Annotated in this window: 56 protein-coding genes and 1 tRNA gene (2 of these 57 running past the window's edge); 37 read left to right on the plus strand and 20 right to left on the minus strand. The window is 47.2% G+C overall.

Annotation, left to right across the window (positions count from 1 at the left end; genetic code table 11):
* Both uvrA and ACYVF1_RS02195 read right to left on the minus strand, forming a co-directional pair.
* Positions 1-954 carry the 5' portion of an excinuclease ABC subunit UvrA gene (gene uvrA, locus ACYVF1_RS02190; RefSeq protein WP_461075162.1) on the minus strand. Its footprint begins 1920 nt before the window's first position, so only the first 954 of its 2874 coding nucleotides appear in the window; the start codon lies at positions 952-954; the stop codon falls past the left edge of the window.
* Positions 955-1091: 137 nt separating this feature from the next.
* On the minus strand, positions 1092-1319 hold the full coding sequence (locus ACYVF1_RS02195) for a DUF6965 family protein (protein ID WP_461075164.1): 228 nt from the start codon (positions 1317-1319) through the stop codon (positions 1092-1094).
* A gap of 166 nt (positions 1320-1485) precedes the next feature.
* Between ACYVF1_RS02195 and ACYVF1_RS02200 the strand changes: the two genes are divergently transcribed.
* The 3 genes from ACYVF1_RS02200 (at position 1486) to ACYVF1_RS02210 (ending at position 3099) form a co-directional block, all read left to right on the plus strand.
* Entirely contained in the window at positions 1486-1683 is a 198-nt protein-coding gene (locus ACYVF1_RS02200; RefSeq protein WP_461075166.1) for a hypothetical protein, read from the plus strand.
* A gap of 106 nt (positions 1684-1789) precedes the next feature.
* Positions 1790-2452: an arginine-tRNA-protein transferase gene (locus ACYVF1_RS02205; RefSeq protein WP_461075168.1), complete on the plus strand. Its 663-nt coding sequence runs from the start codon at positions 1790-1792 to the stop codon at positions 2450-2452.
* Positions 2453-2724: 272 nt separating this feature from the next.
* On the plus strand, positions 2725-3099 hold the full coding sequence (locus ACYVF1_RS02210; protein ID WP_461075170.1) for a hypothetical protein: 375 nt from the start codon (positions 2725-2727) through the stop codon (positions 3097-3099).
* Positions 3100-3355: 256 nt separating this feature from the next.
* On the opposite strand, the gene ACYVF1_RS02215 is transcribed toward ACYVF1_RS02210, so the two are convergent.
* Positions 3356-3814, minus strand: coding sequence for an ASCH domain-containing protein (locus ACYVF1_RS02215; RefSeq protein WP_461075172.1), 459 nt, complete (start codon positions 3812-3814; stop codon positions 3356-3358).
* 286 nt (positions 3815-4100) lie between these two features.
* On the minus strand, positions 4101-4373 hold the full coding sequence (locus ACYVF1_RS02220; protein ID WP_461075174.1) for a hypothetical protein: 273 nt from the start codon (positions 4371-4373) through the stop codon (positions 4101-4103).
* Positions 4374-4481: 108 nt separating this feature from the next.
* Here ACYVF1_RS02220 and ACYVF1_RS02225 point away from each other — a divergent pair, with 108 nt between their 5' ends.
* Complete coding sequence (locus ACYVF1_RS02225; RefSeq protein ID WP_461075176.1) at positions 4482-4706, plus strand: hypothetical protein; 225 nt, start codon at positions 4482-4484, stop codon at positions 4704-4706.
* Between the two features lie 134 nt (positions 4707-4840).
* Entirely contained in the window at positions 4841-5047 is a 207-nt protein-coding gene (locus ACYVF1_RS02230) for a hypothetical protein (protein ID WP_461075178.1), read from the plus strand.
* Between the two features lie 89 nt (positions 5048-5136).
* Here the strand turns inward: ACYVF1_RS02230 and ACYVF1_RS02235 are convergent, their stop codons facing one another.
* The 6 genes from ACYVF1_RS02235 to ACYVF1_RS02260 form a co-directional block, all read right to left on the minus strand.
* Complete coding sequence (locus ACYVF1_RS02235; protein WP_461075180.1) at positions 5137-5466, minus strand: LytTR family DNA-binding domain-containing protein; 330 nt, start codon at positions 5464-5466, stop codon at positions 5137-5139.
* A 270-nt stretch (positions 5467-5736) separates the two neighbouring features.
* The gene (locus ACYVF1_RS02240) at positions 5737-6291 is read right to left on the minus strand and encodes a hypothetical protein (RefSeq protein ID WP_461075182.1); all 555 of its coding nucleotides are present in this window, start codon (positions 6289-6291) and stop codon (positions 5737-5739) included.
* 92 nt (positions 6292-6383) lie between these two features.
* Complete coding sequence (gene rimK, locus ACYVF1_RS02245; RefSeq protein ID WP_461075184.1) at positions 6384-7292, minus strand: 30S ribosomal protein S6--L-glutamate ligase; 909 nt, start codon at positions 7290-7292, stop codon at positions 6384-6386.
* 46 nt (positions 7293-7338) lie between these two features.
* A complete protein-coding gene (locus ACYVF1_RS02250; RefSeq protein WP_461075186.1) occupies positions 7339-7815 on the minus strand; it encodes an ATP-dependent zinc protease family protein in 477 nt (158 codons plus the stop codon).
* A gap of 124 nt (positions 7816-7939) precedes the next feature.
* Positions 7940-9064, minus strand: coding sequence for a DNA polymerase III subunit (locus ACYVF1_RS02255; RefSeq protein WP_461075188.1), 1125 nt, complete (start codon positions 9062-9064; stop codon positions 7940-7942).
* A gap of 50 nt (positions 9065-9114) precedes the next feature.
* The gene (locus ACYVF1_RS02260; RefSeq protein ID WP_461075190.1) at positions 9115-10332 is read right to left on the minus strand and encodes a GlmU family protein; all 1218 of its coding nucleotides are present in this window, start codon (positions 10330-10332) and stop codon (positions 9115-9117) included.
* Positions 10333-10416: 84 nt separating this feature from the next.
* On the opposite strand from ACYVF1_RS02260, the gene ACYVF1_RS02265 reads away from it, so the two are divergent.
* The 13 genes from ACYVF1_RS02265 to ACYVF1_RS02325 all read left to right on the plus strand — a co-directional run bounded on the left by ACYVF1_RS02265 (position 10417) and on the right by ACYVF1_RS02325 (position 24051).
* Positions 10417-11490: a hypothetical protein gene (locus ACYVF1_RS02265; protein WP_461075192.1), complete on the plus strand. Its 1074-nt coding sequence runs from the start codon at positions 10417-10419 to the stop codon at positions 11488-11490.
* Between the two features lie 237 nt (positions 11491-11727).
* Entirely contained in the window at positions 11728-12276 is a 549-nt protein-coding gene (locus ACYVF1_RS02270; protein ID WP_461075194.1) for an RNA polymerase sigma factor, read from the plus strand.
* Between the two features lie 221 nt (positions 12277-12497).
* Positions 12498-13130, plus strand: a complete 633-nt coding sequence (locus tag ACYVF1_RS02275; protein WP_461075196.1) for a hypothetical protein — start codon at positions 12498-12500, stop codon at positions 13128-13130.
* Positions 13131-13205: 75 nt separating this feature from the next.
* Positions 13206-13499, plus strand: coding sequence for an HNH endonuclease (locus tag ACYVF1_RS02280; RefSeq protein WP_461075198.1), 294 nt, complete (start codon positions 13206-13208; stop codon positions 13497-13499).
* A 545-nt stretch (positions 13500-14044) separates the two neighbouring features.
* Positions 14045-14659 carry a porin family protein gene (locus ACYVF1_RS02285; protein ID WP_461075200.1) on the plus strand — a complete coding sequence of 205 codons (615 nt, stop codon included), beginning with the start codon at positions 14045-14047 and terminating at the stop codon, positions 14657-14659.
* A gap of 155 nt (positions 14660-14814) precedes the next feature.
* Complete coding sequence (locus ACYVF1_RS02290; protein ID WP_461075202.1) at positions 14815-15825, plus strand: aspartate-semialdehyde dehydrogenase; 1011 nt, start codon at positions 14815-14817, stop codon at positions 15823-15825.
* 122 nt (positions 15826-15947) lie between these two features.
* Complete coding sequence (locus ACYVF1_RS02295; protein ID WP_461075204.1) at positions 15948-16184, plus strand: hypothetical protein; 237 nt, start codon at positions 15948-15950, stop codon at positions 16182-16184.
* A gap of 159 nt (positions 16185-16343) precedes the next feature.
* Complete coding sequence (rpsJ, locus tag ACYVF1_RS02300) at positions 16344-16649, plus strand: 30S ribosomal protein S10 (protein ID WP_190892748.1); 306 nt, start codon at positions 16344-16346, stop codon at positions 16647-16649.
* 224 nt (positions 16650-16873) lie between these two features.
* Complete coding sequence (gene mutL / locus ACYVF1_RS02305) at positions 16874-18931, plus strand: DNA mismatch repair endonuclease MutL (RefSeq protein WP_461075206.1); 2058 nt, start codon at positions 16874-16876, stop codon at positions 18929-18931.
* 36 nt (positions 18932-18967) lie between these two features.
* Complete coding sequence (locus ACYVF1_RS02310; protein WP_461075208.1) at positions 18968-19615, plus strand: rhomboid family intramembrane serine protease; 648 nt, start codon at positions 18968-18970, stop codon at positions 19613-19615.
* 2 nt (positions 19616-19617) lie between these two features.
* Positions 19618-20538 carry a rhomboid family intramembrane serine protease gene (locus ACYVF1_RS02315; RefSeq protein ID WP_461075210.1) on the plus strand — a complete coding sequence of 307 codons (921 nt, stop codon included), beginning with the start codon at positions 19618-19620 and terminating at the stop codon, positions 20536-20538.
* A 244-nt stretch (positions 20539-20782) separates the two neighbouring features.
* Complete coding sequence (gene dxs / locus ACYVF1_RS02320; protein WP_461075212.1) at positions 20783-22717, plus strand: 1-deoxy-D-xylulose-5-phosphate synthase; 1935 nt, start codon at positions 20783-20785, stop codon at positions 22715-22717.
* 95 nt (positions 22718-22812) lie between these two features.
* Positions 22813-24051 carry an aspartate kinase gene (locus ACYVF1_RS02325; protein ID WP_461075214.1) on the plus strand — a complete coding sequence of 413 codons (1239 nt, stop codon included), beginning with the start codon at positions 22813-22815 and terminating at the stop codon, positions 24049-24051.
* Positions 24052-24133: 82 nt separating this feature from the next.
* On the opposite strand, the gene ACYVF1_RS02330 is transcribed toward ACYVF1_RS02325, so the two are convergent.
* Complete coding sequence (locus tag ACYVF1_RS02330) at positions 24134-25165, minus strand: PorP/SprF family type IX secretion system membrane protein (RefSeq protein ID WP_461075216.1); 1032 nt, start codon at positions 25163-25165, stop codon at positions 24134-24136.
* A gap of 233 nt (positions 25166-25398) precedes the next feature.
* Between ACYVF1_RS02330 and ACYVF1_RS02335 the strand changes: the two genes are divergently transcribed.
* Positions 25399-29097, plus strand: a complete 3699-nt coding sequence (locus tag ACYVF1_RS02335) for a T9SS type B sorting domain-containing protein (protein WP_461075218.1) — start codon at positions 25399-25401, stop codon at positions 29095-29097.
* Positions 29098-29198: 101 nt separating this feature from the next.
* On the plus strand, positions 29199-30227 hold the full coding sequence (gene ruvB, locus ACYVF1_RS02340) for a Holliday junction branch migration DNA helicase RuvB (RefSeq protein ID WP_461075220.1): 1029 nt from the start codon (positions 29199-29201) through the stop codon (positions 30225-30227).
* A gap of 54 nt (positions 30228-30281) precedes the next feature.
* Here ruvB and ACYVF1_RS02345 read toward each other — a convergent pair whose 3' ends face one another.
* From ACYVF1_RS02345 to era, 3 genes are all read right to left on the minus strand, one after another.
* A complete protein-coding gene (locus tag ACYVF1_RS02345; protein WP_461075222.1) occupies positions 30282-30572 on the minus strand; it encodes an ArsR/SmtB family transcription factor in 291 nt (96 codons plus the stop codon).
* A gap of 502 nt (positions 30573-31074) precedes the next feature.
* Complete coding sequence (gene der / locus ACYVF1_RS02350; protein ID WP_461075224.1) at positions 31075-32382, minus strand: ribosome biogenesis GTPase Der; 1308 nt, start codon at positions 32380-32382, stop codon at positions 31075-31077.
* Positions 32383-32446: 64 nt separating this feature from the next.
* Positions 32447-33367: a GTPase Era gene (gene era, locus ACYVF1_RS02355; RefSeq protein ID WP_461075226.1), complete on the minus strand. Its 921-nt coding sequence runs from the start codon at positions 33365-33367 to the stop codon at positions 32447-32449.
* 143 nt (positions 33368-33510) lie between these two features.
* Here era and ACYVF1_RS02360 point away from each other — a divergent pair.
* A tRNA-Met gene (locus tag ACYVF1_RS02360) sits at positions 33511-33583 on the plus strand.
* A 1052-nt stretch (positions 33584-34635) separates the two neighbouring features.
* On the opposite strand, the gene ACYVF1_RS02365 is transcribed toward ACYVF1_RS02360, so the two are convergent.
* On the minus strand, positions 34636-35832 hold the full coding sequence (locus ACYVF1_RS02365) for a glycosyltransferase (protein ID WP_461075228.1): 1197 nt from the start codon (positions 35830-35832) through the stop codon (positions 34636-34638).
* Positions 35833-36066: 234 nt separating this feature from the next.
* Between ACYVF1_RS02365 and ACYVF1_RS02370 the strand changes: the two genes are divergently transcribed.
* The 3 genes from ACYVF1_RS02370 to ACYVF1_RS02380 are packed head-to-tail and all read left to right on the plus strand — an operon-like array spanning position 36067 to position 38661.
* Positions 36067-37257 (plus strand): acyl-CoA dehydrogenase family protein, encoded by a 1191-nt coding sequence (locus ACYVF1_RS02370; RefSeq protein ID WP_461075230.1) that lies wholly within the window; start codon positions 36067-36069, stop codon positions 37255-37257.
* Complete coding sequence (locus tag ACYVF1_RS02375) at positions 37241-38002, plus strand: PIG-L deacetylase family protein (protein ID WP_461075232.1); 762 nt, start codon at positions 37241-37243, stop codon at positions 38000-38002. The genes ACYVF1_RS02370 and ACYVF1_RS02375 overlap by 17 nt, the downstream gene beginning before the upstream one ends.
* A 29-nt stretch (positions 38003-38031) precedes the next feature.
* Positions 38032-38661, plus strand: coding sequence for a class I SAM-dependent DNA methyltransferase (locus ACYVF1_RS02380; RefSeq protein ID WP_461075234.1), 630 nt, complete (start codon positions 38032-38034; stop codon positions 38659-38661).
* 13 nt (positions 38662-38674) lie between these two features.
* Here ACYVF1_RS02380 and ACYVF1_RS02385 read toward each other — a convergent pair whose 3' ends face one another.
* Entirely contained in the window at positions 38675-39874 is a 1200-nt protein-coding gene (locus tag ACYVF1_RS02385) for a glycosyltransferase family 2 protein (RefSeq protein WP_461075236.1), read from the minus strand.
* A 215-nt stretch (positions 39875-40089) separates the two neighbouring features.
* On the opposite strand from ACYVF1_RS02385, the gene ACYVF1_RS02390 reads away from it, so the two are divergent.
* The 6 genes from ACYVF1_RS02390 to ACYVF1_RS02415 all read left to right on the plus strand — a co-directional run bounded on the left by ACYVF1_RS02390 (position 40090) and on the right by ACYVF1_RS02415 (position 45655).
* The gene (locus ACYVF1_RS02390) at positions 40090-40959 is read left to right on the plus strand and encodes a glucose 1-dehydrogenase (RefSeq protein WP_461075238.1); all 870 of its coding nucleotides are present in this window, start codon (positions 40090-40092) and stop codon (positions 40957-40959) included.
* Positions 40960-40973: 14 nt separating this feature from the next.
* On the plus strand, positions 40974-41573 hold the full coding sequence (locus tag ACYVF1_RS02395; RefSeq protein WP_461075240.1) for a gluconate 2-dehydrogenase subunit 3 family protein: 600 nt from the start codon (positions 40974-40976) through the stop codon (positions 41571-41573).
* 69 nt (positions 41574-41642) lie between these two features.
* Entirely contained in the window at positions 41643-43184 is a 1542-nt protein-coding gene (locus tag ACYVF1_RS02400) for a GMC family oxidoreductase (RefSeq protein WP_461075242.1), read from the plus strand.
* A 39-nt stretch (positions 43185-43223) separates the two neighbouring features.
* Positions 43224-44564: a family 1 glycosylhydrolase gene (locus ACYVF1_RS02405; protein WP_461075244.1), complete on the plus strand. Its 1341-nt coding sequence runs from the start codon at positions 43224-43226 to the stop codon at positions 44562-44564.
* Between the two features lie 13 nt (positions 44565-44577).
* Positions 44578-45348, plus strand: coding sequence for an alpha/beta fold hydrolase (locus tag ACYVF1_RS02410; RefSeq protein WP_461075246.1), 771 nt, complete (start codon positions 44578-44580; stop codon positions 45346-45348).
* A gap of 19 nt (positions 45349-45367) precedes the next feature.
* Complete coding sequence (locus ACYVF1_RS02415) at positions 45368-45655, plus strand: hypothetical protein (RefSeq protein ID WP_461075248.1); 288 nt, start codon at positions 45368-45370, stop codon at positions 45653-45655.
* On the opposite strand, the gene ACYVF1_RS02420 is transcribed toward ACYVF1_RS02415, so the two are convergent.
* On the minus strand, positions 45613-46353 hold the full coding sequence (locus ACYVF1_RS02420; protein WP_461075250.1) for a LytR/AlgR family response regulator transcription factor: 741 nt from the start codon (positions 46351-46353) through the stop codon (positions 45613-45615). The two genes, ACYVF1_RS02415 and ACYVF1_RS02420, sit on opposite strands and share 43 nt — an antisense overlap.
* The gene (locus tag ACYVF1_RS02425) at positions 46328-47515 is read right to left on the minus strand and encodes a sensor histidine kinase (protein ID WP_461075252.1); all 1188 of its coding nucleotides are present in this window, start codon (positions 47513-47515) and stop codon (positions 46328-46330) included. Before ACYVF1_RS02425 ends, ACYVF1_RS02420 begins: the two co-directional genes overlap by 26 nt.
* Before the next feature lie 226 nt (positions 47516-47741).
* Here ACYVF1_RS02425 and ACYVF1_RS02430 point away from each other — a divergent pair, with 226 nt between their 5' ends.
* From ACYVF1_RS02430 to garD, 5 genes are all read left to right on the plus strand, one after another.
* On the plus strand, positions 47742-48989 hold the full coding sequence (locus ACYVF1_RS02430) for an aspartyl protease family protein (RefSeq protein WP_461075254.1): 1248 nt from the start codon (positions 47742-47744) through the stop codon (positions 48987-48989).
* 46 nt (positions 48990-49035) lie between these two features.
* A complete protein-coding gene (locus tag ACYVF1_RS02435) occupies positions 49036-49842 on the plus strand; it encodes a hypothetical protein (protein WP_461075256.1) in 807 nt (268 codons plus the stop codon).
* A 112-nt stretch (positions 49843-49954) separates the two neighbouring features.
* Complete coding sequence (locus ACYVF1_RS02440; RefSeq protein ID WP_461075258.1) at positions 49955-50311, plus strand: nuclear transport factor 2 family protein; 357 nt, start codon at positions 49955-49957, stop codon at positions 50309-50311.
* Positions 50312-50623: 312 nt separating this feature from the next.
* Complete coding sequence (locus ACYVF1_RS02445; RefSeq protein WP_461075260.1) at positions 50624-52069, plus strand: GntP family permease; 1446 nt, start codon at positions 50624-50626, stop codon at positions 52067-52069.
* An 83-nt stretch (positions 52070-52152) separates the two neighbouring features.
* Positions 52153-53694, plus strand: coding sequence for a galactarate dehydratase (gene garD / locus ACYVF1_RS02450; RefSeq protein ID WP_461077787.1), 1542 nt, complete (start codon positions 52153-52155; stop codon positions 53692-53694).
* Positions 53695-53728: 34 nt separating this feature from the next.
* On the opposite strand, the gene ACYVF1_RS02455 is transcribed toward garD, so the two are convergent.
* A complete protein-coding gene (locus ACYVF1_RS02455) occupies positions 53729-55747 on the minus strand; it encodes a M13 family metallopeptidase (RefSeq protein ID WP_461075262.1) in 2019 nt (672 codons plus the stop codon).
* A 164-nt stretch (positions 55748-55911) separates the two neighbouring features.
* On the opposite strand from ACYVF1_RS02455, the gene ACYVF1_RS02460 reads away from it, so the two are divergent.
* On the plus strand, positions 55912-56475 hold the full coding sequence (locus ACYVF1_RS02460) for an outer membrane beta-barrel protein (protein ID WP_461075264.1): 564 nt from the start codon (positions 55912-55914) through the stop codon (positions 56473-56475).
* 96 nt (positions 56476-56571) lie between these two features.
* Positions 56572-57576 carry an alpha/beta hydrolase fold domain-containing protein gene (locus ACYVF1_RS02465; protein ID WP_461075266.1) on the plus strand — a complete coding sequence of 335 codons (1005 nt, stop codon included), beginning with the start codon at positions 56572-56574 and terminating at the stop codon, positions 57574-57576.
* Positions 57577-57610: 34 nt separating this feature from the next.
* On the opposite strand, the gene ACYVF1_RS02470 is transcribed toward ACYVF1_RS02465, so the two are convergent.
* Positions 57611-57671: the end of an NHL repeat-containing protein gene (locus ACYVF1_RS02470; RefSeq protein WP_461075268.1), read on the minus strand. Its footprint extends 893 nt past the window's final position; only the last 61 of its 954 coding nucleotides appear in the window; its start codon lies off the right edge, out of view; it ends in the stop codon at positions 57611-57613.

The raw sequence follows: 57671 nt of genomic DNA on the forward strand, positions 1-57671 counted from the left end.
CAGTGATTTGTCAGGGATGACCGATTCTTCCGTAATCTCTTCAACAACGCCTAAACCATTACAAACCGGGCAGGCACCGTACGGCGAGTTGAATGAGAACGTATTAGGCGACGGTTCGTCGTAACTAATCCCTGATTCGGGGTCCATCAGGTTCTGTGAGAAATAGACCAACGTACTGTTTCCATCAAGCATCTGCATCGCGCCTTTTCCCTGACGTAGCGCCGTTTGTACAGACTGACTCAATCGATAGCGATCTTCTGTTTTCGGAACCAAACGGTCGATGACAATTTCGATATCGTGGATTTTGTACCGGTCGAGCTGCATCTTCGGTACGATTTCCTGTACCACACCGTCGACCCGCACTTTGGTGTAGCCCGTTTTGGCAATCTGCACGAACAACTCGCGGTAATGCCCTTTCCGACCTTTTACGATGGGAGCCAACAAAGTGAGTTTTTGCCCGGCGTATTGTTCCAGAATCGTGTCGATAATCTGATCTTGCGACTGGCGTTCCATCTTGCGGCCCGTCAGGTACGAAAATGCTTCGCCTGCGCGGGCGTACAGCAATCGCAGAAAATCATAAATCTCGGTGGTGGTACCGACGGTGGAACGCGGGTTCTTCGAGGTCGTTTTCTGCTCGATGGAAATCACCGGGCTCAGGCCGTTGATCTTATCGACGTCCGGGCGCTCCATATCGCCGATAAACGAACGGGCGTAGGCCGAGAAACTTTCCATATAACGACGTTGACCTTCGGCATAAATCGTATCGAAAGCTAACGACGATTTTCCGCTTCCACTGATGCCGGTTACAACAACCAGTTTATTGCGAGGAATAGTAACGTCAATGTTTTTTAGATTGTGTTCACGGGCGCCAAGTACTTCAATCTGGTCGTAGCCTGTGAGGTCAATATCAGTAAGTCCGGCTTCACGGATTTGCGGCTTTTCTTCAGTCGTCACGCTGTAATAGGCTTATTCTAAACAACAACGTAAAACTGAATAGGGGAGTTTCCGCCAGTCAGGTCAATAGCCGTTATATTTTACTTTTTATATAACTGTGCTACGTTCATCCTGCTTTTACTTTCTTAAAAGCCGTATTATTCGGTTGCAGACTGTTCGCTGAGCCAGTTTTTTACTTCTTCAAGCATAAGCGCGGCTGATTTCCGGGTAGCTTCTACGTCGCTGTGAAGTTGGCTAAGCCGGGAATTTACGGCCGCGGGCAGGTTGAAAAAAACGCTGTAGTCGTTTACGTGTTGGGGGCCGGTTGGAAGTTGGCGTTCAGCGAAAAAATCGACTAATGCCTGGTGTTCGGAACGAAGATGCATACCGCGAAGATAACCTCCGATTTGTTTATTTGACCAAACAATTTTAAGTAACAGTACATTGAGATATACGTAGCGTGTTACGTTCGCAGCCGTGTTCACTCGAACGTAACACGCTACGTACTACGTAAGGCTTTCAAAACCAACAAAGTAGTTTATGAATCCAGAAATGAAATCTATCCTGGCAGACCTGGTTAGTCAATTAAGTTCTCTTTCAGTAAAAGTCGATAGTCTGAAAGCACAGGTCGATGCCACGCATCCGGATGCACAACGTATTGAAACAGCTACAAGTCAACTTCAGGAAAGTATTGCTAATTTGAAAGAAATACGGTTTGGACTGGAATCTGATTTTAGTTACGACGACTAATTGATTGGTTGCTTGTAGGCATATTTAATGGGTAAGTAGTAAGCAATACGTTGCTGTAAAGTTGTTTTGCCGTTATCTTGCAAATAGAAAGTTATTCACCCCGACGATGAAAGGAAGCCAGTTAGATTATTGTTTGAGCAGGGGATATTTTCGAATGCAACAAAACATTTTTACCTGTCAGTATTTGCTTTTCGAAGACAAAGTTTGCTCCGTACACTGGCTCCGTCTCGTGCTGGACAATGTGTACTACGGCCCTAAACAGCAACGATTGCTCCGAGCCAATGAAAAATTCTCTGTAGCGATTAAGCCATTTGCGTTGACCGATGAATTGAATGCATTGTATAGTGTATATAGAAACGCTATTAATTTCGATGCTCCCGAATCGATAGACTCCTGCCTGCTAAATGGAAGCAAAACAAATGTGTTTGATACACTGATGGTTGAGATTCGGGATGAGGGTAAACTAATTGCGGTAGGTATTTTTGATAATGGCCTGAATACGATTGCCGGCATCATGAATTTTTACGACCCGGACTACCGAAAACATAGTTTGGGAAAATTCCTGATGCTAATGAAAATAAACTACGCCCGGCATCAGAAGAAAGTCTACTATTACCCGGGTTACCTGGCCAATAAATATCCCAAATTCGATTATAAACTTTTTCCCTGCGAAGCGGCTACCGAAGTGCTGGACGACAATACCGGAATATGGCTTCCTTTCTCCTGGGAAACTGTGTACGTTCTCTCGGCAGCCCTTCTGGATGAATAATAGCCAGTTATGATGTTGAACTGTATTGCTTATTGTTTGCTTTATTTTTGAATTTTAGACACTCTCTTAATAAATAGGTATATTTATTGTAGCAGGATACGATAATAGCTGTTTTTCTTATTTGTGAACTAATTCGTTTGAGTAATATATAGAATAGTATCCTGATTAAGTAATACGTTTCAATTGCTATATAATATTATCAGTTGGCATACTTTATGTGGTCTTTTTGAGCGGCTTTTGCTCTAATCCTCCGTATTTTTAAAATGTATGCAATGAAATTTATACAGCAAGATAACTTATTGAGAACTATCGAATCTGCCATCGCCAATCAGCAGGTTATTCAGATGAAACTAGGCAATACGTGGCGAACAATTGAACCGTACCAAATAGGACCGCAGAAAGGAATTGAACAACCAATCAGTGTTTATGGCTATTGTCGAGACATTGTTGCCGATTCACTGACTCCCAGCCGGTGGCAACTCTTTCGTGTTGAGGATATTGATGTCGTAGAATTAACGAATTATTCATTCCAGCCTCACATTGACTATACTGGAAAGGAGGAATTCCTGCAGTCAACATTTTGCCAGTTACGAGTAAACAAAGGCAAAATTAAAAATGGTTACAGACAAAAAAGTCCGATCAGATAGCCGACCGGACTTTCCTAAGAAAGTAACAAATGTTTAACATTTTGACTGGAACTGTTAATCAAGGTCACAATACTTTCAAAAAAAAGTATGAAGTGTATATGGACAAGGAGATAATAGTAAAACAAAGCCCAGCCGTTAAACATCGCAGATTGCCATTACTTGCCACAGATCGGTAGAAACGTATCACTACGTAACGTCAGGCAGGCGTATCAGGATGAACTTTAGATACAGGAAAGTTAAACCTTTGATTAGAAGGTTAATGTAAAAGGTCTGATCCGTCGTCTAGATTGTACTTCCAGAAGCCTAATGAACCTTTGGCAGTAATCGGTACGTCGAAGAGGTAAGGATTTTCAAGCTCCCAGACAAAGCGGCCATCTGAATAGTCACCGTATAAATATTGTTCGTACCAATGCACAAAATTATCGAGATCTTCTCCTTTTTCGGTCAACCAGTCTTCTGAGCGTTGTGTATTTACCAGATTAACTGTGCCCAGAATTTTGCCTACAGGTAAATTATCTGCCTGAAAACCATGCGCCATAAGTCGGCTACGGAAGGGCTCCTGTAAGCAGAGATTCCGGCACCAGGCGGGCATAGAAGACGTAGCATGAATCCCTAACGTACCTCGATAATCGGTGTTCCAACTTCGGGTTTCAAACTTCTTTAATCCCAATACAACCAAAGTGGCATACGGCTGGTAGAGACTAATGACGGTCATTTATGGATTATTACTGGTTAATAGAATTGTTTTCTGGAAAACAGAATAGTAAATCAAGAGGGCGGCAAGATGCAAAATAACTTTATTATGTAGCCAATGTATTCCCTCTAATTTTTAATATTCTTATTTTGAATAACCTTGTTGTAACGATTTATTGCACAAATTAGATAACTAGTAATAAGTGCGACAGCAGCTTTCCGTATATTCTATTAACTGATATCTTATTTATGGTAAATACGGTGTAAGTAAATTCTACCAGTTATTAGTAGCAATCTGTACGAAGATATTAGTATACTGGATTAATACTCATCTGCTTTGCAATCATCTGTAGGGTTTTTGCCTGTTTGTCAGGCGTTCGTGCGTCGAAAGCAAGCTTTTCAATAGAAGCCAGCGGAAAAACCCAGCCTCTCAGTTCAGTACTCCATTCGTTATAGCAATGAACCGCTTCCTCAAACTCCGCTTCGGTCCATCTGTCGAGCGCATTTAATTCCTGCAACCGCTTTTTCTGACGGCGCTGTATGTCAGCGACTTCCTTCGGTATGGCATCATTCCTATCCATAGGCTGTAATCAATTTGATTCGATTTCGGGTTATTAGGAGCAAAATCGAAGCCAAACTGATTAACCTGGTTTGGTGATACGTATGGATAGCAGGAGAATGAACGGGCTATGGAAACGCAGGTAACCTTAACAATCTGGACGGGCGTTGCCTATGGGGCAATTAAGCGGGTTGTAGTGCCCTATGAATACGGCGCCGATATGAAACTAGCCATGGAGCGATACGCCAGCGAGCACGGTTTTACGTTAGCGCTTTCGGGCGAAGAAGGTAGAGCCGGACTATACTGGAACGACGAAGGACAGCTGGTGCGACTGGCTATCGAAGCCGCAGCATGATCGGCTTATTCAAACGTATTATTTCAGATGGTTTCGGATGAACCAGTCACTAATTCATCCGAATTGAGAGAAACCTTTCTGAATATAACGAGTTGATAAGCCGCAGTAAGTAAACAAAAACGCCTTATAAACGTATGGAAAACACACCAACACAATTCCAGCCCGGCGATCAGGTGACGCTCCTGGAAGGTAGCTCGCCCATGACCGTTACAGCCGTTAAAGAAGGCGGTCGAATTATTACCTGCGTGAGCAGTAACGAAGATAAACCCGCTGAGCAGGATTTTGATGCAACCAAATTAACAAAGCTGCATAGCGGTGAACAATCAGGCGCGAATGCGTGAGTTGTATAGTTATAGAGTTGTAAGGTTATAAAGTTGGCTGACGTAACAAGAACTCTACTACTTTATAACCTTTCAACTCTATAACTATATCACCCCACCATTGATAGCTGCTGCTTAAACTCATTCGCCCGACGACGAGCTACCGTCAGTGAGCGCTCGCCAGAGAGGTACACTTCCATCATTCCCCCTTTTTGCGGGCGGTGTTCAACAATGTGCGAAGGATTGACCAGCGTACCTTTATGAATACGAATAAATTCTGGCAACTGCTCAGCGAAACGTAACAACGTCTTAGCAATTAGAATGGGCCGCTCGCCTTTCAGGTGGACGTAGGTGTAGTTGCCCTCGCTTTCAAAATATTCAATGGATTTAACAGATACCCGACGTTTTCTTTTGATGTCAGCTAATTCAATGGTTTCCATTGCAGTATATAGAGTTTGGTTTCAGGAAGAACTATTTTGCCGATTGACCGTGCGTCAACCGTAACAAAAGTAGATACTACAAAACGCACACATATCGAGAGTTGATAATAGGCTGTTTTGACCTCATAACCGGAACCACTTTGGAGATAACTGGTAAGCCAAAAATTAACGAAAGAGGAGGTTTAAAGAACGAAAGAGTGAATGAGCGAAAGAGCGAATGGCCATCCGGAAAATTCGCTCTTTCACTCATTCACTCTTTCGCTAATTAATCTACATGCCCCATTCCCTCGGAAGGCCCAATTGGCGGGCGTAATGGGCAGGCGCATTCTGGTGAACCCAACCCAGTAGCTTATTCACTTCATCGACAAATTCGATGTAATAATCAGGGTCTAGTTTGGGGATTTTTTTCAGAATTTGTTCAGTACGTTTGGCAATGTATTCGGCGGCTTTATCGGTACGGCTGTTGTACTTCTGAAGCAGGTGTGCGTTATGATCGTAGAACGTATTGAGCATATACAGCATCAGGTCTACTTCGCCGTATTTATCTTTCGTCACTTTCAGGTGCCGACTGATGTACCCGCTGACAGTACGCATATCCATCATAATCCAGCCCGCCGAATCCTGATTTAGATTTGCTGTCCGACGAATAAACTGACGGATCAGTTCGCGTCGCTCATCAATTGTTTGCTTACGTTCCACCAGCTCAAACTGGAGCCGTTCGGTGAGAACCGCATCTTTTGCAATCAAACGTAGCAGCAGCTTGTCTTTCTCTGCGTCCGGCATTCGGACAATGGCTTTCTTAAGGTCTGGGTCGATGGCGGCCATATTCTTTTAAGTGACAAGCGATAAGCGTTGAATGAAAAGCAAAACTAGTATCATTTATCAATCTCCACGCATCGCTTATCGCTCATCACTCTTTACACCCCTACCGTGTCACTTTCGTCGGTACGTATTTTTTCTTCGATGTAGCAAATAATTCGATCTGCTACGTCCAGACCCGTTGCGGTTTCGAAACCTTCCAGACCCGGTGATGAATTGACTTCGAGGACCAGCGGCCCCCGTTCGGAAGGTATCATATCAACGCCAGCCACTTTTAGGCCTAGGGCGCGGGCGGCTGAAATGGCGGTCTCTTCTTCGGCGGAGGTAAGTGTAATCGCTGCTGCGTTACCACCCCGGTGAATATTTGACCGAAATTCACCTTCCAGTCCCTGCCGTTTGATGGCCCCCACCACCCGGCCGCCCACAACGAACGCTCGCAAGTCAGAACCTTTGGCTTCGGCGACAAATTCCTGCACCAATACGTTCTTTTTCAGACCATAAAACGCTTCAATAGTCGATTTGGCGGCTTTAGCTGTCTCGGCCAGTACTACGCCAATTCCCTGCGTACCCTCCAGCAGTTTAATGACCACCGGCGGGCCGCCAACCAGTTTAATAAGCTGCGAAATATCACCGTTTTTAGGATGGTTGGCGAAGACGGTTTTAGGCAAACCAACGCCCGCTTTCGAAAGTACCTGAAGGCTGCGAAGCTTATTCCGTGATCGCGTAATTGCCTGCGATTTGGCCGTTGTAAATACGTTCATCATTTCGAACTGACGTACCACGGCACAGCCATAATCGGTTACAGAAACGCCAATACGTGGGATAACGGCATCAATAAGACCCAATTCCTGCCCTTCGTAACGGATGGACGGAGAACCTCCCTCAATCATCACCTGGCAGTGGAGATGATTCACGATAAGGCCCTCATGGCCACGATTGTTTATCGCTTCGAGAAGCTTTTGGGTAGAATATAAATTCGGATTAGTCGATAGTATCGCGATACGCATAAAACGTCGATAGTCGGCGGTCGATAAAATGTCGATTAAATTAAGTTCAGAGAGCTGTGCTGGTCTTTAAGGATAATGACGAGCGACCGTTGGCCGGTTTTGCCTGATAGGATAGATTTTTCTGTGATACGTCGACAATGAAGCGATTCTTGAGTAGCTTCCTGCCTAACAGTACTGGATTTTTGAGGTGTTCGCGATCAGCCAGCGTAAATTCGGCACGAATACTACGTCCGAAAAGTACCACGCGGGTTTTGATAACGTACCGTTTTTCGGATACCCCAAACGAATTACGTATCGTCCGCTGACTGAACTGGTTACTGTAAAACTGATGAACCTGCTCATTGTTACGGGCAATCACCCGAAAACTCAACATTGTTTCCTCGCCCGACTTTATTAGCTGAACATCCTGACAATGCAATGCCGACGTATAAGCGCCCGTATCAACCTTGGCTTGTACATCAAACAAGTTCAGGTCGGGAAAATCGACAAAATCAGTCATGCCGATAGTCTTTTTAGGGCGCATGGAGATGGTTGTTGGGTTGTAGAGTTATTGAGTTATAAGTTTATAAAGTTGTAGGGGTGTATAATCGCGGACCAGCCAGTACCGGCGAGGAACCGCAATTTTATAACCCTATAACCTTGCAACGCTACAACTTCATTTTCAGGACCCGGCTGAATGTGAGAGACAAATCGAGCATGAGCATTTTGGCACGGGCGTTACGTTCGAGGTGATACGCTGCTTCGTTCAGATTATTGACGATGTACTCAATATGATTGACGGTCAGAATTTTGGCAAAATTTTTCACGAAGGCCATTTCCTCATCGGGCAGACGTAGCAAAGCGCTTGCGCCCTGGTTCCAAAGAAATAAATCGCGGTACATACGGATACTGTAATCGAGGAGGCCTTTTTGTTTTTCCTTACTAAAACCATCAAATTGGTCAGCCTGTTTGACCAACGTAATAATATCCTGTCGGTAACAGGTCCGCATCCACTCAGCAAACCAGGTATGTTGCTCTGTCAGGCTGTTATCCTGTTTGCTCAGTACGATAGCTTCGGCCAGATTTCCGTCGGCCAGATAGGCGTTACGTCGGGCGCTGGTTTCGTCGAGGTTCAAATACTGGCGCAGGTACGTAGCAACTTCTTCGTCGGTGAAGGCTCGCACGGCTACCCGCTGCGTTCGTGAGAGAATGGTAATGAGTAACTTATCCGGCTGATTCGTCACCAGCAGAAACAGCGTTTGGGCGGGCGGTTCTTCTAACACTTTCAGCAGCGCATTAGCCGACGACGTATTCATCAGCTCCGGCAGCCAGATAAGCATGATTTTGTACGCACCCTCATACGCCTTCAGCGACAACTTTTGCAGAATATTCCGCGCTTCTTCCGCCGAAATATTTCCCTGTTTGTTGTCGGCTCCCATCGTTTCGAGCCATTCGGGTAACGTATGGTAAGGCTGCTCCAGTAAAAGCGTTCGCCAGTCGGCCAGGTACGCTTCCGAAGTTTTTCCTTTGGCCAGATTAGCAACCGGAAAAACCATGTGCAGATCGGGGTGAACGAGCTTCCGGGTTTTTACGCAGGCCGCACATCGCCCACAGGAGTCATCGCTCTGTTTATCTTCACAGTTAACATACTGCGCCAATGCCAGCGCAAGCGCCAGATTCGCACTACCAACCGACCCGTCGAATAGCAATGCGTGGGCCAGATGGTTGGTTTGTACGGCACGTAGCAGCAACTGTTTGGTGTCGTCGTGACCGATGATTTCGGAGAATTGCATAACGTAGTGAGACTCGACGTAACAAGCCGGGTCATCAAGGAAATAGAAATCTATAGGTCAAACGACGTAGTGCTATCAATATGACGGGTTCGTTCGAGCGAAAAAATCTCGCGCAGAATATTTTCTTCAACGATATCGAACGGTTTGTCCCGGCGTTTGAACGCTTCGGCGGCAACCTGAAGTGCTTTTTCCAGCCGATACGTAGTGAAACCATCAATGGCGCCACCCCACGAAAACGACGAAATATGCTTGGGTTGAAAACCGCTGCCGAAAACGTTGGCACTTACACCCACTACGCTGCCGGTATTAAACATGGTGCTGATGCCCGCCTTGGTAAAATCAGCAATCATCAGTCCGCAGAAAATCCGGCCTGTATCTTCCAGTCGGCCAGTTGCGTAGGAGTGAAGCTTTACGTTGGTGTAGTCGTTTTTAAGGTTTGAATTATTCACATTGGCGCCAAGATTGCACCATTCGCCAATGACCGAATTGCCCAGAAAACCGTCGTGTCCTTTGTTGCTGTAACCAAAAAAAACGGAGTTGCCGACCTCACCACCTACTTTACAATACGGTCCAATTGTCGTGTTATTCCGCATTTTGCCGCCCCAGTTCACTGTCGATCCTTCGCCGAGCGAGAACGGGCCAATCATAATGGTTCCTTCGCTGATCGTCGCGTTTTTACCAACGTAAATTGGGCCGCCTTCTGCATTTAACACCGCAGCACGGATGGTAGCGCCCTCTTCAACAAAAATATTCTCGGGAGCGTAGCAGCGGGTAAACGGATCTGTAATTGGCTGCGACGTGCGGCCTGCTGTGATACGAGCAAAATCACTACGTATCTGATCACCGTTGTGAACGAAAATATCCCACGGATGAAAAATAATGGTAAGCGATTCAGTAAACGTCTGAAAGTCATGAGTATCGTTGATGGTGGGAGCTTTTTGTAAAAGTTTGTTCGTACGTACCGCCAGCACAAGGCCATCGGTTGTCATTAGCCCGGCATTCGTTGGTAACGTAGCAACTGCATCGATAAGCGCGGGTGTAGGGCAAACGGCTCCATTTACGTATAAATTGTCGTCACCGGCCTGCTGCGGAAATTTGGCCTGTAAATATGGCTCGGTCAGGTACGATGGTTGCTGATTCAGCGTGTCGGCCCATTTTTCGGCCAACGTCTGAATACCAACGCGAACACCTGCCACCGGTCGGGTGAAGGTAAAGGGCAACAGCGCCGTTCGGATAACCGGGTCGTCGAATAGAATCAGATTTGACATGACAAGGTCGATTATATCTGCTGGCAAATATCAGACCTTAATCGCGAAAAAAAGAACGTAGCGAACAGTTACTTTTACGAAAATATGGCCGATCTATCGCTCGACGCTGTTATTCAACGTATCGCCCAGCTTCAGGACGAATCGGGCCTGTTCGCGTCGTTTCGGAGCAATCGCTCGCTACGTTACCGCCGGGCCGATGCCAACGTGTTTTTTACCGCCATCACCGTTTTTACGCTGCAAAATCTGCGTCACGTGGCGTCTCCGCAAAGCCAGCAACTGATTGACCAGATTCAGGAACGTGCTACGTTGGCTTATCCGATGTTTCGGAACAAAGACGGCCTGCAAACCTATAATTTCTGGCCAACGCGCCCTTCGCGGCATTTTCCCAACGGCTACATTTTTGGTCGATTCGAGCACTTCCGTATTCCCGACGATATTGACGATACGTCGATGGTATATCTGACAACCAGTCCGTTACGCTTAGAGCAGCTCTGGTTGAAAGACAAACTTGCTCAGCACGCTAACGGGAGTCAGCCCCAAGGTATCGTTAATACGTATCCTGACTATCGGAGTTTGAGAGCCTATTCAACTTGGTTTGGGAAAAACATGCCTATCGATTTCGATGCCTGTGCACTAAGCAACATTCTTTATTGTGTTTATGCATACGATTTGCCTCGTAACCAACATGATATTGACTCGTTAACGTATTTGCGTTCGGTGGTAGAGTCGGGACGTTACGTAACGGAGCCGTTCAACTGCGCACCCCATTACGCCCGAGCGTCGCTTATCATTTACCACGTATCACGATTAATGTCGGCCTTCTCCATCCCCGAACTCGAACCCGTGCGTGACCAATTACGTAGCGATGCCCAAAAACTCCATCAGAATGCCCAAAATCGTGTGGAGCAATTGTTGTTATCTATCTCCTTGCTACGTCTCCAGCAAACGGCTTCAACTGTTGATTTGGAACGTATCGAGGCCGATTTTACTACGTTTAATTTTTTCATAGCTGGCCTGTTAACAGCTTACGAACAGCCTATGCTACGTCGTTTCGCTGACCGCTCTATTACGCAGATGCGGTGGCAATGTGAAGCCCATTGCTGGGCGTTGGTGGCGGAATATCTTTCGTTACGTAGTAATCGTGAATATATGCAGTAAGCTGTCCTAGCTCATTTTTCGTAAACAAGTGACCTTAAAAATAGGTACGTTTTGAATGAATTATATATGGTTGATTCTTTATATAAACTGCTAATAATGAGCGTAGAACCTGTTAAAAAGACCGCTTAATATATTTATGATATACTTTTTATTGAAAATGGCCTCATTGAGTTAATATAATTATTTAAAAACTTATTTTTGTAAACTTATCTAATTTACAAAATCCAGGTCAGCTCTATGAGAAGTGCTTTAACCGATGAAGAAGTAATTCAGCGGTATTTTCATACGCAGCCTGACCAATGCTTTGAAGCACTTTACAGTCGTTACGTCAACAAAGTTTACCGGCGGTGCCTGTCGATGACGAACGATTCCTTTCAGGCCGAGGATTTTACGCAAGACATTTTCCTAAAAGTTTTCAATAAACTGGACGCTTTCCAACAACGGTCCAGTTTCTCGACCTGGCTCTACTCAATTGCCTACAATTACTGTTCTGATCAGCTCCGGCATGCCAAAAAAGTCCGCTTCGATTCGATAGAAGATGATTACGAATATGATGAGTCAGAAACGGAAGCCTCGCTCCTGCACGACGACACCTTAGAACTCGTGAAACTGGCCATGAATAAGTTGTCGGATGATGAACGAAACATGCTGCAACTTAAATACGAAGATGGGCTGAGTGTTGAAGAAATTTCTAAAATTTATAATATAAAGCCCAGCGCCATAAAGATGCGCCTGAAGCGAAGCCGCGATAAAATACAGCAAATGTGTAGTCAATACAGCTTATAGTAAAGTAATGTCTAAGTAGAACTATACCGTTAAAGCATTTCATTAATTATTCACTGAAGGTTTTGATTTACTTCAAAATCCCCTTTTACCTAAATCGGCTTACTCCATCTGTCAATTACAAGAGTTGGCATTAGTTTAGTTACCAGGAGTTACTAAATCACTGCTTCTTAAATTCAGTCCGTACCTACATTTTGCCCCCGATTTTTTTTACATTTTCATACATGAAAACGACCGGTTTACTTTTGCTCTTAATGAGCCTGAGCTTTAGTGTATATGCCCAGATAAAAGCTGTTACAGACAAAGGTGATGAGGTGCTGCTCTACGCTAACGGTACCTGGAAATATTCAAAAGACACTGAACCGGCTACCACAGAAATTTCCACTAATCCAATCCCATTCAAACGGAGTACCAGTGCTGACTTTTTGTTGAAAAGTAACCGGGCGAGCATTGGTTTCTGGCTGAATCCGCAAAAGTGGACCTTCAAAAAAGGGGCTGAAGGAGAAGCTGCCGAATACAAACTTCAGGCGAAGAATGGAGACTTGTACGGAATGATTATCGCTGAAAAAATTCAAGTGCCACTCAACATGTTGAAAAACATTGCTTTGAAAAATGCTCGTGTTGCCGCGCCCGATATTCAGCTGCAACAAGAAGAGTATCGCACGGTGAATGGTCAGCGGGTACTGCATCTGAAAATGACTGGTACCATCGAGGGTATTGTATTTACATACTACAGCTACAACTATTCCGATGCTGGTGGCACCATTCAATTTTTAGTTTACTCATCTGAAAAACTCATGCAGCAGAATCAGGCTGTTGCCGAGGAGCTGCTTAACGGTCTGGTAAAGCTTCCATAAATTCGGAAGCTTTCACATACTCAGCTGTATTATTATGAAGAACTAAATATATATCTTTTAACCACACATCATTGTATGACAAGACCTAATGAGTTTTCGAAAAGTACTATAGCTGATGCGCTGCAAAGGCAGAACGGACGTTGTGGCATTTGTGGTGAGAACGTACTGGTTTTGGGCCGGAAATTCAACGCTCACCATATAACCTCGGCCAAATACGGCGGCACTGATAGTCTGGACAATTGTGTCATTCTCTGCGATGAAGATGAGGACGGATGGCGCGGGGGAGGCTGTCATCTATTCGCTCACGGCGATTCGTTTCGGCGCGCGTTTGAATTAAACCGCAGTGAGTATATTTATATTAATGGATAATTGGCATTCAGGAGTTTAAAAGCGTTTTCCTGACGATTGAGAATGGCCTTATGGGTTATGCTGTTATGGCATTTCGGTTGATCTGCCGGCGGGCCATTCTCAATGATAAACCGACTCTTTTGAGTGCTTCTTACAAATTTTAGATTCACTCTAAATCGGTGGAGAAACACCTATATGTCGTCAATATATACTGGCATAAGACGAATGCTTTAAATCAAAAAATGATTAATTAATATATTAATTATTTAAGTTAGATTATAGTAAAAATACAAATCAAAAAAGATTAATATATGTAAAAAATACCTTGTTTCTATTTATTTGTAAAGGACAGATTTCCTAAGTTATAACGGCAGTATTTATAGCTACATCTATTAATCTTGCAAATTTTTTTCTATGTGGTAAGATATTGAAATACAATATTTTATGTAATTTGTAATATGTTTAGTTAAAAAAATATTTAGCCATTTTTTCGTTAGAAGAGTTTCACTTTCTGATTTCGGCACCTTTGTCGAATATGTCCATTCATTTACTAAGAAAGTTTCGTTATGAAAACAATTGCATTTATTACATTGCTCATTGCCAGTGTTACATCTTATGCTCAGGTACGCGTTGGTATTACTGCCGCTGGCACAGTTAATAATTTTGCCTATAGAGACAGAACTGGTGGCGATCCTAGTGAGTCTATCATTGGTGTTCAGGCTGGTTTAATGTTTGATGCTCCGTTGGGCGGTGGTTTATCGCTACGTCCGCAAGTTCTTTATGCACTGAAAGGCGCTAAGCAACGTAGCGGTAGTGCCGAAGCGTTAATCAATCTAAACTACATCGAAGTGCCTGTTCAACTTGTGTATGGAATTCCAGCAGGGGCCGGAAAAGTTGCTTTAGGAATAGGGCCGTATCTGGGCTATGCAGTTAGCGGTAACGTAACAACTAAAATAGGAGGAAGCTCGAATACGGAAAAAATGACTTTTGGCTCTGCTCAGGATCAACTGCGGCAACTGGATTTGGGTCTGCGGGCGTCGATTGGCTATGAATTATCATCTGGTTTAACCATTACAGGTTTCTACTCGCCTGGTCTGCTGAATATTAGTAACTACACAAACGGAGCCATTCTGAACACAGGTGGCGGTCTTGCGCTGGGCTATTGGCTCGGCCGTCGTTAAGATTATCTGACCAATTCATAGCTGTTATGTTGCAACGCCCATCGGCTACCGTCGATGGGCGTTGCGTTTTCTAACATTTTATGAATCAAGTGACTCACCGACGAAATTTTGCCGTACCTTTGCGGTCAATTTTACAAAAAACAGTTAAAATAATTATGAAAATCGCAGTCGTTGGAGCCACGGGCCTGGTCGGTGGCGAAATCCTGAAAGTTCTCGAAGAACGGAACTTCCCTATTACTGAACTCATTCCTGTCGCTTCGGAGCGGTCGGTTGGTAAACAGGTGGAGTTTAAGGGTAAGTCATATATGGTCGTTAGCTTCGAGGATGCCATTGCCGCTAAACCGGCCATTGCGATTTTTTCGGCCGGTGGCAGTACGTCGCTGGCGCTTGCTCCAAAATTTGCCGAAGCAGGTATTGTGGTAGTCGATAATTCGTCGGCCTGGCGGATGGACCCAACCAAAAAACTGGTTGTTCCAGAAGTGAATGCCAACGTATTAACTATCGATGACAAAATCATCGCCAACCCCAACTGCTCGACTATTCAGATGGTAGTGGCTCTGAAACCGCTTCACGACCGCTACAAAATCAAACGGGTTGTTGTATCAACGTATCAGTCGGTTACGGGAACAGGTAAAGCCGCTGTTGATCAGTTGTTTGCCGAACGTAATGGTGATAAAGATGCGCCCAAAGTTTACCCGCACCCGATCGACCTGAACGTACTGCCTCATATTGACGTATTCCTCGATAATGGTTACACCAAAGAGGAAATGAAAATGGTCAACGAGACCAAGAAAATCATGGGCGACGATTCAATTCAGGTAACGGCCACTACGGTACGTATCCCTACCATCGGCGGCCATTCCGAAGCGGTGAACATCGAGTTTGAAGATGAATACGAACTGAGCGACGTAGTAAATATTCTCAGCAATACCGAAGGCGTTATCGTTCAGGATGATCCGCAGAACAAAGTCTACCCAATGCCATTAACGGCCCACGGTAAAGACGAAGTTTTCGTAGGCCGTATTCGTCGCGACGAAAGCCAGCCTAAAACGGTGAACATGTGGATCGTGGCTGATAATCTCCGCAAAGGGGCCGCTACGAACGCCGTTCAAATTGCCGAATATCTCTTAAAACACGAACTGGTAGAAGCAGGTAGCTTGGTGTAATACTAATGAACTTGCGTGGTGTCGGGCTCTCAAACCCGACACCACGTAAAGGGACGTAGCTATAATTTCAAAATTTTCTTAATGTAGACATTACTATGTTTTCGAGTAAAGACTACTCCAAAATGACACTCGAAGAATTGGTGGCAGAAGAGAAAAGATTGAAATCACAAAAAATTACAGTTGCTGTGTTCGTCGGTCTTGTAGTTGGCACAGCTGTTTATGCTGCTACACATAAAGGGTTTATTCTTACTGTTCTTTTACTTGTTTTTTCGTTTCAGATTGGTTCCAGATATTCAAATAATCTGAAGGGTATCCAATCGGAAATAAGCCGCAGAAATACTCCCTTTGGTAATGCATGAAGTAGAGTGTACTCTTGTGATGATCAGATAATTACACATCATATAACTTACTTCATACATTTTTAAGTAAAAAACCGTACCTTTGCGGTCCAATTCAGCGCCCGACCGGAGTATATGGTTCTTTCGGCGGGCCATAATCACCTAACGAACCACAACAGAATGAGCCAGAAAATCCGTATTAAACTGAAGTCGTTCGACCACACGCTGGTTGACAAATCGGCTGAGAAAATTGTGAAAGCCGTCAAATCGACGGGCGCCATTGTAAGCGGCCCAATTCCTCTGCCAACCAATAAAGAAATTTATACCGTACTGCGGTCGCCCCACGTCAACAAGAAGGCTCGGGAACAATTCCAACTGTGCACATACAAGCGTCTGGTTGATATTTACAGCAGCAGCGCCAAAACGGTAGATGCGCTGATGAAACTTGAACTCCCCAGCGGTGTTGACGTAGAGATTAAGGTTTAATGAGTTGCAAAGTTATAATGTTGTAAGGTTATAGAGTTGCAACTTTCTAATGCCGCAGGCACGGAACGTATTGGTTCGGGCTTGCGGCATTTGTATTTCCGAACGTAACGCGTCATAACCTTTCATCCTTTTCTCCACATCCCCGGCACAAATTCAGGATTAAAGTTGTATATTTATAGTAAAGGCTATGACAAAGAATCGTCTCGCCAGTACTCAGGTTCGTTATGCTAAACGTCATTCAACTCCTCCCCGATTCGATTGCTAATCAGATAGCTGCCGGTGAAGTCGTGCAACGCCCCGCGTCGGTAGTGAAGGAGTTGCTCGAAAATTCGGTTGACGCCAAAGCAAAATCCATTCAGGTGATTGTCAGGGAGGCTGGGCGTAATCTGATTCAGATTATCGACGATGGGCTGGGCATGAGCGAAACCGATGCCCGCATGAGTTTTGAACGGCACGCTACGTCTAAAATCCGCTCATCCGACGATTTATTCCGCATCAAAACGATGGGATTCCGGGGCGAAGCACTGGCATCTATTGCAGCTGTAGCACAGGTTGAAATGCGCACCCGTCGCGCGGTCGACGAACTCGGTACGTTGGTACGTATTGAGGGGTCGGAAATTAAAGCACAGGAGGCTATTTCCTGTTTGCCCGGCACGAATCTGCTGATTAAAAACCTGTTTTTCAACGTACCGGCCCGACGTAATTTCCTGAAATCAAACTCCGTAGAGATGCGTCACATTTTAGACGAATTTCAACGAGTAGCGCTGGCGAACCCTGAGGTTGCTTTCTCGCTCTTTCATAACGATCAGGAGATCTATAACCTACCCGCCGGAAAACTTAGCCGACGTATCGTCGATATGTTTGGCAAGAGTTACCGCGAACAGTTGAATTTTTGCGAAGAAAAAACGCCCTACGTAACGGTTCATGGTTACATTGGTAAGCCCGAATCAGCCCGGAAGGCACGTAACGAGCAGTTTTTTTTCGTAAATAATCGATTCATTAAACACAATTACCTGCATCACGCTGTCATTGGCGCTTATGAAGGTACGTTGCCCGAAGGCAGCCATCCGTTCTACGTCCTGTTTATTGAGATTGATCCATCACACATCGATATTAACATTCACCCGACGAAAACGGAGATAAAATTTGATGACGAGCGGTCGGTTTATGCCATCATGATGGCAGCCGTTCGCAAAGCAGTGGGTCTATATAATCTGGCACCTTCCCTCGATTTTGATTCGGACGTTAATTTTCTAACGGGTGTTAAACCCGGTATGGCTACTGATACGTCTGCTCAGCCGAGCGTTGTCGTGAAATCAGATGCTTCCGAACGTAGCGCCGTGAAGCCTAGCATGGCCCGCCCTATTTCTGCTTCCTGGGCCTCGGGTAATGCACAACCCAGCAGTCCTGCCACTCCGCTACGTAGCAGTGCGCTGGATAAAGCCGCCGGAAGTAGTTTCGATTTGACGCCCAAAGCTGAGAAAGCCGAGCCCCGCCCATCGGCCAATAACTGGCAGATTATAAAAGAAAGTAACCGCGAGGCTGATAAAGATTCGGCTGAAAAAGCTGGTGAAGAAACAGACTGGCTAGGTCCCGTAAAAGTAACCGCAGAACCTACCGAACCATCCGGCGAAAATGAAAAGATTACGTTAGGAAGTCGGGCTAACAAACTCCTGTCAGAAACTGTTTCGATGGAGCAGGAGCCGCCGGTGATGTTGGAGGAAGGGAATATTGTGCAACTGCACAACCGATATTTGCTGGCACCGATACGTTCGGGCATGTTGCTGGTTGATCAACGGCGGGCTTACGAACGGGTTCTGTACGACCAGTTTCAGGCATCGCTGACGAAACGTAATGGATCATCGCAGCAACTTTTGTTTCCTAAAACCATTACGTTGATGCCCGTTGATTTTCAACTGGCTATCGAACTTCGCGACGACCTGATCAATCTGGGTTTTGAGTTTGATGAACTGGGTGCTAATACGTTTGTGATTCGGGGCGTACCGGCCCTCACCACAGGCGATAATGAAGAAGAGTTGTTTGCCAATCTGCTGGCCCAGTTACGTTCGGATACGGGTCGGCTGAAATTAGATAAAATTGAATCGATGGCGCGGTCGTTATCCAGGCGGTCATCGATGCGTCATACCACTCGATTGAGTTCGACGGAATGTAAAGCGCTCATTGAACAAGTATTAGCATCTTCTAATCCAAGTTACACACCCACTGGCGAACCCGTTATGGTTGTGTTGACGTTGGATAAAATTGCTGCGCTTTTTCGCTAATCATTCCGTTATTTCGCTTAAATTAGTTTGTAAACGATGTTCAATTTAACTCCGGTAGTTCGCATACTGCTAATAATAAACGTATTGGTGTATCTGATCACGAATGAGGCTATTATCCAACAATTTGGTTTACACTCATTTGTTTCGGCCCAATTCAACCCAATTCAGATTCTGACCCACATGTTTTTGCATGGTAGTCTTAATCACATTTTTAGCAATATGATTGGGTTGATCGTGTTTGGTCCTATGCTGGAAAGCTATTGGGGGCCAAAACGATTCACGTTTTTTTATTTATTTACCGGAATCGGAGCTGCATTTTTATATGGTGGAATAAACTATTATGAAATGCAGCACGTATATGAATTATATAAAGACGAATTTGGAGGCACTTTTGCCCAATTTGCAACCCAGTATGGCCAGCCGATGGTTGGTGCATCGGGGGCAATTTTCGGCGTAATTATGGGGTATGGATTATTGTTTCCAAACACTCAACTATTTTTATTGTTTCCACCTATACCGGTGAAAGCTAAATACCTCGTTATTTTTTACGCGGCCTTTGAGCTTTACTCGGGTGTATATCGGGCACAGGCCGACAATGTCGCTCACTTTGCCCATATCGGCGGCATGTTGTTTGCATTTATACTGGTGAAATACTGGGGGTCACAGGGAAAAACATTATACTAGTAATGAGCGGGTTGTTCGATGATTTCCGAAGCGAGTTCAGTAAGCCCAACAATACGTTGGTGCAGCTTATATTGATCAACGTAGTCATATTTCTGGTGCTATTGATAGGCAGGGTGAGCCTAAGCATTGCGCAGAACGAAGAAATTTATGGCTTTGTACGGGCGCAACTTATGTTGCCCGGTAATCTGGCAGCGTTTTTGCACAAGCCGTGGACTCTGTTTACGTACTTCTTCACGCATGACGAGATTTTTCATATTCTCTACAACATGCTCTTTTTGTACTGGTTCGGCCGCCTGATCGATGAATATCTGGGCAGCCGCCGGTTAATCGGTTTATATATCACGGGTGGTATGGCTGGTGGGCTGCTTTACCTGGCTATGTATAACCTGGTGCCTTACTTCCAGAATCATGCCGATGTTGCCCGTATGCTGGGCGCTTCCGCAGCCGCTTTCTCGGTGGCTGTCGGGGCTGCTACGTTACTTCCGAATTATACCTTCCATTTGTTATTTTTCGGTCCGGTACGTATCAAATACATCGTCTTCTTTTTTGTCATCCTGTCAATAGCACAATCGGCGGGCACGAATGCTGGCGGTAATCTGGCTCATTTGGGAGGAGCCATAATGGGCTTCTGCTACGTTAAATTGCTTCAGAATGGTACCGATCTTGGCCGCCCTCTTTACTGGCTGGCGGATGGCTGGAGCAATCTTTTAAAGCCAAAACCTGCCATTAAAGTATCCTATCGGCAACGTAGCAGTGCCAGCGCACAGACAAGTTCCTATGCGTCAACCGCTGGTTCATCTACTATGTCGACGCCTGATCAGGACGAAATTGATACCATTCTGGACAAGATTTCGCGGTCTGGCTATGAGAGCCTTACTCGGGAAGAGAAGCAGAAACTATTCCGGGCGAGTCAGCGCAATTAACGTAGTACGTTCGTTTCGGGTGAGGAAATGGCTTTACAAGATGATTTTTTTGTAATGCAAAATCTTTTAAAAATCTAATTTACTAATGCGCTCGTATGTATGAGCAGGCATGAATACTTAGATTTTTTATAATAGCTAAAAAAAGTGGTAGCTTCGTGTCCAGAATAAAATGGGAGAATCACCAAAAAAATCATTGTATTTTGTACGCGTCTTGTTGTAAGACAGGTGCTTACCAGTTACCATCATGCTGATTACCCCCGGCAGTTTACTTGCCACCATCAACACTCCTGATCAACTTCGTAAACTCGATAAATCTCTATTACCCCAGCTAGCCGATGAACTGCGTCAATTTATCATTGACGACGTATCGGTTTATGGTGGTCATTTTGGAGCCAGTCTGGGCGTAGTTGAGCTAACGGTTGCGCTTCACTACGTATTTAATACGCCTGACGATCAGTTAATTTGGGACGTAGGTCATCAGGCCTATGGGCATAAAATTCTGACCGGTCGCCGGGAAAAATTCCATACGAATCGATTTTATAAAGGTTTGTCGGGTTTCCCTAAGCGGAAAGAGAGCGAATACGACGCGTTTGGCGTAGGTCATTCCTCTACGTCGATTTCGGCGGCTTTGGGTATGGCGGTTGCTTCGCAGCTTCAGGGAAATAACCAACGTAGCCATATTGCTGTAATTGGCGATGGCGCGCTGACAGCCGGTGAAGCCTTCGAAGGCATGAACCACGCGGGTGCTACCGATAGCAATCTGCTGATTGTTCTGAACGACAACTGCATGAGCATCGATCCCAACGTGGGGGCGCTACGTGAATACCTGACCGATATTACAACCTCGCAGACGTATAATAAAGTCAAAGATGAGGTTTGGAATCTGCTCGGTAAAATGAGCAAGTTCGGGAAGAGCGCGCAGGAGATTGTCTCGAAAGTAGAATCAGGAATCAAGTCTTCTTTGCTCGACCAGAGTAACCTGTTCGAATCGCTGCATCTGCGTTATTTTGGCCCTATCGACGGTCACGACATCGACCATTTGGTCAGCGTTCTGGCCGATCTCAAACAGATTCCCGGTCCTAAACTGCTGCACGTTCTGACTGTAAAAGGGAAAGGATACGGCCCGGCGGAAAAAGATCAGACCAAATGGCACGCTCCGGGTCTGTTCGACAAAGTTACTGGGGTCATTACCAAGAAAATATACGATTCGCCACAGCCGCCCAAGTATCAGGACGTATTTGGGAATACGTTAGTTGAGCTGGCCGAGCAGAATCCACGTATCGTGGGCGTTACGCCAGCCATGCCTTCCGGTTCGTCGATGAACATTATGATGAAAGCCATGCCTAAGCGGGCTTTCGACGTGGGAATTGCTGAACAGCACGCCGTTACGTTCTCGGCCGGGATGGCGACGCAGGGCGAGGTAGTTTTCTGCAACATTTATTCCACCTTCATGCAACGGGCGTATGACCAGGTCATTCACGACGTTTGTATACAGGAATTGCCGGTGATTTTCTGCCTCGATCGGGCTGGTTTTGCCGGAGCTGATGGTCCAACGCATCACGGTGCCTACGATTTGGCGTATATGCGCTGCGTTCCGAACATGATTGTGGCCGCGCCCATGAATGAGCAGGAACTACGCAATATGATGTTTACAGCCCAGTCAGACGAAGTGCAACAAGGCAAACGGGCTTTCACGATACGTTATCCGCGTGGTGAAGGCGTGATGCCGAACTGGCGTACTCCGCTCGAAAAGCAGGTTATTGGCAAAGGGCGCATGGTTAGCGATGGCGAGAACGTAGCGATTCTAACGATTGGCCACATTGGAAACTACGCCGTTGAAGCCATTCAGAAATTAGCTGGTGAAGGAATTCGCCCGGCCCATTTTGATATGCGCTACGTTAAACCGCTCGACGAAGAACTGCTTCATCAGATTTTCACTCGTTTCGACCGCGTTTTGACGGTGGAAGATGGCTGTCTGATGGGTGGTTTTGGTAGTGCAGTCCTTGAATTCATGGCGAACCATAGTTACATGGCCTGCGTGAAACGTCTGGGTATTCCCGATGCAGTTATTGAGCACGGTGAACAGATTGAGCTTCATCGGGAGTGTGGTTTTGATCCCGAAGGTATTGCGAAGGCCGTTCGTGAACTTTTATTCACAGGCCGCGCGGTTGTAATTTAAAGAGCGAAAGTATGAAAGAGTGAAAGAGCGAAAACCCATCGGATGGATTCGCTCTTTCACTCTTTCGTACTTTCGCTCTTTTATTTTTGTGAATCATGAACGTTTATAAATTCGGAGGGGCTTCCGTAAAAGACGCTGCTGGCGTTCGGAACGTAGCGGAAATCATACGGACGCAGGCACGAAATACGCTGCTGGTTGTATCGGCGATGGGCAAAACAACGAATGCGCTGGAAGAACTTGTTCGGGCGTACATTCGTCAGCCTGAGGCCGTTCAGGAGCGGTTACGGTTCATTCGGTATTCCCACGACGTAATTATGAATGAGCTGAACGCTGATTTTAGTCTTGTTCAGCAAACATTTGATAATCTTGAGAATGACCTTGCCCAACCGCCTATCGGTACGTATGATGAAATTTACGACCGCATCGTAGCGTTGGGCGAAGTAATATCTACCCAAATACTCGCGGCTTATTTAACTCATATCGGGGTGGCAGTACGCTGGCTCGATGCCCGGCAGGTAATTTGTGCCGATACTACGTTCCGGGAAGGACGTATCGATTGGGAAAAGACCATACAACGTATCAGTGAGGACGTAGCAAAAGGTGGTGTTACGTTAACCCAGGGATTCATTGGCAAAACATCCGACGGGCGCACCATTACGTTGGGCCGTGATGGTTCAGATTACTCGGCGGCCATTTTTGCCCACTGTCTCAATGCCGACCACGTAACAATCTGGAAAGACGTACCGGGCGTGCTCAATGCTGATCCTAAATGGTTCGACAAGACCGTGTTGCTCGATAAATTAACGTATCAGGATGCCATTGAATTAGCTTATTACGGCGCTACGGTTATTCATCCGAAAACGATTAAGCCGCTGCAGAACAAAAATATCCCGCTCTACGTCCGCTCGTTCATCCAGCCCGATGCGCCTAGTACGGTTATCGGCAACTTCAAGCTGAATCTGCCGATTCCTTCGTTTATCTTCAAAGTCAATCAGTTACTGATTTCCTTACATCCAAACGACTTTTCATTTATTGCAGAAGATAACTTGAGCCGGATTTTTGCCCGATTTGCACAGATGGGCGTTCGCATCAATCTCATGCAAAACACCGCTATTAGCTTCTCAGTGGTCGTTGACAGCAACCCGGAACGTATTCCGGCCTTGTTGGAATTGCTGAAGCAGGATTTTCGGGTAAGCTATAACGAAGGGGTCGAACTCATCACGATTCGGCATTATGACCAGGAAACTATTAGCCGTGTATTGGTCAACAAAAACCTGCTTCTGGAACAGAAAAGCCGCTACACAGTACAGTTGGTAGTACGTGAAGCGGCTTGATTTTTAAAGAGCGAAAGTACGAAAGAGTGAAAGAGCGATAATGCTGGATAGTCACTCTTTCACTCTTTCACTCTTTCACTCTTTAGAACTTCGGACAGGGTAGTTTCTTGTCTTTCTTCTTGACGCCCCCTCGGCGGCTTTCGGGTTTGTCGAAAATGTATGATAACGACAATTCGTGCGAACCACCGCTATTGCCCAGCGTCGAAATCGTTACGTCGTAACTGTAGCCAATCGAGAATTTATCCATTCGCCAGCCAGCCAATAGGGCAATTGCGTCGTGGTTATTCAGCGTCTGATTGTACTTTTTGAAAGGGATACCCCGATAATAAGCACCAATCGTAAGTGGTGAATACGTCAGATAAGCGCCTAAATCAAGCTGGTCGTACTTACCCTGGTGTTTGTACATAATCACCGGTGAGAAGCTAATCTCCCGATCCATCTCGTCGACCAGACCCGTAAATCCGCCAAGCGGAATCCGCAGACCGGCATGGATGCTAGCCTTTACCGGTAAGCGTTCGCGTCCACCCACAAAGAAACCCTGGTCGGGACGGTTGATATGATGGGCCGAAGCGCCGATCCAGAACCAATCCGAATAAAAAAGACCACCTGTGGAGAAATCAAGGTATTTTTTTGTTGGGGCGTTGGCCAACAAAGTCGGGTCTTGCGATACGCTGCCCGTTATGAAACCCCGGTCGGTAAACTGGTCGCCCGTTGTAAGCCCGAAATAGTTGACGCTACGATTGACGTAGGAGCCCTGCAAACCAAGCCGCACGAACGACGCTTCGCCCACCTGAAACTGGTACGCATATTGCAACCCTATATCCGTGGATTGAATCCTTCCCTGACCCTGGTTGTCATTTTGAATCAGCAAACCAACCCCACTATTATATTTGTCGAAATAGTGGTCGAAAGACACCATCGTTGTTACGTAGTTTGTGATGGCGGGCCACTGATTCCGGTAGTTGGCCGTGATACGTGGTGCTAGCGCCGACCCGGCAAAAGCAGGATTCAGATACAGCGGAGCTGCGTAGAACTGAGTAAACTGAGGGTCCTGCGCAAAGACCAGGCGACTCAGGCTCAGCATCAAAATCGTCAGTACGTATTTATTAAACATAGTAGGATAATCGGGGCAAAGACTGGGCCAATTTTATCAGTGCAACGTTATGACAGGAAACGAAGTATATAGCAGCACAACAACCTATAAAATTAAGTGATTTTTAGGGGCGTTCTGGTCTATTCTACGATAAAATTTTAACGAAACACTTTCGTTTATACTAACGTAATGCCCCCGCTGTTGTTATGCTGAGGGAGTGAAATTGAGAGGGGAGCCTTATTCAACGTTTGTTCATGTGGATTTCTAATAAGCATATTCGGGTAATTAAACTCTTCGCCGTGCTGTTTCTGCTGGCTGGGCTGCGCGTTGCCTGGGCGCAGGGTACATCAACTGGCGGCATCCAAATTATTGGTGGGAAACCATGTGTTCCTGACCAGGAATGCAAATCAGATTCACTTGTATTCAAAGACAGTATACAAACCGGTGTTACAAACCGGATCTGGAGTTTTGGCGATGGCACGCCTTCGGTAACAAAAAGAGATTCAACTGTCAAACACGTTTATCAGACGGCCGGAGAGTACCTCGTAAGTATTACAAGAACAATCAGTGGAAGCACAACCACTACTTCTCGACGAGTTAATATTGGAACTCCTCCTCAATCCTTTGTCAACTGGCGGACCGACACAACCATCTGTAAAGGCGAAGTCATCACACTTGACCCTTACGGCGGAGGTCCAGCCCAATCGGGATTACGCTTTCTCTGGTATCCCAAAGGCGATACTACACAAACGTTACAGGTCGATAGTTCAGGCTGTTACTCGGTAGAAGCCATTAGTCCGAACGGCTGTACCTATCAGGATCGTATCAACGTATCAGTTTGTGGGGAACAGAATGAGTCGCAGGGGGTAAAATGGTATTTTGGCCAGAATGCCGGTCTGGATTTTAGCGGTGGCGGAAGTCCTAAACCGATCACCGACGGGAAGTTGAGTACTATTGAAGGGTCGTCGTCGATTGCAGATACGAAAGGGAAATTGCTGTTCTATTCCGATGGGATTACAATTTACGATAAAGATGGTAAACCCATGAAATCGCTGGTGCCGGGCGATACAACAACGACACAGATACCACTAGGCGGAAACAAAAACTCTACTCAATCGGCCCTGATTGTTCCAAAACCGACCTGCCGGGGCTGCGAATATCTGTACTACGTATACACCACATCGGAGATTCGTGGACAGAAAACGCTGACGTATAGTGTAGTTGATATGCGGAAAGACGGTGGGAAAGGCGCCATTGTAGAGAAAAATATTCCTGTCTCAAATTCAAGTACTGAGCAATCGGCTTCGGTTGAGAACGAACGCGATTCAACATTCTGGGTTATTACCCGTAAGTATGGTACGAATCAGTTTGAAGTCCGGCATTTGACCCGTGATGAAAATACTGATCCTATTACGTATCCTAAACCTGGCGAAAAAGGTGGACAAGTCATCGATTCGCTGGCGATGGCCGAAGGTTACATTAAAATCGGTCCGGCCGATACGGCCAGCGCAAACGGAGCCAGTCGTCCGATGGCGGTTGTGATTCCTGGTCCGCCAAAAAACGTTATTGAACTCTATACGTTTAATGACTCATTAGGTACACTCGTCTACAATAAAACCGTTGATTTGGGGCCTGCCCCGCCCAAAGCGTATGGCGTCGAATTTTCGCCCGACGGAAAAAATCTGTACGTAACAATGCTGGCCGATACCAATTCTGACGGGAGTCAGAAGGGATCATCGTATCTGTTACGTTACGATCTTTCGCAGCCGGATTCGCTTATATCCAGGTCGAAAATGGTGGTCGATAGCAGTACCACGCGCCAATACGGGGCGCTTCAGATCGGGCCGGATGGTCGGATATACGTAGCTATTAAGGGAAGCCAGAATTTGGGTACCATTGACAATCCGAATGGAGGGCTTTTGGATAGCCTGATCTATAATCCACAAGGGCAAACGCTGGGCGGTCAAACCAGCCAGCTTGGGCTACCAAACCTGGTTTCTAACTTTAACGACCAATCGAATGGACCGGGGTTAACCTATGGCGATACGTGTGTAAACGCGCCAACCGTGTTTCAGGTGAGTCCGAACTGCCCTAAATTAAAAGAAACATACACACTCAGTTTTGGCGATGGCAGCCGTCCCTATTCAACAACGGCTACCGACCCTATCACGCACCCGTACAAAACACCTGGTACGTATTACGTCAGCCTGCATATTGTTACGCAAACCAGCTCGGGCGGCATTTGTAAGGACACAACGATTACTGACACATTAACCATCCTGGAAACACCCCCCGATATAAATTTAGGGGGAGACACGGCTATCTGTAACAAGAAAGGCATTACACTCGATCTTAAAGTACAGGCAAAAGTGTACGTCTGGATTGTCAACGGCAGTATAGCCAGCCGCCAGAAAACTATAAAACTGGAACGGCCCGGCTTTTACTACGTAGTGGGTTTGGCCGCCAATGGCGAATGTTTCAAAAGCGACACCATCGAAGTTCAGATTAAGCCCCCACCAACGCTCGATCTTGGCCCCGATACGCTTTTCTGTTATCGCTCGTCGGTTAATGTACGCGTACCGCAGCAGCAGTACGTTCAGTTTCAGTGGAGTAATGGAGAAACTACCCGTAGTATCGCGGTATCGAAAGCTGGTACGTATTCGGTTACGGCTCAAACGACTCAGCTGGATGGTACAACCTGCGAAAACTCAGATACTATCCGCGTAACTGAGTTGCCGAAAATACGTGTTGCCGCTACGTTAACCCAGCCGCTCGGCTGTACGTCGACTGACGGCGCCATTGAACTGACGCCTACCCCCGCCGGAAATTATCGATATGACTGGAAAACGGCAGATGGAACGGCGATAGCGGATACCATAAATCGCCAAACGGCGCTAACCGAAGGGAAGTATACAATTAACGTAACGGAGGTGCTGCATAGTTGTAAGGCTGATACGTCGTTTACCCTGAAATCACCTGCCAATACGTTAGTAATTACTCCGCGCGTCAGAGATGCCTTGTGTAGTACGCCTAACAGCGGAACCATCAGTCTGAACGTAACAGGAGGCACACCCGCTACGTATCAGTGGCTCGATCAGACTAAAAATACTGTTGCTACTACAGCCATTTTTGGCAGCGCAGCACCTGGGTTGTATTTCGTGCAGATCGTAGATGAGAAGGGCTGTAAAGCCTCAAAGGATAGCATTAAGGTTGGTTTAGATAGCACCGGTCTGGCGCGACTTGGACCTGATACGCTTAAGTGTATTGGCGGTGTGGTAATACTGGCTCCGCTTTCCGGCGATACGCCCGGTAATACGTATCAGTGGAGCACAGGCGCCACCACGCCGACCATTTCGGTGGCGCAACCGGGTTCATACAGTCTGTCGGTCGTTAATACACAAAATGGTTGTAAAGGGCGAGCCAGCATTCAGGTCAACGATCGCCCCGCTCCGAATTTCTCTTATACGCAACAAGCATCGTTATGTGAAGGAGATTTAGGAACGGTCAGGTTATCGGCCAACGGTGCCGCCGGTTTGAAATTCTTATGGCTAACCCAGAACGATACTACCCGTAACGTAACAGTCAATAAAGCAGGTCAATACTCAATTCAGGTAACTGATCCGCAAGGATGTACGGCTACGGGCATAGCGCGCGTACTGAATCTGTGCGAGCCGCGGGTAAATCTGCCCGATGCTTTTACGCCGAATAACGATGGCATTAACGACGTACTGCAAATCTTCACGGCTTACATTACTGATTACGAATTCAGAATTTATAACCGGTGGGGAGAAGTCATTTTCGTGAGCAATAATCCAGAGCAGAAATGGGACGGTACGTACAAAGGTTCTACGTATCCATCAATGCTTTACCCATATATTGTGCAGTACCGAAGTGAGTCATTTCCAGACCGTGGCGTCATCACAAAACGGGGCACTGTAATGTTGATTAGATAGCGTGATTGTCCCTATTTTTTCGTATATTTGAGATAAAACATATGGTCTAAAAACGGCTTAATTCAGGCTGAAAATGGGCCATATCGGTCTTAATCAAAATCATGCGAAACGACTTTTTGAAAGGCTCTACAGACGGAATGACCGCCACCGACAAAGAGGTTGAAAAGGCTCTCCGCCCACTCTCTTTCGAAGACTTTACCGGGCAGGCGAAAGTCCTCGACAACCTCGAAGTTTTCGTCCGGGCAGCCATGCAGCGGGGCGACGCGCTCGACCACGTATTGCTTCATGGCCCTCCGGGTTTGGGCAAAACAACTTTGTCGCATATTATCGCCAATGAGCTGAACGCGAACATTAAAATGACGTCGGGGCCCGTGCTCGATAAGCCCAGCGATCTGGCCGGTTTGCTAACGAACCTTCAGCCTAACGACGTCTTGTTTATCGACGAAATTCACCGGCTGAATCCCATTGTGGAAGAATACCTTTATTCGGCCATGGAGGATTACAAGATTGATATTATGCTCGACTCCGGCCCGAACGCCCGGACGGTGCAGATCAAACTGAATCCGTTCACGCTGATTGGCGCGACGACCCGCGCGGGGATGCTGACGTCACCGCTACGTGCCCGATTTGGGATCAGCTGCCGGCTCGAGTACTATGATGCGCAGTTATTGACCAGTATTGTGCAGCGATCTTCGGCTATTCTAGGGACACCTATCGACGAAACGGGTGCTTATGAAATTGCCCGCCGGAGCCGGGGTACACCACGTATCGCCAACAATCTGCTACGTCGTACCCGCGATTTTGCGCAGGTAAAAGGTAATGGCTACATCAATGTTGAGATTGCTGAGATTGCGCTGAGTGCACTCGACGTGGATCAGAACGGGCTCGACGACATGGATAATCGAATCTTGTCAACGATTATTGAGAAGTTTAAAGGCGGCCCCGTGGGGCTTACTACCATTGCGACTGCCTGCGGTGAAGAAGCGGAAACGATTGAAGAAGTATATGAGCCTTTCCTGATTCAGGAAGGTTTTCTGAAGCGCACCTCCCGTGGGCGCGAAGCTACGGAAAAGGCATATATGCACTTGGGTATTGTGCCCAATTTCCGAACGGGCGATTTGTTCGGTTAAGATTTTGTAACATCCCGAACGCACTAGCGTTCGGGATGTTTGTTTACGTAGAGGTTAATTCAATAACTTGCTTTTATAGATGCAGTCAATCACTTCTGCAACAGCCGTATCGACCAGGAAATAATAAATATTTTTCCCGCTACGTCGGATGTCAAGAATTCCTTTGTCGCGCATATTAATTAGATGATGCGAAATCAACGACTGTTCAGCATTGAGATTTTTGTAAATCGTTGATACGTTCAACTCCCTGTTCTCATTCAGCATCTGAATAATTTTGATGCGAAGCGGGTGCGCTACGGCTTTTAATACGTAGGCCGCTTTGTCGATGCGCTTTTCGTCGTCCATAGTTTTAGTAATGTCAATCTAAGATTAGTGTTTTGGTAGGTAGCTGGAAATTTACTTAAAAAAAACGATAGAATTCACTAACTAATTTATTGATGTTAGTTTGAGTTTAATTTCTGACAATTTTTTCAAATTGATGATATAATGTACATTCTTTATAATGTAACTTACGATTTATCAGCTAATTATAAATGAAAAACTTTTCAAACGGCATAAATTATTTTTTAAATCGCTTAATTATAATTAGGCTAATTAATGCAAAAAAAGTAGCTGTTGGTTATTCATAACTAATGATTTAGAGTAGCCTTCAAGTAGTAATAAATACTGTTAAAATTTCAATAATATTGATAACTACGGATGCCTTTCCTGCATCAATTTGGTTGATTCTTATGGTTATGACTAATGTTAAAATTGAAACTAAAAAATAGGCATTGAACCGCTCAGTAAATACAGTGTAAAGGGGCAAAGAAGTAAAAATGTCAACCCCTTACCCCTTCACGTACTGCTACTTCTGTCGGAAAAACACCGTAATGGGTACACCTGTAAAGTCGAAATGTTCCCGGATTCGGTTTTCCAGGAAGCGTTCATAGGACTCCTGAATATATTGGGGCAAGTTGCAGAAAAATACAAACGTCGGCGATGGGGTTGGCACTTGCAGCATGTATTTAATCTTAATGTATTTCCCCTTGATAGATGGTGGCGGATACTTTTCTATTTCGGGCTGCATGGCTTCATTCAACTTCGACGTAGCAATTTTTCGTGCTTTGTTTTCGTAGACTTCCATTGCCTTTTCCATCACCTGAAAAATGCGCTGCTTCTCATGCACCGACGCAAAAATGATAGGCAGGTAATCGATGGGCATCATCCGCTGAATCATTTCCTTACGTAACACGTCGGCCGTGCGATGGTCTTTTTCCACGGCATCCCACTTATTCACCATAATCACGACGCCCTTTTTGGCTTTAACGGCCTGGCCAATAATGTTCAGATCCTGAGCCTCAAGCCCTCGCGTGGCATCAAGCAGAATAATACACACATCCGACTCTTCCATGGCCTTAATCGAACGTAGCGTCGAGTAAAACTCAATGTTATCATTGATACGTGCCTTACGTCGTAATCCAGCCGTATCGGTCAAGATAAAATCTTTACCATAAGCACGGTAGCGCGTGTCGATAGCATCGCGGGTAGTACCCGCAATATCGGTTACGATGCTACGTTCCTGGCCCGTTAATACGTTCAGGAACGACGATTTACCTACATTCGGGCGGCCCAGAATGGCGATACGTGGAATGCCCTCGTTTGGGTTTTCGACGCCGGTTGTCTGGAAATTTTTGATAAGTTCATCCAGTAAATCACCGGTTCCAGAACCGGTCATAGACGAAATAGGGTAGGGGTCGCCCAGGCCAAGCGAGTAAAATTCGGAAGCTGCGTGCATCCGCTCCGCAGTTTCTGCTTTATTGGCTATGACGTATACCGGCTTTTTCGACCGACGTAATACGTTGGCAAAATCTTCATCCAGGCCCGTAATACCCGTCTGTGTGTCAACCACAAACAACAGGGCGGTCGATTCCTGAATAGCAATTTCTACCTGTTCCCGAATCGATTCTTCAAATACGTCCTCGGAGCCTACTACGTACCCTCCCGTGTCGATGAGCGTAAAATAATGGCTATTCCATTCGGCCGTGCCATAATGTCGGTCGCGAGTTACCCCACTTTGGTTGTCCATAATGGCCTGCCGCTGTTCTGTCAGGCGATTAAATAGCGTTGATTTACCCACATTCGGGCGTCCAACAATTGCAACAATATTTGCCATGATTGAATGGTAATGATAAATGATGAAAGAGCTTACGCAAACAGTCATCATTTATCATTGCATTTTACTCGTCATATCCCAATCGCTTGAGCATACGCTCTTTCTGCCGCCAGTCGGGTTCTACTTTGACGAATTGTTCTAAAAATACTTTCTTACCAAAGAACCGTTCCAGCTCTTCGCGGGCCATAATTCCCGTTTTCTTAATCATTTTGCCCCCTTCGCCGAGCAAAATAGCGCGCTGTGTAGCTCGCTCGACCAAAATTTCGGCCTGAACTACAATTATGTCTTCTTTTTCCTTGAAGCCAGTAATAATAACCTCGCTGCTGTAAGGTACTTCTTTCTTATAATTCAGAAATATTTTTTCCCGGATAATCTCTGAAGCAAAGAATCGCTCTGGTTTATCGGTTAGTTCGTCTTTGGGAAAATAGGGCGGGTGCTCCGGTAGACGGGAAAAAATACTATCAAACACCAGATCGATATTAAAGCCGTTCAGAGCCGAAATCGGAATGATTTCCTGGGCCTTGAAATGGGTCTGCCAGTAGGCAATCTTTTCGATTACCTGATCTTGCGTTGCCTGGTCAATCTTGTTGATAAGCAGTAGGATAGGCACTTCCGACTTTTGCAGTCGTACGATAACATCATCTTCATCGTGCTGTTCGAAAATATCGGTTACGAACAGTACTACGTCAGCATCTTCAATGGAGCCGCGCACGAAGCTCATCATCGATTCATGCAATTTATACTGAGGCTTAATAATACCCGGCGTATCGGAGTAAACGAGCTGAAATTCCTGATCGTGGTGTGTTCCATTCAGGATGCCCATAATGCGGTGACGCGTTGTCTGGGCCTTCGAGGTGATGATGGAGAGCCGCTCACCAACGAGCTGGTTCATTAGTGTTGACTTACCTACGTTTGGTTTGCCAACGATGCTTACAAATCCAGCCTTATGATTGGCCGGAAAATTTTCAATCAGTTGTGTATTCATCTTGAGGTGATCCTACTAGCTGACAGCCAGTAGCTTTTGTGGAGAACTCCCAAATTTTAAAAACAGTTTCCGGGGTTCATAAACTTTTTTTACAAAGATAGTTGATTTTATAGAAAATCGTCGTACCTTTGCACTCCAAACATCGCGGGATGGAGCAGTTGGTAGCTCGTTGGGCTCATAACCCAAAGGTCGCTGGTTCGAGTCCAGCTCCCGCTACTAAAGTGGACTGACTACATGAATTTGTAGTCAGTCCTTCTTTTTTGTACTCATTTTTGCTTGAGGATGAGCACATTAGCTCAAAAAAATAATCAGCTTTGGTGGTTCGATATTTTCCATCTTCGTAAATCAACTTTCCTGGAAAAACCGAACCGACTATCTGCTGCTGGACTTCTAGTGGCGATTGCGTATAGTATTTTGGCAAATTGCCCAACATCGTACAACCGTGAGATAGATACTTCGCAAAACTATCATCTTGCATTTGCCATATTTTGAGCGAATCAGTTAGCAAAGTTTGCTTCGTTGTATAAGCCGCTCGCTTCTGCACATACGTATCCCGATCAATAACGCCATCAGCCAGTCTATCATCTTCGCTACAAGCCAATCATTGGTATGGATTCAATTTGTACACCCAGTTATTCAGAAGCGTAAACTCTAGCAGCGGCTTGATTCCGATTAAAGGGGTTAGCCCCACATAGTGTAAGCGCTGTTGGAAAGTTACTTTGTCATTCTGATCTCGATAAGCCAGCCCCTTTTGCTAGTAATTTAGTTCGAATCGGGAAACTAACCATCGGTTGATACTTTGTTGGTAGAAGCCTTCGCTGTAAAAGGTATTACGTGGCGCTATTCCTCGGCTGTGATAAACCCCACCAGGTGTTGAGATGGTAATATCAGTCGTTACTCGTTGATAACCTCCTCTAATTCCAAAATAGCCTGGTGGAATGGGTGTCTGACTAAAAACTAAGTGGGTGCAGAACAGCAATAGCCAAGTGAATATCCCAAAACCAATTTTCATACGATTGAATCAAAGTATTGAGACGTAAGAATACTTGTATTTATTTCCCTGAGGAACGACAAGTCGATTGATAAAACTTTGATTCTGGAGTTTTGAGGATTCGACCGTTCGTGTTTACTTAACTAGATCCACTCACTTTGATATCCATCCATTAGTGTTACCCGGTCGTCTACTAACCTCTCGTCGGTAGCCATCAATGGCTTTTCGGATACAGAATACGTCCGAGTGCTTGCTAATCAACTGGTCAAACCAAACGCTACTGAAGCACCATTGCTAACTGCGACTGGATGAGTCGACACATCGACTCCCAGGTAATATCCCAGGAATTAGCCAGCAAATGTTCATCAACAGTTTTCCAGTTGATTGGCTGCGTGAGTGCGCTCGCGATGTGCTGCTCAAACTCTAACGTTGATTCGGCAATATGAACCGGTGCCCAATTGCCGTAAGCACTCACAACATCATGAATAGGTGTTGACACCACCGGTAAACCCGCAGCCAGGTATTCAGGAGTTTTTGTAGGGCTGATATAACGCGTATGTTCGTTGATGGCAAACGGCATCATGGCAACATCCCAATGGCAGAAGTAAGTTGGCAGCTCCGAATAAAGTTTGAAGCCCAGATAATGAATATTCGGTGCTTTGGGCAAATCGGCCGGATTGATTTTAACTACCGGGCCTAATAAAATAAATTGCCAGTCAGGTCGACGCTCGGCTAAATCACGGAGTAACTGAAGATTCATTCGTTCATCAATAACGCCACTATAGCCAATACGTGGTGTAGGAATGGCCATCAAATCGGCCGGCTCTGGCAAGTCATGGCGAGCGGGTTCAAAATGGCTGTATTCTATACTGCTTGGGAAGGCAAATACGCTGGGGTGTCTGGCCTGTTTGGCTTCGAATAAACTGAGTCCACCCGTAAAAATCAGATTAGCCCGTTTCAACAAGGCGGCCTCCTGCTCCAGCAGATTGGCAGGCGCTCCCAAAAAAGCAGACAGCTCATCCATACAATCGTATATCGTTACCCGGGGGGTAAGATGGTCAGTGAATAACAGAGCCATTGGCGTATAATACCAGGCGATGAAATCGTGGATTTTATGCTGCGTGATTAGTGCATCGACCGCTTCGCGTTGCTGGCGAATCGCATCGGCGGGACTGGTCCCATGCTGTATATGTGGAATAACAACCGTAAGAGTCGGGCTAATTGACCGAACATCCAGCCGATTTTCAGGCCCGTAAATTGGTTCTTCGATAAACCATACCCGCCATTGATGACTGGCCCGGCTCAGCAAATGCTGAGGCCGCTGGTAAACGAAATTCCAGCGCAGATGGGAAAAACAAATCAAATCGGATACCTGGCTGGTCGATAATTCGGTTCTTTCTGAAGTTACTGATTGAGAATGAGCGCTATCTCGGAAATCTAATTCAGGCGTAAGTATGGGTCGATGCTGAAGCATAGATAATTGAAAAAAGAAGATTGATGCGGCCCGGTTCAGGCTACAACGCTATGAACTGAGTGTACTGAAATTTGTTAACGACTCACCCGGATTATGCCCTAAGGTTTTACTTAAAAACAAATTAAACTTATCTAGTAGCTGACGATAGGCAAATAAGCTGAGGTCTGGTCGGCTTGATCCTAAATTTTCGGTGCAACCGCCAACAATCAATGCCTCTCCCGGATTTATGAGTATATGGATCCTACGCCCCCCATTAATGCCTCCGTGTCGGCAGATATTTCGTCTGACAGTTTTTCTCAACTAAAACCGCTCCTGAAACGAATTGCCGAGGCCGCGCCCGATACGGATGCGGAAGGCAGTTTTCCCGAGAAGGCCTTTCAGTGGCTGGCCGGCGCTGGATTATTGGCCATTACGTTACCAGGCAATGCACTCGATTTTAATCAGGGCCAAACCGCCCGGCTGCTTCAGTTACTCAAACAGATTGGCTCTGCGAATCTGGCTGTTGGTCGGGTTTATGAGGGGCATATCAACGCGCTCTATCTGATTCATCTCTATGCGACACCCGAACAACAGTCGATTTGGTATGCCGATGTTTCACAGCATGGCCGACTGTTTAGCGTCTGGAATACGCAGGAAGAAAACGGCGTTCGGATCGAAGCGACGAGTTCGGCGACAGGCGATACGTACCGTTTGCGTGGTACGAAAACCTTTTGCTCAGGTGCGGGCTGGATTCAGCGTCCGTTAGTGACGGGAGAACTTCAACCAACTGCTGAGAGTAATCGCTCACCGGGCTGGCAGATGGCTATTGTGCCTACGGAACGGGTTTCTACGATCGCGCAGGACAGCCAATTCTGGAAGCCGCTGGGCATGCGCGCATCCGCCAGTTTCAAGCTCGATTTTACGGGTGTTGAATTAACAGAAACCGACCTGTTAGGACAACCGGGTGATTATTTGCGGCAACCCTATTTTAGCGGTGGAGCCATTCGATTTGCAGCTGTTCAACTGGGAGGGGCCGAAGCAATCTACGAAGCGACTCGACAATACCTCGTCGATCTGAATCGGACGGGTGATCAGCTTCAGCAAACGCGACTGGCCGAAATGGCGTATTTGATCGAATCTGGAAATCAATGGCTAAAATCGGCCGGTGATAAGACCGATGGGTGGCTGGCCGAAGGTGCTGACTGGACTAAAATCGTTGCTTACGCCAACATGACACGTACCGCAATTGAAGAAATTTGCCTGCGGGTGATGCCTCTTGCCGAACGGTGCGTAGGGGCGCGCGGCTTGCTACGTCCGCACCCCTTTGAACGGCTCCATCGTGATTTGACCCATTACCTCCGTCAGCCGGCTCCCGATGCTACGTTGGTCGATATTGGAAAATACGTACTCAATAACCCGTCAAATGCCGATGAATGCTGGCAATAATTTGGTACTTAATCTGGATGAACAGGCTGCTCAATTGACCGATCTGAGTGAAATTGGCTCGGCCTTAGTTATTGCCCCGCACCCCGACGATGAGTCGCTCGGATGCGGAGGAACGATCGCTCAACTACGTCAACGCGGTTATGCCGTTCACGTAGCGTTTGTCAGTGATGGAACCATGTCACACCCAAATTCAAACGCGTATCCGGCTGAGCGTCTGCGCGATGTACGCGAAGAGGAAGCGAGAGAAGCATTACGTATTTTAGCCATTTCACCCAGCGATTGCACCTTTTTGCGATACCGCGACAGGCAAGTTCCTACCCGAAATGATTCTGGTTTTACAGAGGCAGCGTACCAGATTGCTACGTTGCTTGATCAGCTAAAGCCAACTACGGTTTTTGTGCCCTGGCGACGCGACCCGCATCCGGATCACCGGGCATCCTGGCAGATCACGCAGGAAGCTTTACAACGTAGCATGACTGAGCCCCGAGTGCTGGAGTACCTGATCTGGCTTTGGGAATTAGGAACCGAAGCCGATTGGCCACAGCCTGAAGAAATGCGGGTATGGCGTGTGCCTATTGATACCGTAATGGATCAGCGAAACCAGGCTATTGCAGCTCATCGCTCGCAGGTAACCCGGATGATTGATGACGACCCAACTGGGTTTTATCTATCGCCCGAACTCCTGCTTCATTTCGACAAACCATATGAACGTTTTCTGGAAGATCGGCAAAGACGTTTTGACTAATAATCTGCTCAACTAATCTGTAAATCAGTATGCCTACGCCAAATAATACGTTGAATCAGCAGTATTTCGACGATGTTTATAAAGCGAATGAAGATCCCTGGTCTTTTGAGACTAGCCCATATGAACAACAGAAATACGAAGCGACACTGGCCGCTTTACCGAACAAACAGTACGATTCGGCTTTTGAAATCGGCTGCTCCATTGGCGTATTGACGCAAATGCTGGCTCCAAAATGCCACCGTCTTTTATCAGTCGATGCCAGCGAATTGCCTTTGAAAGCAGCCCGTAAGCGTTTAGCTGACTATCCGACGGTAACGATTCAGCAGATGGCGATTCCGGATCAGTTTCCAGACGGCTCGTTCGATCTGATTCTGCTGTCAGAAGTGGGCTATTATTTTTCGTATTCTGATTTGGCGCGCGTGCGTCAATTATTAATCGATCATCTTCGGCCTAATGGACACCTGTTGTTGGTTCATTGGACGCCCGTCGTGCACGATTATCCTTTAACAGGCGATCAGGTGCACGATTTTTTCCTGGAAACAAGTCGTCCAGGCGGCCAATTAACTCATCTGCTCAATCAGCGCGCGGATACGTATCGGTTAGATTTATTTCAAAAGAAAGTGGACGAGCTTCCGCAAAAGACAGGCGTACGGGCCTAATTCGGCAAGGATATCATAAAATAGATTGATTACCTGCTACGTAAACGCGACTTTCAGTCTGGTTTACAAACTCGCGCAATTGGGAAATTGCTTCAGTAATTGGGACGGCTTTCCACAAAGAAACCCACGTACCAACGATTAGTTTAGCCTCAACCTGTTCCCAAAGCTGACCGAAATGACAGCTTTGTTCCAGTCGGTCGTGAAGCCATTCTACATTCAGTAGCAACGTATCGGCAATCTCCTGAATAGTAGCAACTGATTGACTGTTAGTCTGATTTTGCCAAATTTCTCGTAATAAACGTCGTGCCTGGATGCGATGGATAATCGCGGCAGCAGGTTCAACCAGTTGACACTGATGCGAGCGGTTTAGGCAATCCCAGTAACGTAACTGCTCTGAAAATCCGATATCTACCCGTCCTTCCAAACGTGTTGACGTAGTAACGCGAACGTGCGGGCTTTGACGTACCCGACTATCCATTCGAATCAGAGCGCGGTATAAAGCTTCATCTTCCAGATTAGCTACGTCCGGCAATCCACCCACGCGCTCGTAAGCCGCACAGGTCAGTGCTAAACTAGCCCCAAAATGCTGGAAATGACGTGGCCAGGGATCAAAAGCGAGCGGGTCCAGACTAGCTTCGAGCTGGGCGATCAGCATCCGATACGTAACGTTTCGAAGATGATTCACTCGTACCCGGCTCAGATCAGGTCGCGTTAAAATTCGTCCGCCAACGGCGTCGCAGCCCTGAGCAATTTCAGCTTGCGTATGCGCCAGCCAGCAAGGATCAACAATAGTGTCGCCATCCGTGGAGGCAATAATGCCTTGTGGTCTGCCTACCTGCCGCAGCCGTTTACAGGCTTCATCCATCAGTAAACGACGGGCCGTACCAACGTTCGCTTTTTCAGGTGGCAACTGTATACTCGACACATACAGCGAAAAAGCAGGGTATCTACGCTGATAATCTCGTGCAACCTGTTCTGAACCGTCCGTACAATTATTCAGCAACAATAACACTTCATATCGACGCGCTGGCAGGAGGTTGCCGTCTAGTTGCCGTTGATTACGCAATCCGTCCAATGCCTGCTCCAGATTATCGGCCTCATTGCGGGCAGGAATGATCACGGAAATGCGCAACTGATTATCAGGCGGATGGTGGTCGAATAAGCCAAATTGACGCGCCAGACGAACAGGAAGTACGTTGAGTTGTGGTTTCATTAAGTGTTTTTCGCGCGCTGAGGACGTATCAATTCTTAAAGTGGATAATTAATTAACGAGAAGTGAACCCTATTGTTAAAGGTGTTGGTACATTTCATGGGCCGTTGTGGGCAATACCCTAGCGAAACGGACGTATCGGCAACAAAAGCGATTAACAGCCGGTTAGTAAACGCATTCAGACTACCTATTTTCACGGCCTGTCAGACAACAACGTTATGGAAACAACAAACGAATTTCGTCCGAAATCAGAGCAGATTCCCGGTCAGCAACTCCCGTATCCTGCCCGACAATCGGACATGAACCCTGCCCCCGACAGTAATTTGTCCAATTATAAGCCCGCCGGAAAACTGACGGATAAAGTAGCGATCATCACTGGGGCCGATAGTGGAATTGGCCGGGCCGTAGCCATCGCCTTTGCTATGGAAGGTGCCGACGTCGCCATTGTTTACAATGAAAACACCGACGACGCCCAAACCACGAAAGAGATGGTCGAACGTACTGGCCGCTCCTGTCTGGTGATTCAGGCTGATGTTCGGGACGCAAACGCTTGTCTGGATGCCGTCAAACAAACCGTTGATCGCTACGGCAAACTGAACGTATTGGTCAATAATGCGGCTTATCAGATGGCGCAGGAACATATTGAAGATATTACGGAAGAGCAATTTCGCCGGACGTTCGAGACCAATATTTTCGGTTATTTTTTCATGGTCAAAGCCGCTTTGCCGCATCTTCACGAAGGCGACGCTATTGTCAATACGGGCAGTATCGTGGGTATTGTTGGTAATCCAATTCTGGTCGATTATACAGCTTCTAAAGGGGCTATTCATGCTTTCACCAAATCATTGGCGATTCAGTTGGGGAAGCGCAATATCCGGGTCAACTGCGTAGCGCCCGGCCCCGTCTGGACACCCAACATTCCGGCGACAATGCCCGAAGATGAAGTCAAAAATTTTGGTCACGAAGTTGCCCTCGCTCGTCCTGGACAACCGGAAGAATTAGCGCCTGCGTATGTGCTACTGGCGTCGAGTGAAGGAAGTTTCATTACCGGCAGCATTGTTGAAGTGACAGGCGGGAAATTGGGTTAATCTTAACATAAACCATGCACAAACACTATCCGGAGGAGACAGTCCGCGTGTTGCTCCAAAGCGACCAGGTTTCCGAAAAGACCCGACAGGTTCTTACCGACCGATTGACAGCCTCTGCGGAGTCTCCCCGGTTTTTCTCCAGTCAGGAACTGGAACTACTACGTGCCATCTGCAACCGGCTTATTCCGCAGGATAATCGTTCTGAGTCGATCGACGTAGCAGGGGGCATTGACAAGCGACTGGCGCAACATGGTTCGGACGGCTGGCGATATGATACCATGCCTGCCGATGGCGATGCTTATAAACAGGGCTTAGCCGGAATCGAAGAGACAGCCCATGTATTGTTTGGACAACCATTTCAGCAATTGGCCGAGGCCCAGCAGGATGAACTGCTGAGCCAGATTCAGCGAGCCGAAGCGCCGGGTACAATCTGGTCGACTATGCCTGCCAACCGGTTTTTTGAAGAACTGCTAACCGAAGCCGCCCACAATTTTTACAGTCATCCGCTGGCGCAGGAGGAAATCGGGTACGTAGGTATGGCCGACGTACCGGGTTGGCAACGTATTGGCCTGAATCAACTGGAATCGCGTGAACCGAGAATCGTGAATGAATAGAAATGATGGGCGATTGCAAAACAATTGCGTTCATCATTTCTTTTATAGTGTTCATTCTGATTCGAGAACATGGGGTATTCAACGACCGAACCGGTTGATGCTGTGGTAATTGGAACGGGCGCTGGCGGTGCTCCTTTATTGGCCAGACTAGCCAGAGCAGGCTTAAACGTAGTAGCGCTCGAAGCCGGGAAGCACTGGAAGCCAGCCACCGATTTTGCTACAGACGAAAAAGAGCAGGAAAAATTATTCTGGACCGACGAGCGCCTGAGTGCCGGAGCCGATCCGATTCCGTTTGGCAGCAATAATTCCGGTACGGGCGTTGGCGGATCGACGTTGCATTATACGGCCTACACACCCCGCGCCCAACCCGACGATTTACAACTTCGCACTGACTTTGGCGTTGGTGAAGACTGGCCTTTCGGTTACGATCAGCTAGAACCTTATTACGACGAAGTCGAACAGTTTCTGGGCATTTCGGGCCCATCGCCTTACCCTTGGGGGCCTGCTCGAAAACGGGCGTATGCATTAGGTCCGTTACCCATCAACGGGGCTGGGCAATTGATGCAGAAAGGCTGTGACAAAGTAGGCGTCAAAACATCGCCAGCGGCCAATGCGGCTTTATCGGCAGGCTATTACCAGGAGGGCGTTGGTCATCGTCCGGCCTGCACCAATCGCGGTTTTTGCCAGGCAGGTTGTTCTACCGGCGCAAAAGCCAGTATGGACGTAACGTATATTCCACTAGCGCTACGTTACGGTGCAGAAATCCGTTCGGAAAGCTTTGTTACACAATTAATCCCCGATTCTTCAGGCCGAATTCGCGAGGTTATCTACGTTCGAAATGGGCAGGAAGAACGGCTGCGTTGCCGGTACGTATTTCTGTGCGCGGGCACCATTGAAACCGCCCGATTACTGCTTCTTAATAACCTGGCTAACAGCAGTGGACAAGTTGGGCGGAACCTGATGGCGCATACGGGTTTGCAGATTTGGGGAGAGTTCGATGAGGACATACGTCCCTACAAAGGAATTCCGGGAGCACTGATTTCGGAAGATATGCACCGGCCTCAACAGGCCGATTTCGCCGGTGGTTACCTGCTCCAGTCGATTGGCGTTATGCCGCTCACGTATATAACTCAGATGGCCCGGGCGCGTGGTTTGTGGGGGCAGGCGTTGAAACAGGCTGCGCTGGCTTATAACCACGTAGCAGGCATCAATATCCTGGGCGACTGTTTGCCCGACTCAAAAAACTATCTGGAATTATCGGATGAGAATGACATCCGTGGGCTACCCAAACCACGTATCTATTTCTCAAACGGCGAAAATGAAAAACGAATGACGGCCCATGCGGATAGGGTGATGCGCGAAATCTGGTCGGCGGCCGATGCTAAAAATGTTTGGGCCTTTCCGCGGAACGCGCACGTTATCGGTACGTGTCGCATGGGCACAAATCCGGCTTCGGCGGTGGTCAATGCCGATGGCCAATCGTTCGATATTCCCAACCTGTTTATTAGTGATAATTCAACGTTCCCGAGTGCGTTGAGCGTGAATCCTGCCCTGACAATCATGGCTTTGGCTCTTCGCACCGCCGACCGGTTTCTCGAACGTTACAAGTAAATAGTTACGGGCATTTCTTCCGCAATAGATGACAACGTTATGACGCAAAAAGGCTTTTTAGGACGTATTAAAAAACAATACGGCGACGGAAATTACGCTGGCGATCAGTTTGGCGGAGCGGCTGGCCACGATGGGAGCGGTTTGCCCGTTGATAATCCCGGCAATTTCATGTTTGCGACCGGTATTGAATGCTCGTATCCTATTGTTCAAAAAGATAAAATAAGACGGGATTTATTGCAGGAATGTGGTCATTACGACCGTTGGAAAGAAGATCTCGGACTAGTTAAAGAAATGGGATTGAACGTATTACGTTACGGTCTTCCCTATTATAGTATTCATCAGGGGCCGGGCAAATTTGACTGGAGTTTCGCCGACGAAGCAATGGCGGAAATTAAACGGCTGAAAATAACGCCCATTCTGGACCTGATGCACTTTGGTTTGCCCGACTGGATCGGCGATTACCAGAACCCAGATTTACCTGTTCTTTTTGCTCAATATGCCGGTGCGGTGGCCGAGCGCTATCCGTGGGTACGTTTCTATACGCCCGTCAACGAAATCTACGTAACGGCTCGTTTGAGTGGGAAAGAAGGAGCCTGGAATGAGCAACTCAAAACCGATAAAGCCTTCGTGACGGCGCTCAAACACTGCGTAGCGGCCAGCATCATGGGCAATCACGAAATCGCCAGACGCCGAAACGACTGCGTGATTGTCCAGAGCGAAAGCGCTGAATTCACCCATGATCTGTCGGCCACTCCTGATCCGCAATTGACCCTCGAAAACGAACTTCGTTTTCTGTCATTAGACCTATTGTATGCCAACCCTCCGTCGACAACGGTGGCCATGTACATGATGGATAACGGGCTGACGCGTGAAGAGTACGATTGGTTTATGGCTGGCAAACCGCCTGGTTATCAGATCATGGGAAATGACTATTATGGCCGGAACGAACGGATCAGACTGCCCGACGGCTCCATTAAAATCTCCATGGACGTACTGGGTTGGTACGAAATTACAAAAGACTACTACGAGCGCTACCGGATGCCCGTCATGCATACGGAAACGAATGTTTTCGAAGCCGATTTAGCCCCCATCTGGCTGTTCAAACAATGGGTAAGTATTATGCGGATGCGCCGGAACGGTGTACCCGTAATAGGCTTTACCTGGTATAGCCTGATTGATCAGATAGATTGGGATTCGCAGCTTAAAGAAGTGAATAACAACGTAAACGCCTGTGGTCTCTACGATCTCGACCGCAAGCCCCGCCCCGTTGCTGAAGCCTATAAAACACTGCTGAAAGAGTTTGGTCAGATCACAATTGTACCTCACGCTGAGATGCTTGAAATCACGGAGCGCCCCGCCCGATTGAAAGTACCTACGTAATCCATAAACGCCTGTGCTATATTCGGTTAACAAGACGCAACTTAACGTAATTGAAGCGGGTAGCGGGCCACTGGCACTCGTATTTCTGCACTATTTTGGGGGCTCGGCACTGGAATGGCAGACGGTTATGAACTCACTGGCCGATCAGTACCGATGCATAGCCGTCGACCTGCGCGGACACGGTGATTCGGAAGCGCCGACTACTTCTTTTTCAGTCGAGACAATGGTTGAAGATATTCGGCAACTGTTGCAACGACTGAACATTCAGCGGTTTGTCCTGATTGGTCATTCGATGAGCGGGAAAGTAGCGCTGGCGCTGGCGAGTCAACAACCGAAGGGCCTTCAATCGCTGGTGTTATTCGCGCCATCACCCCCCGTCCCAGAACCGATTCCGGAGGATGACCGGCAGGAGATGCTGGCTACACACGGGCAGCGGGAAGCAGCCGAGCAAACCGCTACGAAAATTACCGTAAAATCCATAAGCGAATCGGCTAGAAACCAGATCATTACGGACAATCTCCGTACATCTGAAGTGGCCTGGAATGCCTGGCTGATGCTAGGCAGTAAAGAAGATATTTCGGCGCAGATGACGGCCATTCAGGTGCCGGTAGCTATACTCGCTGGGTCAGCCGACAAAGCGCTCTCGCCAGAGGTCCAGCCGACTAAAACGCTACCGTATTTGAAGGGTGCTACTCTGGAAATCGCTGAAGGTGTAGGCCATTTGTTGCCTTGGGAAACACCGGACGACGTAATACGTTTTATTCGGAAACAACTGCCGAACTAAAACGCCTGCCTATTGAGCTATGCCTTCGCTTACGCGTCCATCAGCCACTGAAGTGCCGACATTGGCCGATTCGACAGATCGATGGGGGACGTATCGTTTAAAGGAAGTTTTATTACCGGTGAAGCCATTGACCGAGTTAATCAGATTGACAAGGTTTTACGGAAAATATCCGGCTTTTGCCGCACACGCGCTATCCTCCGAATACGCCTGGTTTATAAACCGCAATTACGATCACTGGATTTTACCTGAACAACGTAGCATCAGCTACTCATTCGAAGCCCGAAATAGATTTCGAACCTGTAGTTGATCAACGACTTGTGCTTTATAGTACCGGCCAATGGGCAGCGTCTGGCCCGGTACGTTGATGGACGTTTCGGTCATGGACAGAATTTTGGATTTCGCGACGATAAACGACCGATGAATGCGCAGAAACTGCTCGCCAGGTAATAGGTCTTCATAATATCCCAACGTTTGGCGAGTCGTGACCTGTCGGGTTTGGGTCGTGATTCTGACGTAGTCCCGTAAACTTTCCAGCGAGATAATTTCACCGAGATTAATCCGAATCAACTGCCGCTCTTCTTTGACGAACAAAAAAGGCTCGTCGGCAATTACGGGCGTCGGTTGTGGAGTCAATCGCTTCTGCGTGAACGCTTTACCAACCGCTTTAATGAAACGCTCGAACGGAATGGGTTTAATCAGATAATCCAATACATCCAGTTCGTAACCGTCCAGCGCATACTCCCGATAGGCCGACGTAATGATCGTTTTTGGTGGGCTCGACAACGCCCACTGAGGCATGGTACGTAGCAATTCCAGACCCGAAAGCTGCGGCATCTGAATGTCCAGAAACAACAGATCGACCGGTCTGTTTTGGAGTAACGTAAAGGCTTCAACCGCCGACCGGCACTTACCAATCAGTTCCAGCCCGTCGACCTGCTGAATGTATGCGGCCAGTACATCCAGCGCGATAGGTTCGTCGTCAACCAGCAAACATTTGATCTTCATTCGTCTTTTCTGGTCTAAAATCGCTACTGGTTAACGTAATGGTCAGGGTAGCCAGATACGTGCCCGTGCCGTTACGTTGCCGAAGCTGGTGCCGATTGGGGTAAATTAATTGTAGTCGTTTAACAATGTTCGATAACCCGATTCCGGTTGCGGGCGTCTGGTTGTTTAGTTCAGGTTTACTGTTTTCGACTTTAAAAACTAGTTCGGTCGGGTTCACCGTAAGCTGAATCTGAAGCCACGCGTCATCTAACTGACGACTTATGCCATGTTTAAACGCATTCTCGACAAATGGCAGTAAGAGCAGCGGGGCAATAAAGAGCCGATCGGTAGAACCGCTAACCTGTACGGACAGATGCAGTCGCTCACCATAGCGAATGCGTTCCAACGCCAGATAATTCTCTACATAAGCAATCTCTTTGGGGAGTGGTACCTGAGCCAGATTGCCCTCGTAGAGCATATACTGCATCAACTGCGCCAACCGTAACACCACTTCGCCCGCTTTCTGAGCATCCTGGCTGGTTAGACCGTAGAGGTTGTTGAGCGTATTGAACAGAAAATGCGGATTGATCTGATCCTTCAGCGACTTCAACTCAATACGTTGATTAGCAATTACTAACTGCTGATTCAGTTGCTGTTGCCGAAAGCCGAAACGTATCATGTGGAAACCAATCAGCAGCCCGGACGTACAGAGCAGGTAAAAAGCGCAGAGCATAAACCAGCCCCAATCCCAGGGTTTCTCGGTACGCAGGCGGGCTGGCTCAAACGGAATTAGATACAGGTAATACGTGCCTTCCCAGTATAGAATTCCGCAAATCAGCAGGGCTATCAGGGTCAGCAGGCTGAAATGAACGTAGCGTTGGGTTAACAGGTACGTTGGAATCAGGAAATACAACGTAACGTAGGTGAAAATCAGTTGCGCGGGTAATTGCGCCAGCGCCGAGAGCAGATTCGCTACGTAGCGGTGTTCGAATTTGTCAATCGCCAACACCTGCACCCCGATATAGCACAGCCAGGCCACAAGGTGAATGAGGATTTCCCGATAAACGGACGGCTGAAGTGGCGGCATGAGGCAAAAACGAATAACCCCCAAATTAGTGAATTCGGTGCTACGTTCATGCACAAAAAACGGAATCGCTTTTTGCCGATGATAAACGACCGTCAATGTGCGACAGAATACAGATTTACTACGCGAAAGGTGTCGAACGGAGCTCAACGGCCGTCTGTCTCAGGCAGATAGCTTTCTGTCGTATGGGTTTGGCTTGCCGGCGGGGCTGCGTAATATTTACGACTACCAACCTACGATGAAAAAGACCGGCTGACTTCTACATTGGGTCAGTCGGCTTTATCAGGGTTGCAAAGATAAAAGCCTGTTAACTACTGCTCCTGACATGAACGTATGTCGACTCTATATGCTGTTTCTGGCTGTTGTTGCTCTGTCGCAAAGTGCTGTGGCCCAGGCTAGCAAGTACGGATTTTATGTTGATGGACGGCAGAATCGAATAGAGATCCCTTTCGAGTACCGGTCGAATCTGATCATCATTCCCGTTTGTATCAATGATCAGCAGCCGATGCATTTTATCGTCGCTACGGGCGTTAGTCACACGATTATTACCGATCCAGATGCCTTTCAGCGCAATACGTTCGTGGCAAGCCGAACCATCAAATTAACGGGTGTAGGTGGGTCAAACGCACTCCTGGCCTCGGTATCTGCCGGAAATTCACTACGTCTGGGTAAACTCCAGAGTGATCTGCACACACTGATTGTCCTGAGCGAAGACATCATGCGTTTATCTGAGTACGCCGGTATGCCAATTCAGGGGATTATTGGCTATGAACTCTTTGCTAACCTGGTCGTTACGTTGGATTTTGACCGCCAGATCATGACGCTGATCAAGCCTGATAAATACAAGTACCGTTCCGCTGATGGCGAAAAATATCCAATTTCTATTCAGGATAAGAAAATCTATACAGATCTGTTGTCTGTATCCAACGGTCGGGATTGGGTGCCGCTACGTGTCATCATTGATACGGGGGCTGGGCAGGCTCTGTTACTGGATCGGTTTCGGCATTGCCAGGTGCCAGTGCCCAATAAAGTCATTCCGGTATCGCTGGGGAAGGGCCTGACGGGTGAAGTTCGGGGTGAATTAGGGCGTTTATCCACCATCCGGGTTGGACGTTGTGTGCTGACAGATGTGCTGGTGGCGTATCCCGACAGTCTGGATTTTGGTCTGAAACTGGCTCAATTACCCGAACGTCAGGGAAATATCGGTTGTGAGCTGCTACGTCGGTTTCGCGTTACGTTCAATTATCCTGCTGGTTATCTGGTTATGAAGCCCGTAAAACGATTGACCCGAGAACCATTCGCCTACGACATGAGTGGGCTGGAGCTGCGCGCCCGTGGAGCCGGGTTTGATCAATACGTTATAACGCAGGTCGTTAAAGATTCACCCGCCGAAAAAGCGGGTGTACGGGTTGGTGATGAGTTGCTTTGGGTGGATAACAACCCCGCCACCCAGCTCACAATGGGCGAAATTTACAAACTGTTGCTGGCTGGCGAAGGGAAGCAGGTTACCATCATTATACGGCGTCAAAGTCAGGTTAGCCGGCATCAGATTTTGCTCAAACGACTCATTTAGTTACCCAGACAGTATTTCTCAACCCTTACTAAAAGCAGCATAAAACATGAATAAACTCTTTACGATGGGTCGGCTTTTGTTTGCCATCGCCATACTGGCGCTTGGCGTAGTACACCTCGTCACGGGTAATTTTCCTACCAGCTTATTGCCCATTCCGGCTGATTTTCCAGCCCGATCCGCACTTGTTTTAGTGATGGGTCTATTTTTGACTGCATGTAGTCTGAGCCTGGTTCTGGCGTGGAAAGCGGATAGGGCGGCTTTAAGTTTGGGGCTGCTTTTTTTGCTGTGCGCCTGTTACCCGCATCTGATCAACTTATTCGCGAACTGGTTTGCGGGTGGTACGTGGACGGTATTCGGCGAGTTACTGGCGCTCAGCGGGGGCGCGTGCTACGTAGCAGACCGGCTGAAATTACCGGCAGATACCGTTGGCAGGATTCGCTTCAACGTAGCAAAGTGGGGTAAATGGCTTTTCGCGGTTTCACTGGTAATTTTTGGTATTCTTCATTTTCAATACGGGGCTTACGTTGCTACGTTGATTCCGGCCTGGATACCCACTCGTTTATTCTGGGCCTATTTTGTCGGTGTAGCCTTTGTGGCAACGGCTATTAGCCTCATCATCAATCGGCAGCAAGTGCTCGCATCGGGCCTGCTGGGGGTTATGTTTTTACTCTGGGTGCTGGTTTTACACATACCACGCGCGCTTGCCAAACCGCAATCAGAACCCGAATGGACCAGTTTATCCATCGCGTTGGCCATGAGCGGTATTGCCTTCTTCCTAGCGGGTGCCGAGCGCCAGAAAACGGAAGTGTTACGTTCTGCGCCGTTTATCAGAACAACCGTTATGAATCCGTAAAAGTAATGCTCCAGTAATTCCGATAAGTTCTCAAACTTTACCGACGCTACCCCTGCTTTTGGTTCATTAATTTTGGGGCAGATAATCTGTTCGTAATCAATTGGCTAGAATCATGGTGAACTATCAGGAGTTAATTACGCAAGCCTACCACACCTTTAATGCCCGCGATATTGACGCTGTGCTGAACCTAATGCAACCCGACGTAGACTGGCCGAACGGTTGGGAAGGCGGCTATGTAAAAGGCCACGACGAAGTACGCAATTATTGGCTTCGGCAATGGCAGGAACTTAATCCTAACGTAACACCGATTTCGTTCAGTGAAACCCCGGATGGCCGTATCGATGTAACGGTTCATCAGTTTGTAAAAGACCTCGAGGGGAACGTAGTGGCCGATGAACTCGTCAAGCATATCTATACGATGGAGTATGGTAAAATTAAACGAATGGATATTCAACCTACTTACTCTTAGAAACGGCCCATCTTTTACACTCTGCACCAGCCTGAACAAAATGTGTTTTGGGCTGGTGTTTCATTTTACCCATGCCTGTCTGGCTTACAACCTGCTTTTACTACGTACATTTCAGGAATTCAGGAACTTGGTGCATGCATAATGTGCTACGTCAACTGCTGACACAAATTGGTCTGGCTCAGTAAACAGACCTTCTTACGCACTTTGTGTGGTGCTGCTCTGATTAAATTTTCAGCTCTTTTACGTAACGAAGTGAAAACTAACAGACGTAGTATCCGCCTTTTATTCCTTAACCTGAAATAGTATCCTAAAATGTTAGACCCGATCCTCATTTTACTCATTGGGGTTGTCGTAGTAGTTGGAGGTATCATTGGCCTCAAATTACACCCTTTTTTAGCCCTCCTGTTAGCCGCATTAACCGTTGCCCTGCTTACCCCCACCGAACTGGTTCAGCAGTATTTTATTTCGAAAGGGTTATCAGAAGCGGAAGCCCTCAAACAAGCCCATAAAAGCATCGGCGAACGTATCGCCACCGAATTCGGAAACACCTGCACCAAAATAGGCATTCTGATTGCGATGGCGGCCATAATCGGTAAAGCTATGCTCGATAGCGGAGCCGCCGAAAAAGTCATCCGAGCCATGCTTAAAGTGACAGGCGTAAAAAACGCGCCAATCGGTTTCATTTTGAGCAGTTTCTTTCTGACGATTCCCGTTTTTGTGGATACGGTCATCTTTCTGATGATGCCGCTGGCAAAGGCGATGGGCATGCGACTGGGCAAAAATTACCTGCTGCTGGCCTTGTCGGTTATTGCCGGTGCCGTTATGGCCAACTCCTACGTACCGCCTTCGCCCGGACCTTTGTTTCTGGTAGGCGCGCTAAACGTACCCATCGGATTGATGATGGTTTGTGGCGTTCTGCTTGGGCTCTGCACCATCACCGTCGGCTATCTGATCGCGGTTTTTCTAAACAAAAAATTTGATATTCCGCTACGAGATTCCCCCGACGCGCGTTTGGCCGACATCAAAGCCATTGCCGAAAAAGATGATAAAGAGTTGCCTTCATTGGGCTGGGCTTTGCTTCCGGCGGTTTTTCCGTTGGCCACCATTTGCATACGATCAGCCGTAGAAGCGTTTCGTAAGCCCGGTGCCCCTTTAACCGATTCGCCATTTCTTAATGCTGTTCTGGACGTGATTCTTTTCTTTGGCGATAAAAATATTGCCCTGCTGATGGGTGGTATTTTCGCGCTTTTCGTGCTGGCGCGTCAGAAAAAAACGACGAAAGAGAAACTGACGGCATTCGTTCAAACCGCGTTGATGAGTGGCGGGGGTATCATTCTAATTACCGCAGCAGGAGGAGCTTTTGGCGGTATGTTGCAGCAATCGGGCATCAGCGATCGGATTGCCGACCTGACCAAAGGTTATCAGATGGCATTGATTCCGTTGGCTTTTTTTATTGCGATGGTGGTACGTACCGCACAAGGCTCGGCCACGGTGGCCCTGATTACCGCGTCCGGAATTCTGGCGGGAATGGCCCAGAACGCTAATCTGGGTTTTCATCCGGTTTATCTGTGTCTGGCTATTGGGAGCGGAGCGAAACTGATTCCCTGGATGAACGATGCTGGTTTCTGGATCATGTGCAAAACCAGTAACCTAACAGAAAAAGAAGCTCTCAAAACCATTGCGCCCATGCAAAGTCTGATGGGGCTGACCGGCGTTATCCTGACCATGATAGCCGCCTGGCTTTTTCCGTTGGTTTGATTTTTTGTTGTGCTTCATTAACTGGCTTGATAAACGACTTTTAAGCAGAGCCTCAGTACATTTAACCGAGTACATTCGTCGTGATGGAGACGTTGACAACCCAAAATACCCTACTAAAAACCACCCCTGACGACAACGTAGCAATCGTCGCTAATCCATCGGGATTAGATCGGGGCACTGTTGTGCTACATGGAATCGTACTCGAAGAGCCAATTCCGATGGGGCATAAAGTAGCCCTTAAATCGTTTCAGGAAGGTGATGAAGTGGTACGTTACGGGCAAGTGATTGGTTACGCTAATCAGTCCATAAAAGCGGGAAGTTGGGTTAACGAACGTACCATTAGCCTGCCGCAACCGCCAGATTTGAACGATATTCAGTACGTCCAGAAAAGTCCTTACGAAATAGAACCGCTGGAAGGCTATACATTTCAGGGCTATAAAAATCCGGATGGGAGTGCGGGCACTAAGAACGTACTGGGAATCACAACGAGTGTGCAGTGCGTAGCGGGCATTACCGATTTTATCTGTCGGAAAATCAAGCAGGAATTATTACCGCTTTACCCCAATGTGGATGACGTAGTGGCGTTTAATCACAGTTACGGTTGCGGTATCGCCATTGACGCTCCGGCCGCCATTGTACCCATTCGTACCATCCAGCACATCGCGCAAAACCCAAATTTTGGTGGCGAAATCATGATTATCGGCCTGGGTTGCGAAAAACTACGCCCTGAGCGATTGTTGCCTACTAGTCAAAATCCAGCGGATAGTTCAATTCTGTATTTGCAGGATGAAGCCTTCGAAGGATTTGGCGACATGGTCGATGGCATTATGCAGCTAGCCGAAAAACACCTGCAAAAGCTAAATCAGCGCAAACGTACTACCTGCCCAGCTTCTGATCTGGTGGTGGGCATGCAATGTGGCGGAAGCGACGCCTTTTCGGGGCTGACGGGCAATCCAGTTTCGGGTTTTGCGGCCGATTTGATTGTGCGAGCCGGCGGAACGGTATTTTTCTCCGAAGTGACCGAAGTACGAGACGCCATTCATCTACTGGTGCCAAGAGCAGTCGACGCGAACGTAGCACAGGCACTTAAGGACGAAATGGCGTGGTATGATGCTTATTTACAGCAGGGTAGGGCAGATCGTAGCGCCAATACGACCCCCGGTAATAAAGGCGGAGGGTTGAGTAATATTGTGGAAAAGGCTCTCGGATCGGTGGCCAAATCAGGTACGAGCCCGATTGTCGACGTAATAGCTCCGGGTGAAAAAATTCGTAAGAAAGGCCTAAATTTTGTGGCTACTCCAGCCAGCGATTTTGTTTGCGGAACGCTCCAGTTAGCCGCTGGAATGAATATGCACGTATTCATCACAGGCCGGGGTACCCCTTACGGTCTGGCGATGGTGCCGGTGCTGAAAGTAAGCTCTAACTCAAAACTGGCTAACAGATGGCATGATTTGATCGATTTTGATGCTGGCCCGATTGCCTTTGGCACGAAAACCATCGAAGAAATGGGGTGGGAATTATTTCATCTGATTCTCGACGTAGCGAGCGGAACTAAAAAAGTAGCAACCGATAAGCTTGGTATCTATAATGATTTAGTCCTGTTCAATCCCGGCCCGTTAACGTAGCGAAATGCTACGTTAACGGGCTAGTTTTTTGTCATTACCAAACAGTTATCCGATTACTTTCGGGTTTGTACATTTTGTCGCCGGGTTGCACATTAAAGGCTTTGTAAAACGGCGTGAAGTTCATCAGCGGCCCGTTTACGCGCCACTTGGCCGGGGAGTGCGGATTGGTGTTAACATACATGCCCATGTACGCATCGCGCGTTTTTACGCGCCAGATACGGGCTATCGAAATGAAAAACCGTTGATCAGGCGTAAAACCGTCCAGTTTCGTCGTGTCTTTGCCTTGTTCGGTCAGTTTAAAGGCGTCGTATGCAATTGCGACCCCTGCAATATCGGCGGTATTTTCGCCCACGGTCAAAGCTCCTTTTACGTGTACCGAATCCAGTACGGTAAACTTATTGTACTGGTCAATCACCTGTTGGGTTTTCGCTTTGAATTTGGCATAGTCCCCTTTTGTCCACCAGTCTGTTACGTTGCCGAATTTATCGTATTGAGCGCCCTGGTCGTCGAACGAGTGGGTAATTTCGTGACCAATCACCATGCCGATGCCGCCGTAATTCAACGCATCGTCGGCATTCACATCGAAATAAGGAGGCTGTAAAATGCCCGCCGGAAAGACTATTTCATTGAGTGGAGGATTATTATACGCCGTCACCGTGGGTGGGGTTGTATGCCATTCGGTTCGGTCGACAGGCTGTCCTACTTTAGCGACTCGATCGAGATAATCATTCTTCGTGGCCGACAATCGATTCTCGAAATAGGCATCTCGTTTTATATTCACCTTCGAGTAGTCCTGCCATTTGTCCGGATAACCGATTTTCTGCGAGAAGGCGTATAGTTTGTCTTTGGCTTTTGCCTTGGTCGAATCGCTCATCCAATCCAGGCGGCTGATACGTGCTTCAAAGGCTTTTTTAAGGTTATCCACCAGAACGGCCATCCGTTTTCTGGCTTCTTCCGGGAAGTATTTTTTTACGTATAACTGAGCCAGCGCCTGCCCAATCGATCGATCGACAGCCTGTGTCATTTCTTCAGCTCTTGATTTCTTAACCGCCTGGCCGGTCAGGATTTTGGCGTACGCAAACGAAGCATCAACAAACGGCTGGCTCAGGAAATTGGCGTAATTGGTCAGCGCGTGGGCTTTTAAATAGACCTTCCAATCCTGAACAGAAACCGAATCCAGCATCCTGTTCAGCTTTTCGTAATAAGCGGGTTGTCCTACGTTGACGGAGTCGGCCTTTACGCCCAGATCATTTAATAAGGTCGTCCAGTTTAGTGTAGGTTGTTTCTTCGACAATTCGCTGATGGCCAGTTTATTGTAATTTGCCTTTACATCTCTCAGTTCAATATTGGTTCGGTGAACGTTGGCAAATTGTTTTTCAATATTATACGTAGTGGTTGCATTTTTCGCGGCAGCCGCTGCTTCTACACCTGTCAATTCAAACAGACGGGTAAGGTAGTTTTTGTATGCAGTTTGGATGGAGCGAGTCGACGAATCGGTCTTGAAATAATACGCTTTTTCGGGCAGGCCGATGCCGGTTTGGGAAAACTGAGCAATGTTGATCGTACTCTGCTTGTCGTCGGGCCCGACGTAAAAACCAATGATGGACTCATTGCCAACCTTTTGTTCGTCAGTCACCAGTTTCAGCAACGTAGCAGCGTCCGTAATGGCGTCAATTCGGCCGAGCAAAGGCTTGATGGGTTCGTACCCACGTTTGTTAATAGAAGTTGTGTCCATACCGGACGCGTAAAAATCGCCCACTTTCTGTTCGAGACTGCCGGGCGGATTCTGTTTCGCCGAAACGCTGTCCAGAATCGCCTGCAACCGAATGCGTTGCGGGTAATTCAAAAAGGAATAAGAGCCCACGCCAGTTTGGGAAGCTGGTATGCGGGCGGTATCGTACCAAATACCGTTGGCAAACGTAAAGAAGTCATCACCAGGCTTTTTTGACGCATCAACTCCTGTTATGACCACGCGCTTTGTAGTCGGAATAGAAACTCGCTGACAGGCTGCTGCCAGCAACAGCGTTAACGACAGATATAGAAGTGTTTTCATGATCTTGCAAGATAAGCAAGTTCACCGGGCCGATTTATCAGGCTGTCTCAATTTTCAACTGTTCAACTCGTTGCTTTCGTCTGTTAAAAAGGCTTAAAATTCGTTACGTCTGCCAACTGTCTTGCCCGATCCGGTATCTATCAGGCAAACAAGCTGTATCGCTAATGAAGCCCTGTATTTTACTCCTTTGTCTGATAGCACCTCTTGCCGGAAAAGCGCAAAAACAAGCTGACAATAAGCAGCAAAATCCATTGAAAAAGGGAAACGTAGTGCTGGGGTTAAGTGCGGGTCATGGGTATCGGGGCAATTATCCTACCACTACGTCCGTTTCGCCCCAGGTTCATTATTTCCTCAGCGATAAATTATCGGTGGCGGTTACTGGACGGTACATGAAAGCCAAATCGACTTACAGCATAACGTACCTGGGCGCAGGCGCATCGACCCGCTATTATTACGTGAAAACCAACCGCTTTACCTTGTTTGGGCAGGTAGGGGCTACCTACGGGCAAACTACGTATGATCGCTTCGACCCATCCGACTTACGATCTGTAAACGGTACGCGCAACAATAATTGGCAAACCAATGCCGGGATCGGCGCCCAATATCACGTAGGCAAGCGCTTGTCTGTTGAGGCCGTTGGTGAACGAAGCTGGCTTCCGTCGTCTGATTTGACCCCTTCTTACAACCGTTGGCAGACCAGCATTGGCGTTAATTATAAACTAAAATAATGGGCGTTATAGGCGTTTTTTGAGCTAGGGGATTTACTTTTAAACTTCTCTAAAAAGCGTTTGATATTCTTCATCAGATGTCAAAATCAGCTCGGCATGATTCACATTCATTTCGCAAAATCAGCTACACTGCTAGTTGGCCTCACTCTACCGGTAACCGTTGTCTGCGCTCAGCTAAAACCGAGTGGCGGTCGTGATACGTCGTTTACGGTACAGGGTTCTTACCTGCGCGAGAAGAAAATTCACCCTGAAATCACCCTGGCCGATTCAACGCTGCCAGCCGGAGTACGTATTGATAAAGCCGTTACGTATAGTACGCCCAGTGCTGGAAGAAACCTGAAGTTGGATATCTATGCGCAGCCAGCCGTTTCCGGGAAAACTCGTCCGGCTGTGATCATGATTCACGGTGGCGGCTGGCGTTCCGGCGACCGTTCGCATAACAACACGATGGCCGGGCAACTGGCTGCCAGAGGATTTGTAGCTATTCCAGTCGAATATCGTTTATCAACGGAAGCTCTATATCCAGCCGCAGTCCATGATATTAAAGCCGCCATCCGCTGGGTTCGGGCCAATGCGAAGAAATACGCTGTTGATCCCAACCGGATTGCTGTGCTTGGTTTTTCGGCGGGTGGACAGTTAGCCGCGTTGGTGGGTACCACAAACAAAAATCCTCAATTTGAAGGTACTGGTGGCAATGCAAAATTCTCAAGCGCCGTTCAGGCCATTGTCGATATTGACGGGGTGCTCGCTTTTATTCATCCCGAATCGGGAGAGGGCGATGATTCCAAGTCAACGTCAGCGGCAACGTACTGGTTCGGTTATTCCAAAACACAGCGTCCCGATTTATGGCAGGAAGCGTCGGCGCTGAATCACATCGACAGGCAAACGCCACCCATTTTATTCCTGAATAGTTCTGTCGATCGGATGCACGGCGGCCGTGACGATCTGATTGCCAAACTGAAACCATTTGGTACGTATTCTGAGGTTCACACGTTTCCGGATGCGCCCCATACGTTCCTGTTTTTCAATCCGTGGTTTACGCCAACATTAGCTTACATCAACGATTTTTTGAACCGGACACTAGTTACGCCGACAAAATGAGCCAGCATTATCAATTCAATGGCTATTAAGTCGGTTAATTCGATACTAATCGGCCCTGGGCATCTTCAACATGTAATCGATTCAAATCCAGACCA

The organism is Spirosoma flavus (genome assembly GCF_054778555.1).

Coding starts and splice junctions, on each gene's coding strand:
- ACYVF1_RS02195 (WP_461075164.1), bottom strand. CDS start 1,319: ATGCATCTTCGTTCCGAACACCAGGCATTAGTCGATTTTTTCGCTGAA.
- ACYVF1_RS02200 (WP_461075166.1), top strand. CDS start 1,486: ATGAAATCTATCCTGGCAGACCTGGTTAGTCAATTAAGTTCTCTTTCA.
- ACYVF1_RS02205 (WP_461075168.1), top strand. CDS start 1,790: ATGAAAGGAAGCCAGTTAGATTATTGTTTGAGCAGGGGATATTTTCGA.
- ACYVF1_RS02210 (WP_461075170.1), top strand. CDS start 2,725: ATGAAATTTATACAGCAAGATAACTTATTGAGAACTATCGAATCTGCC.
- ACYVF1_RS02215 (WP_461075172.1), bottom strand. CDS start 3,814: ATGACCGTCATTAGTCTCTACCAGCCGTATGCCACTTTGGTTGTATTG.
- ACYVF1_RS02220 (WP_461075174.1), bottom strand. CDS start 4,373: ATGGATAGGAATGATGCCATACCGAAGGAAGTCGCTGACATACAGCGC.
- ACYVF1_RS02225 (WP_461075176.1), top strand. CDS start 4,482: ATGGAAACGCAGGTAACCTTAACAATCTGGACGGGCGTTGCCTATGGG.
- ACYVF1_RS02230 (WP_461075178.1), top strand. CDS start 4,841: ATGGAAAACACACCAACACAATTCCAGCCCGGCGATCAGGTGACGCTC.
- ACYVF1_RS02235 (WP_461075180.1), bottom strand. CDS start 5,466: ATGGAAACCATTGAATTAGCTGACATCAAAAGAAAACGTCGGGTATCT.
- ACYVF1_RS02240 (WP_461075182.1), bottom strand. CDS start 6,291: ATGGCCGCCATCGACCCAGACCTTAAGAAAGCCATTGTCCGAATGCCG.
- rimK (WP_461075184.1), bottom strand. CDS start 7,292: ATGCGTATCGCGATACTATCGACTAATCCGAATTTATATTCTACCCAA.
- ACYVF1_RS02250 (WP_461075186.1), bottom strand. CDS start 7,815: ATGCGCCCTAAAAAGACTATCGGCATGACTGATTTTGTCGATTTTCCC.
- ACYVF1_RS02255 (WP_461075188.1), bottom strand. CDS start 9,064: ATGCAATTCTCCGAAATCATCGGTCACGACGACACCAAACAGTTGCTG.
- ACYVF1_RS02260 (WP_461075190.1), bottom strand. CDS start 10,332: ATGTCAAATCTGATTCTATTCGACGACCCGGTTATCCGAACGGCGCTG.
- ACYVF1_RS02265 (WP_461075192.1), top strand. CDS start 10,417: ATGGCCGATCTATCGCTCGACGCTGTTATTCAACGTATCGCCCAGCTT.
- ACYVF1_RS02270 (WP_461075194.1), top strand. CDS start 11,728: ATGAGAAGTGCTTTAACCGATGAAGAAGTAATTCAGCGGTATTTTCAT.
- ACYVF1_RS02275 (WP_461075196.1), top strand. CDS start 12,498: ATGAAAACGACCGGTTTACTTTTGCTCTTAATGAGCCTGAGCTTTAGT.
- ACYVF1_RS02280 (WP_461075198.1), top strand. CDS start 13,206: ATGACAAGACCTAATGAGTTTTCGAAAAGTACTATAGCTGATGCGCTG.
- ACYVF1_RS02285 (WP_461075200.1), top strand. CDS start 14,045: ATGAAAACAATTGCATTTATTACATTGCTCATTGCCAGTGTTACATCT.
- ACYVF1_RS02290 (WP_461075202.1), top strand. CDS start 14,815: ATGAAAATCGCAGTCGTTGGAGCCACGGGCCTGGTCGGTGGCGAAATC.
- ACYVF1_RS02295 (WP_461075204.1), top strand. CDS start 15,948: ATGACACTCGAAGAATTGGTGGCAGAAGAGAAAAGATTGAAATCACAA.
- rpsJ (WP_190892748.1), top strand. CDS start 16,344: ATGAGCCAGAAAATCCGTATTAAACTGAAGTCGTTCGACCACACGCTG.
- mutL (WP_461075206.1), top strand. CDS start 16,874: ATGCTAAACGTCATTCAACTCCTCCCCGATTCGATTGCTAATCAGATA.
- ACYVF1_RS02310 (WP_461075208.1), top strand. CDS start 18,968: ATGTTCAATTTAACTCCGGTAGTTCGCATACTGCTAATAATAAACGTA.
- ACYVF1_RS02315 (WP_461075210.1), top strand. CDS start 19,618: ATGAGCGGGTTGTTCGATGATTTCCGAAGCGAGTTCAGTAAGCCCAAC.
- dxs (WP_461075212.1), top strand. CDS start 20,783: ATGCTGATTACCCCCGGCAGTTTACTTGCCACCATCAACACTCCTGAT.
- ACYVF1_RS02325 (WP_461075214.1), top strand. CDS start 22,813: ATGAACGTTTATAAATTCGGAGGGGCTTCCGTAAAAGACGCTGCTGGC.
- ACYVF1_RS02330 (WP_461075216.1), bottom strand. CDS start 25,165: ATGTTTAATAAATACGTACTGACGATTTTGATGCTGAGCCTGAGTCGC.
- ACYVF1_RS02335 (WP_461075218.1), top strand. CDS start 25,399: ATGTGGATTTCTAATAAGCATATTCGGGTAATTAAACTCTTCGCCGTG.
- ruvB (WP_461075220.1), top strand. CDS start 29,199: ATGCGAAACGACTTTTTGAAAGGCTCTACAGACGGAATGACCGCCACC.
- ACYVF1_RS02345 (WP_461075222.1), bottom strand. CDS start 30,572: ATGGACGACGAAAAGCGCATCGACAAAGCGGCCTACGTATTAAAAGCC.
- der (WP_461075224.1), bottom strand. CDS start 32,382: ATGGCAAATATTGTTGCAATTGTTGGACGCCCGAATGTGGGTAAATCA.
- era (WP_461075226.1), bottom strand. CDS start 33,367: ATGAATACACAACTGATTGAAAATTTTCCGGCCAATCATAAGGCTGGA.
- ACYVF1_RS02365 (WP_461075228.1), bottom strand. CDS start 35,832: ATGCTTCAGCATCGACCCATACTTACGCCTGAATTAGATTTCCGAGAT.
- ACYVF1_RS02370 (WP_461075230.1), top strand. CDS start 36,067: ATGGATCCTACGCCCCCCATTAATGCCTCCGTGTCGGCAGATATTTCG.
- ACYVF1_RS02375 (WP_461075232.1), top strand. CDS start 37,241: ATGAATGCTGGCAATAATTTGGTACTTAATCTGGATGAACAGGCTGCT.
- ACYVF1_RS02380 (WP_461075234.1), top strand. CDS start 38,032: ATGCCTACGCCAAATAATACGTTGAATCAGCAGTATTTCGACGATGTT.
- ACYVF1_RS02385 (WP_461075236.1), bottom strand. CDS start 39,874: ATGAAACCACAACTCAACGTACTTCCTGTTCGTCTGGCGCGTCAATTT.
- ACYVF1_RS02390 (WP_461075238.1), top strand. CDS start 40,090: ATGGAAACAACAAACGAATTTCGTCCGAAATCAGAGCAGATTCCCGGT.
- ACYVF1_RS02395 (WP_461075240.1), top strand. CDS start 40,974: ATGCACAAACACTATCCGGAGGAGACAGTCCGCGTGTTGCTCCAAAGC.
- ACYVF1_RS02400 (WP_461075242.1), top strand. CDS start 41,643: ATGGGGTATTCAACGACCGAACCGGTTGATGCTGTGGTAATTGGAACG.
- ACYVF1_RS02405 (WP_461075244.1), top strand. CDS start 43,224: ATGACGCAAAAAGGCTTTTTAGGACGTATTAAAAAACAATACGGCGAC.
- ACYVF1_RS02415 (WP_461075248.1), top strand. CDS start 45,368: ATGCCTTCGCTTACGCGTCCATCAGCCACTGAAGTGCCGACATTGGCC.
- ACYVF1_RS02420 (WP_461075250.1), bottom strand. CDS start 46,353: ATGAAGATCAAATGTTTGCTGGTTGACGACGAACCTATCGCGCTGGAT.
- ACYVF1_RS02430 (WP_461075254.1), top strand. CDS start 47,742: ATGAACGTATGTCGACTCTATATGCTGTTTCTGGCTGTTGTTGCTCTG.
- ACYVF1_RS02435 (WP_461075256.1), top strand. CDS start 49,036: ATGAATAAACTCTTTACGATGGGTCGGCTTTTGTTTGCCATCGCCATA.
- ACYVF1_RS02440 (WP_461075258.1), top strand. CDS start 49,955: ATGGTGAACTATCAGGAGTTAATTACGCAAGCCTACCACACCTTTAAT.
- ACYVF1_RS02445 (WP_461075260.1), top strand. CDS start 50,624: ATGTTAGACCCGATCCTCATTTTACTCATTGGGGTTGTCGTAGTAGTT.
- garD (WP_461077787.1), top strand. CDS start 52,153: ATGGAGACGTTGACAACCCAAAATACCCTACTAAAAACCACCCCTGAC.
- ACYVF1_RS02455 (WP_461075262.1), bottom strand. CDS start 55,747: ATGAAAACACTTCTATATCTGTCGTTAACGCTGTTGCTGGCAGCAGCC.
- ACYVF1_RS02460 (WP_461075264.1), top strand. CDS start 55,912: ATGAAGCCCTGTATTTTACTCCTTTGTCTGATAGCACCTCTTGCCGGA.
- ACYVF1_RS02465 (WP_461075266.1), top strand. CDS start 56,572: ATGATTCACATTCATTTCGCAAAATCAGCTACACTGCTAGTTGGCCTC.